The sequence below is a fragment of the Diaphorobacter limosus genome (genome assembly GCF_033100095.1).
Classification (GTDB): domain Bacteria; phylum Pseudomonadota; class Gammaproteobacteria; order Burkholderiales; family Burkholderiaceae_C; genus Alicycliphilus; species Alicycliphilus limosus.
This window is the reverse complement of record NZ_CP136921.1, coordinates 1491033-1546632: the sequence shown is the minus strand read 5'-3', so window position 1 is coordinate 1546632 and position 55600 is coordinate 1491033. Positions and strand designations below refer to the sequence as shown.

Genomic DNA, 55600 nt, shown 5'->3' with positions numbered 1-55600 from the left:
CGTCCAGCCCTTGCGCGGCGGCCAGGTGGTTGAGCATGGCCTCGGCCAGCACGCTGCGCGCCGAGTTGTGCGTGCACAGGATGAGAATGTGGGTGGTCATGGGGTCAGCAGCAGGGTGCGGATGGGGTGGCGGCGCAGGCGTCGCCCTGGCAGCAGTTCTCGGTCAGAAAGGTCAGCAGCGCGTTCATCTGCGCGAAGTCGGCGCGGTAGATCAGGCTGCGGCCCTGGCGCTCTTGCGTCAGCAGGCCGGCCTGCACCAGCTCCTTGAGGTGAAACGACAGCGTGGCCGCCGGTATCTGCTGCGCCTCGGCGATCTGCCCCGGCGTCAGGCCGGCCTGGCCGGCGACCACCAGGGCGCGGAACACGCGCAGCCGGTGCGCTTGCGAGAGGGCTGTCAGGGCCTTGAGTACGGTTTGTTCTTCCATTATTCGATAATTATGGAAATGATGAGGTGAGTGTATGCGACGCCTGGTGCCGTGGCAAGGGGGTGTGAAAAGACCGGGCGAAAGATCTATTGCAGCCGCATGTGCAGCGTGGCGTAGCCGGCGTCCGGCGCCACGGCGCGGGTCGGGGCGTGGCTGGGGCTGAGCGTGATGGCCTGGGTGCGCGCCAGCACTTCCTCGATCAGCACGCGCAGTTCCAGCCGCGCCAGCGGCGCCCCGGGGCAGACGTGGATGCCGGCGCCGTAGAGCAGGTTCAGCGCCGGGTCGCGCTCCAGGCGGAACTCGCCCGGCTGGTCGAACACGCGCGGGTCGCGGTTGGCGGCGATCCAGTTGATGGCCACGCGCTCGCCTGCGGGCAGCGGGCAGCCGCCCAGCGTGACCGGGCGCGTGGTGATGCGGCGGTTGCCGACCAGCGGGCCGTCGATGCGCAGCACCTCGTCGATGGCGGCGCCCAAGAGGCCGGGCTGGCCGCGCAGGCGCTGCTGCCAGTCGGGGTGGCTGGCCAGCCAGTGCAGCAATATGCCTATGGACGCGGTAATCGTGCCGACCTCGCCCACCGTCCAGTTGCGCAGCACGCTGGCGAGTTCGCGCAGATCCAGCAGGCGCCCGTCGACGCGCGTGTGCATCAGCTCGCTGCTGATGTCCTGCGTGGCCGGCACGCCCTGGCGCGCTTGGCGCACGCGCTGCACCAGGTCTTCAAATTCCTGCGCCACGGCGGCGGTCTGCGCGCGCTCGCCCGAGCGGGTGGCCGCCTGGCTGCGGCGTAGCCACTGCAGCAGCTCGTCCTGCAGCAGCGTCGGCCAGCCCAGAAACGCCGACTGCACGCGCACGGCAAAGGGCAGGGCGAACTCCTGCGTGATCTCCAGGCTGCCGCCCAGCTGCAGCGCCTCTTGCACGGTGGCGGCGGAGAGCGCACGGCACACCGGCTCGAAGCGCGCCATGCGTTCGGGTGCGAAGAAATGATCGAGCGCCTGGCGGTAGCGCGTGTGCTGCGGCTGGTCGTAGCCGTTGGGCACGGCCGGATGCTGCGACACGGCGCTGCTGTAGGTGGCGTGGTCGAGCAGCACCTGCATGACTTCGGGGTGGCCGAACACCGTGGTGTGCTGGCTTGCGCTGTGCGCTAGCGGGCAGCGCGCGCGCAGCTGGTCGAAGGCGGCGCGCTGGTCGCGCTGCACCTCGGGGGCTTGCGGGTCCCAGGGGGTGGGGGTGCTGCTCATGGCGTTCTCCTTTTACAGGCCCAGGTCGTCGGCCAGTGCATCCATGCGCGCCTTGACCGCTGCGTCCATGGCCATGGTGCGGCCCCATTCGCGCTGGGTCTCGCCGGGCCATTTGTTGGTGGCGTCCAGCCCCATCTTGCCCCCTAGGCCGCTGACGGGGGAAGCAAAGTCGAGGTAGTCGATGGGGGTGTTCGCTATCAGCATGGTGTCGCGCACCGGGTCCATGCGCGTGGTCATGGCCCAAATCACTTCTTTCCAATCGCGCACGTCGATATCGTCGTCGACGATGACGACGAACTTGGTGTACAGAAACTGGCGCAGATGGCTCCACACGCCCATCATCACGCGCCGCGCGTGGCCGGCGTAGGCCTTCTTGATGCTGACCACCGCCATGCGATAGCTGCAGGCCTCGGGCGGCAGGTAGAAATCGACGATCTCGGGAAAGGCGCGCTGCAACAGCGGCACGAACAATTCGTTGAGCGCCAGGCCCAGCATGGCCGGCTCGTCCGGCGGCTTGCCGGTGTAGGTGCTGTGGTAGATGGCGTCGCGGCGCTGCGTGATGCGCTCCACGGTGAACACCGGGAACTCGGCGCATTCGTTGTAGTAGCCGGTGTGGTCGCCGTACGGGCCTTCGAGTGCGTGCTGCCAGCCGCTTTGGTGACTGGCATCGGGGTGGATGTGGCCTTCCAGGACGATCTCGGCCTGGGCCGGCACCTGGAGCGGCACGCCCAGCGCGTCGGCCACCTCGGTGCGCGCGCCGCGCAGCAGGCCGGCGAACTGGTATTCCGACAGGCTGTCGGGCACGGGGGTGACGGCGCCCAGGATGGTCGCCGGGTCGGCGCCAATCGCCACAGCCACGGGGTAGGGTTGGCTAGGGTGTTGCCGGCAATGCTCGGCAAAGTCGAGCGCGCCGCCGCGGTGCGAGAGCCAGCGCATGATGAGCTGGTTTTTGCCGATGACCTGCTGGCGGTAGATGCCCAGGTTTTGCCGGCGCTTGTGCGGCCCGCGCGTGATCGTCAGGCCCCAGGTGACCAGCGGCGCCACGTCGCCGGGCCAGCAGTGCTGTATCGGCAACTGGGACAGATCGACCTCGTCGCCCTCGATCACCCCCTCCTGGCAGGGCGGGCGGCGCACGGTGGACGGGGCCATGCTCCACAGCGTCTTGACCAGCTCGCGCCGGCCCCACAGATCCTTCATGCCGCGCGGCGGCTCGGGCTCTTTCAAGGACGCCAGCACCTCGCCAAAGGCGCGGATCTCAGGCAGCCCCGCCACGCCCAGCGCCCGCGCCACGCGCGCCGGCGTGCCAAACAGGTTGGCCAGCACCGGCATGGCGTGGCCCGTGGGGTTTTCGAATAGCAGCGCCGGGCCGCCCGCGCGCAGCACGCGGTCGCTGAGGGCCGTCATCTCCAGGTGTGGCGAGACCGGGGCAGCAATGCGGCGCAGCTCGCCCGCGGCCTCCAGCTGGGCCATGAAGTCGCGCAGGTCGCGGTAGTGGATTTGCGTCAAAACGGGCTCCAGCGCTTATGTATCAAGGGCAAGCAGCTATCAATTCAGGACTGATCATGCAGGCCCTGCCAGCGCGGCGCCAGTGCATGCTCCAGCCCCAGCAGGTCCAGAGCCCGTGCCACGCTGTGCTGCACGATGTCCTCGACGGTCTGCGGCCGCTGGTAGAAGGCGGGCACGGGCGGGCAGATGATGCCGCCCATCTCGGTCACCGTGGTCATGTTGCGCAGGTGCACCAGGTGCAGCGGGGTCTCGCGCGCCAGCAGCACCAGGCGGCGGCGCTCTTTCAGGATCACGTCGGCGGCGCGCGTCAGCAGGTTGTCCGCCAGGCCATGGGCGATGGCCGCCAGCGTGCGCATGGAGCAGGGCGCCACCACCATGGCCTGCGCGCCGAAGGAGCCGCTGGCAATGCTGGCGCCAATGCTGGCGTTGTCATGCGCCTGGTGCGCCAGGGCCAGCACCTGCTCGCGCGACAGGGCGGTCTCGTGCTGGATGTTGAGCCAGCCGGCATCGGAGACGACCAGGTGCGTCTGCACGTCCGGCATGGCGCGCAGCGCCTGCAGCAGGGCCACGCCATAGACGGCGCCGCTGGCGCCCGATATGCCGACGATGATGCGGCGTGCCTCAGCCATGCGCAGGCACCAGCGGGGCTGCAGCCAGGTCGGCCTGCACATGTGCCAGCACCTCGTCGGCCTGGGCCGGGTCGAAGTCCTGGTGGTTGCGCTTCTTCACGCCGTACTTGTGCAGCTGGTAGTGGCGTGCCGGCGTGACGCTGTGGCGCGCCAGTGAATTGCGCACGCATTCCAGCGGGCAGCCGTCCAGTGCGATGACGGGGCGGCCGCTCTTGGCGAGCTGCACCAGCTTGGGCACGTCGCCGCCGACGCCGGCAATGCATGACATCTCGGCCAGGCCGCGCCTGTCCATTTGCACCGCCACATGGTTGGCCAGCTGCGCCGCGCTGGAGCAGCCCGAGCAGGAATAGACCAGCGGCGGCAGGGGCACAGGGGCCGGGTCGGTCATGGCCGTCCCCTCAGAAAGCGCGGCAGCGGTGGCAGCTGGCGCAGCAGCTGCGGCGCCTTGCGCTCGAGCACCGCGCGCGGCGTCCACTCGCGCGGGTCGAGCACGGGCAGCTCGAGCGCGTCCAGCGCGTTTTTGACCACCAGGCCGAGCTCGGTGTCGCCCTCCATCACCAGGCGGCGGTTGAAGAACAGCGTGTCCGGGTCTTGCCGGCGCTGCGCCAGCAGCAGGAAGTCCTGGGCGTTGGCGCTGATGGCCAGATCGGTTTCGGCCTGCGGCTTGCAGGGCACAAAGCGCTGGCCGTTCCATGAGAAGTCGAACGCCACGCGTGCATCGCGCACACGAATCGCCAGACGCTTGGCGCGCAGGATGTCTTTCACGTCCTGCGGCAGCTGTTTGGCCAGGGCGAAGTTGATGGCCGTGACCAGCAGCATGGAGCCCGGGTAGGCCGGCAGACGCGAGAGCAGCGCGCCCACGGGGGCGGGCAGGGTGAAGGGGGCGGGCGGGGTGGTGGTCATGGGGGGCCTCTCAGTTTTTCAGGCCAGGGCGGGTTCGATCAGGTCCAGGCCCGGGCGGCCATGCCAGTAGCCGTTGCAGGACGCCTCGGGCATGAAGGGGCGCATGGCTTGCAGCGCGGCCGGGTTGGGCTGCGCGGCGCGGCGCGCGGCGTCGAACGCGGCAATGATCTTGTCGGTGTGCTGCGACTGTGGCGAGATGCGCAGGATGTCCACGCCGGCGGCGCGCAGCGCGGGCATGTCGCCCACCAGGTTGTGCACCTTGGCCGACTGCGTCTGTATGCCGTTGATGACCAGAAAGGATTCCTTCTCGCGCGTCTGCAAGAGCTGGCCGTCGGGGTGCTCGATGCAGCGAAAACCGCAATCGTCCTTGGGCAGGTTGTAGTGCCGCGCCGTGAAGCAGCGTGCCGAGAAGGCCAGCGGCATGCGGCCGTAGGCGAAGACCTCGGTCTCCAGTCCTGCGGGCCGGGTCTGCAGCAGCACGGCCAGGTCGCTGTGCTTCATCTCCAGCGGCATCACCCAGCGACTGGCGCCCAGGCCGGCCATCCAGGCCAGGGAATCGGCATTGAAGAGGTTGAGCTGCGGCCCGGCCACGAAGGGGCGCTTGCCCGCCAGCTTGTGCACCGCGCCCATGTCGTTCGCCTCGATCAAGAATTCTTCATCGCGCACGATCTTGTGCATGTCGGCCACGTCGCTGGTGGATTCGAGCAGCACCATGGTGGACATCACGGCCTGCTTGCCGGCATCACGCAGCATGCGGGCAATGTCCAGCCAGTCGCTTTGGCGCAGCTCGCGGCGGCGCGAGCACACGGCCTCGCCCAGGTAGACGATGTCCACCGGCGACTCGGCCATTTGTTGGTAGAACTCGAAGACGGTGTCGCGGTGCCAGTAGTACTGAAGGGGGCCTAGGGCTAGTTTCATCATGGTGGTTTGGTTGTTCTCTCCCTCTCCCCCCTGGGGGAGAGGGCAGGGGTGAGGGGGCGAGGCGCGGCGGTGGTCTTGCCTGGCACCCTCACCCCAACCCTCTCCCGCGTGCGGGAGAGGGAGTTGGCGAGGCAATAGGGTGTCACTTCCATGGCCGGTGATAAGCCCCCAGCGTGTGCTGCTGGCCCTCGGCCACCTGGTCCAGGCTGGCCATCCAGGCGGTCTTGGGGGCGTACAAATGGCCCTGCGCCATGCAATGGTCGATGGCCTCGCGCCAGACCTTGGTGACCTGGGCCACGTAGGCGGGGCTCCTCTGGCGGCCCTCGATCTTGAAGGCGCGCACGCCCATCTTCACCAGCTGGGGCAAGAGCTCCAGCGTGTTCAGGCTGGTGGGTTCCTCCAGCGCGTAGTAGTTGCTCTCGCCCTCCACGTCAAAGCGCCCCTTGCACAGCGTCGGGTAGCCGGCGTTCTCGCCCTGGGCGTAGCGGTCGATGAGCACGCCGTTCAGGCGCGACTCCAGGCCTCTGGGCGTCTCCTGCCAGCGCACGGACTTCGGGGGCGAGCACACGCCATGGGTGTTGGGTGATTCGCCCGTGGCGTAGGACGACAGGGCGCAGCGCCCCTCCACCATCACGCACAGGCTGCCAAAGCCAAACACCTCGATCTCCACGTCGGTGCGCTGCGTCACCTGCTTGACCTGCTCCAGCGAAAGCACGCGTGGCAGCACGGCGCGCTGGATGTTGAACTGCTGCTGGTACAGGTTGATGGCGTCGGCATTCGTGGCCGAGCCCTGCACGGACAGGTGCAGGCGCAAGTCGGGGTGGTGCTCGTTGGCGTAGCGCATCAGGCCCGGGTCGGCCAGGATCACCGCGTCTATGCCCCAGGCGCTAGCGCGATCCAGGGCCGAGCGCCAGGGCGTGGAGTTGCTTGCCTGTGGGTAGGTGTTGAGTGCCATCAGCACCTTGCGGCCGCGCTGGTGGGCGTAGGCAATGCCGGTCTGGATGGCGGCCTCGTCAAAGTTCAGGCCAGCAAAGTTGCGCGCATTGGTGGCGTCGCGCAGGCCCAGGTAGACGCAGTCGGCGCCGTGGTCAACGGCAGTTTTCAGGGCCGGCAGGCTGCCGGCGGGGCAGACCAGCTCGGGGGCTGTGCGGGCGGGGCTGGTGCCGGTCTCTATGGGGGTGGAGGGACTGAGTATGGCGTTCACTGTGGGTCTCGATGCAATCTGTGTCGGGAGGCTTGGCTCCTGAGGCCGCACACCATAGGACGATGCGAAAGACCACAGCCTGATTTTTGTCAAGACAGGGGGTATTTCCGAGGAAAACTCTCGGGCATGGGCGGGCAGCAGGTTTTTTCGTGAACTGTTGGAAAAGACCGACACCATGGTTTTTGTCGCGGGGCTACCTTCACCCACCCAACAGATACGTGGATAGCCCACCATGCCCAAGACCCTGATCGAACCCTTTCGCATCAAGAGCGTAGAGCCCATACGCATGACTACCGCCGCCGAGCGTGCGCGCCTGCTTGAAGAGGCCAGGCTGAATGTCTTCAAGTTGCGCGCCGAGGACGTGCTCATCGACTGGCTCACCGACTCGGGCACCGGCGCCATGTCGGCGCGCCAGTGGGGCGCCATCATGGAGGGCGACGAGAGCTACGCCGGCGCGCGCAGCTTCTTTAGGCTGGAGAAGGTGATCCAGGACATCACCGGCATGCAGTATTTCGTGCCCACGCATCAGGGCCGCGCGGCCGAGAAGGTGTTGTTCACGGCGGTGTGCAAGCAGGGCGACCTGGTGCCCAACAACTGCCACTTTGACACCACGCGCGGCAACCTGGAGTACCTGGGCGTCGAGGCGCTGGACCTGGTCGAGGCCGTGGGCCTGCAGCCGGCCACCATCGCCCCCTTCAAGGGCAACATCGACCTGGCGCGCGCCGAGGAGGTCTTGAAAAAGGAGGGCCAGCGCATCCCGTTCGGCATGCTCACCGTGACCAACAACACCGGCGGCGGTCAGCCGGTTTCCATGGCCAACATCCGCGCCTATGCGCAGCTGCTCAAAAAATACGGCAAACCCTTCATCATGGACGTGTGCCGCTTCGCCGAGAACGCCATGTTCATCAAGATGCGCGAGCCGGGCTACGAAAACACCTCCATCAAGGCCATCGCGCAAGAGATGTTCAGCTACGCCGACGGCGCCACCATGAGCGCCAAGAAGGACGGCATGGTCAACATCGGCGGCTTCATCGTGCTGCGCTCCGACGAATGGCTGGACGAGGTGCGCAGCGACCTGATCATGATGGAAGGCTTTCCCACCTACGGCGGCATGGCCGGGCGCGACCTGGAGGCGCTGGCCGTGGGCCTTGAGGAGGGGCTGGATGAGGACTACCTGCGCTATCGCCTGCGAACGGCCGAGTACCTGGGCGAGAAGCTGGACGCTGCGGGCGTGGGCTTTGTGCGTCCCACGGGCGGGCACGCGGTCTACATCGACGCCAAGAGCGTGCTGCCGAATATGTCGGTTGAACACTACCCGGCCTGGGCGCTGTGCAACGCGCTGTACCTGGAGGGCGGCATACGCGGCGTGGAGATAGGCTCGGTCATGTTCGGCAAGCGCCTGCAGGATGGCAGCGAGACCTACCACAGCATGGAACTGGTGCGCCTGGCCTTCCCGCGCCGCATGTACACGCAAAGCCATTTCGACTACGCGGCCGAGGTGATTGCCGAGGTCAGGCAAAAGGCCGATCACATCCGCGGCGTGAAGATCATCAAGCAGCCGAAGTTCCTGCGCCACTTCACCTGCGAGTGCGCCTGGGTGTGAGGCAGGTGCGGCGGGTTAACCAGTGCGCCGCATGGCGCCGTTGCCGCCCCGCTCGCGCAGCGCCTCATATAGCTGCGCCGGCCCCAGCAAAATGGACTTGAGCCCGGCGCGCACGCGCTCGCTGTCCAGCGACTGTTTGCTCATCGTTGTGTACTTGGTGAACCCGTCGATGATGGCGTCAATCAACGCGCGATCCAGGTCGGGCGAGTTGTCGAACTGGGCCTTGCTGTTGTTGCTGGCCTGCTGCACCAGGATGTCCGATTCGAGCAACTTGCCCTTGACGTGGTTCACATACACCAGCCGGTCGTCGTCGGAGAGATCCCCGTCGAACAGGTCGTTGACCTTGGCGACGATCTCCGACAGCAGCAGCTTTTGCTTGTCCTGCACCGCGCCGGCGCCTGTTTCGGTCAGGGGCTGCAGCTTGTACTCGCTGGCCATATCGTGCAGCGCCAGGCTGCGTGCGCCCTGGTCTTTCAGCCGATGGTGGGTCAGCACCACCTTGGAGAGGTCCACCCCCTCCCGCTCGCGGCCAAAGTCCAAGAGCGGCAGCAGGCGCTTGAAGAAGATGGCGCGCTTCTCGATAGCCGTGTTGCCGTAGTCGAACACCTGGCCCAGAAAGGCATACACGCGCACAAAGCTGCCCAGGTCGCGCTTGAACAGTTGCAGCGCCTCTTGTTCGTCCTTGGCGGCCTGCGTGCCCGGGCCGTCTGAATCCGCCTGCTGTGCCTGTTGCGCTGCACGGTAGCGCCTGAGCAGCCGGTCGGCCACGGGCTCGATGGCGGCGGCCAGCATGGCCTGCGTGGCCCTGGGGTTGAGCTCGGCCAGTACCACGCGCTCGACCTCGAAGTCGTCGTAATGCCCCGCCGCGTCGAGCTTGGCGCGCAGGTCGTAGACCAGGTGCGGGGCGGTCACCCCGGCCAGCTCGGCGGTGTCGTAATAGGTCTTGAACGCGGCCACTGGCGCACCACGCGCAGGCGGTTGGCGCCGTAGCGCGCCTGCAAATCCGGGTTCATGGCCAGCGCGGGCTTGAACTGCGCGAGCCTCAAAGGGCTTTTCAGCCCCAGCAGGTCTATGCCCACACGCAGGACTTCGAGCGTGCCGCGCTCGTCCAGCGCGCGGCGCAGGCGATCGAGCAGCATGGCGGGGGCCGCCGCGCCGTGGTTCTTGGCCAGCACCTCCCAGGCCTGCGGCTGCGTCTGCTGCACCCAGGTCAGCAGGTCGGCGGGGTACAGGGCGCGGGCGGTGTCGTAGCCGCTGGCGTCGCCCTCGGCGCCGGGTGCGCCGTAGAGCCAGCCATGCTGCGCCAGATGGTTGCAGATGTCGGTTTCAAACGCGATTTCTTGGTGCAGGGCCATGGCAAACCGTGGTTCAGTGGGTGGAGTCTGCGTCTTGCTGGTCCAGCCGATCCAGAATCGCCAGCGCCTGCGCGGCATCGCCACTGGCGGCCAGGGTGCGAAAGCGGGTTTCCGCATCAAAGGCAGCAATGGCCTGGGTGCTGAGTTCTTCCATCAGCTTGTTGATGCTCAGGCCCCGGGTGTGGGCCAGGTTCTTCAGGCGCTGCGCGGTGTCGTCGGGCAGGCGGATGGTCAGGGTGCTCATGGCTGCTCCTCCAAAAATTGGGCGGGGGTCAAAATGCGCAAGCGCGGCCAGGCCAGCTCGCCCCGCGCCAGGTCGCGCACGTTGTGCGTCACCACGGCCTGGGCATTGCCCGCCACGGCCAGCTCGATCAGGTGGTTATCGCCCTCATCGCGCAGATTGGGGCGCCAGCCGTAATACACCTGCACCCAGCGGCCCGCACGCGCCAGGGCGGCCAGCACCTGCAAGCGCTCTTCGGGCGTGGTGGCGCTCGTCCAGACGTCGCGCCCCAGCAGGTCTTGGTACTCCTGCCACAGCGTATTGCCAAACAGCGGCGTAGCCTGCCCTTGCAGGATGCGACGCAACACCTGGCGCGCCGCCCCGCCGCCCGAGCGCAAAGCGGAGACAAAAACGTTGGTGTCCAGAACGATGGTGCGCATGGCTCATGCTAGCACGGGTGCTGGCATATCCATCATCTGGAGTATGGTCGAATGGTGCAAAAACTGGCTTGAAATGACTGCCAGATAAGCCTTGGCAGCTATGAATTTCAAGAATCCGCCCGCGCGCGCTGATCTTCCCGCTGACGGTCACCTCCAGCAGCACCAGCAGGTCTTGGGGTTTGGGCTCCATGGTGGCATTTGCTATTCACGAATAGAGAATGCGCCTTGCGGGTCATGGCCGCCAGCTCAGGGAACAGAGGGTGCTGCACGTTGGCGTTGTGCCGGGAACAGCAGGTGCTTGGCGGCCAGCTCGGCCAGCACCGCGGCTTTGGTGGATTCGAGCACGCAGTCCAGGCGGCGCAGCACGGTGAAGGGCAGGATGACCTTGCCGTAGTCGGACTGCTTGTAGTCGCCACGCAGCAGGTCGGCAACGGACCAGAGGAAGGCGGAGAGGGTTTGCTGGTTCATGGAAGCTGGGGGCTGGGCCGTTGGGGTGTGGCGAATCCGCTAAAAGACAAAGGCCATACCGGGCGGGGCATGGCCTTTGCGAAGAAGCGGCTTGAGCGCGCTCAGCTGAAGAAGCTCTTCAGCCGGTCGGTCCAGCTATCGGTGCTGGGCGAATGCTTGGCGCCGCCTTTTTTCAGCGACTCGTCCAGCTCCTTGAACAGCTTGCGCTGGTGCTCGGTGAGCTTGACCGGCGTCTCGACGACGATGTGGCAGTACAGGTCGCCGGGGTAGCTGGCGCGCACGCCCTTGATGCCCTTGCCGCGCAGGCGGAACTGCTTGCCGGCCTGCGTGCCCTCGGGGATGTCGATGGCGGCCTTGCCGGCCAGCGTGGGCACCTCGATCTCGCCGCCCAGGGCCGCGGTGATGAAGCTCACCGGCACCTGGCAGTGCAGGTCGTCGCCGTCGCGCTCGAATATGTCGTGCTTTCTGACGCGGATCTCGATGTACAGGTCGCCCGGTGGGCCGCCGTTGGTGCCGGGCTCGCCGTTGCCGGTCGAGCGTATGCGCATGCCGTCGTCGATGCCGGCGGGGATCTTCACCTCCAGCGTCTTTTGCTTCTTGATCTTGCCCTGGCCGTGGCAGCTGGTGCAGGGCTCGGGAATGATCTTGCCGGTGCCGCGGCAATGCGGGCAGGTCTGCTGCACGCTGAAAAAGCCCTGGCGCATCTGCACCGCGCCGCTGCCCTGGCAGGTGCCGCAGGTCTTGGCGCTGGTGCCGGGTTTGGCGCCGCTGCCGTGGCAGGTGTCGCAGGACTCCCAGCTCGGGATGCGGATCTGCGCGTCCTTGCCGTGGGCGGCTTCTTCGAGCGTGACGTCCATGGCGTAGGACAGGTCGTTGCCGCGATACACCTGGCGCCCGCCGCGCCCGCCGCGCTGACCGCCGAACATGTCGCCAAAGATGTCGCCAAAGGCTTCGGCAAAGCCGCCAAAGCCCTCGGTGCCGCCCATGCCGCCGCGCATGTTGGGGTCAACCCCGGCGTGGCCGTACTGGTCGTAGGCGGCACGCTTCTGCCCGTCGGAGAGCATCTCGTAGGCCTCTTTGGCCTCCTTGAATTTCTCCTCGGCATTCTTGGCCGCATCACCCTGGTTGCGATCCGGGTGGTGCTTCATCGCCAGCTTGCGATAGGCCTTCTTGATGTCGTCCTCGCTGGCGTTCTTGGGAACGCCCAGGACTTCGTAATAGTCTCGTTTCGACATGGTTGGATTCGCCTGCTTGGAAGAGGAACGCCGCGCGGGCTCTCCTTGTGGGGGAGGCCGGCGCGGCGGTGTGTTTCAGCGCAAGCGCTGGATGATCACTTCTTCACTTCTTTCACTTCGGCATCGACCACGTTGTCGTCCTGCGCTGCCGCGCCGGCAGACGCCCCTGCAGCGGCTTGCGCGCCAGCAGCTTCGGCACCTGCGCCCTGGGCTGCCTGGGCGTCGGCGTACATCTTCTCGCCGAGCTTCTGGCTGGCGGTCATCAGGGCCGTGGTCTTTTCCTCGATGGCGGCCTTGTCCTCACCCTTCAAGGCGGCTTCCAGGTCCTTCACCGCGGCTTCGATCTTCTCCTTCTCGCCGGCGTCGAGCTTGTCGCCATGCTCGGCCAGGCTCTTGTGCACGGTGTGCACCGCGGCCTCGCCCTGGTTGCGTGCCTGCACCAGTTCCAGCTTCTTGTGATCCTCGGCGGCGTTGAGTTCGGCGTCCTTCACCATCTGCTGGATCTCGGCCTCGGACAGGCCCGAGTTGGCCTTGATGGTGATCTTGTTTTCCTTGCCCGTGCCCTTGTCCTTGGCGCCCACATGCAGGATGCCGTTGGCGTCGATGTCAAAGCTTACCTCGATCTGCGGCGTGCCGCGCGCGGACGGCGGGATGCCTTCCAGGTTGAATTCGCCCAGCAGCTTGTTGGCGTTGGCGATCTCGCGCTCGCCCTGGAACACCTTGATGGTCACGGCCGGCTGGTTGTCCTCGGCGGTGGAGAAGGTCTGGGCGAACTTCGTCGGGATGGTGGTGTTCTTGGTGATCATCTTGGTCATCACGCCGCCCAGGGTCTCGATGCCCAGGGACAGAGGGGTGACGTCCAGCAGCAGCACGTCCTTGCGGTCGCCGCTCAGAACCTGGCCCTGGATGGCGGCGCCGACGGCCACGGCCTCGTCGGGGTTGACGTCCTTGCGCGGCTCCTTGCCGAAGAACTCCTTGACCTTGTCCTGCACCTTGGGCATGCGCGTCATGCCGCCGACCAGGATCACGTCGTTGATGTCGGAGACGCTGATGCCGGCGTCCTTGATGGCCGTGCGGCAGGGCGCGATGGTGCGCTCGATCAGGTCATCGACCAGCGATTCGAGTTTGGCGCGCGTGAGCTTGATGTTCAGGTGCTTGGGGCCGGTGGCATCGGCCGTGATGTAGGGCAGGTTGATGTCGGTCTGCGCGCTGTTGGACAGCTCGATCTTGGCCTTTTCGGCGGCTTCCTTCAGGCGCTGCAGGGCCAGCACGTCCTTGGACAGATCCACGGCCTGGTCCTTTTTGAACTCGCCGATGATGTAGTCGATGATGCGCTGGTCGAAGTCCTCGCCGCCCAGGAAGGTGTCGCCGTTGGTGGCCAGCACCTCGAACTGCTTCTCGCCGTCCACGTCGGCGATCTCGATGATGGACACGTCGAAGGTGCCTCCGCCCAGGTCATACACGGCGATCTTGCGGTCGGCCTTGTCCTGCTTGTCCAGGCCAAAGGCCAGGGCCGCGGCGGTGGGCTCGTTGATGATGCGCTTGACATCGAGGCCGGCGATGCGGCCGGCGTCCTTGGTGGCCTGGCGCTGGCTGTCGTTGAAGTAGGCGGGCACCGTGATCACGGCCTCGGTCACCGGCTCGCCAAGATAGTCCTCGGCGGTCTTCTTCATCTTGCGCAGGATTTCGGCGCTGATCTGCTGCGCCGCCAGCTTCTGGCCGCGTACTTCCACCCAGGCGTCGCCGTTGTCGGCCTTGGTGATGGTGAAGGGCATCAGGTCGATGTCCTTCTGCACTTCCTTCTCGTCGAACTTGCGACCGATCAGGCGCTTGACGGCATAGATGGTGTTCTTGGGGTTGGTCACTGCCTGGCGCTTGGCCGAGGCGCCGACGAGGATCTCGCCGTCTTCCTGGTAGGCAATGATGGAGGGCGTGGTGCGCGCGCCTTCGCTGTTCTCGATCACGCGCGTGGTGTTGCCTTCCATGATGGACACGCAGCTATTGGTGGTGCCCAGGTCGATACCGATGATTTTTCCCATGTTTTTCTCCGAAGGTTTTTTCAAAAATGTGGATGACGGTTATGTGTGGATAGCTGGTCTGGCTTTCAAGGGTTGAGCGCGTTGCGTGTTGCGTCTGGCGTCAATACCGCCATGCGCTCAACGCTCAACCTCACTTGGGCGCCGCCACCGTCACCAGCGCCGGGCGCAGCACGCGGTCGGCAATCAGGTAGCCCTTTTGCAGCACGGTCACCACGGTGTTGGCCTCCTGCTCGGCCGGCACCATGCTGATGGCCTGGTGCTGGTGCGGGTCGAACTTGTCGCCGCCGGCGGGGTTGATCACCACCACCTTGTTGCGCTCCAGCGCACCGACCAGCTGGCGCAGCGTGGCGTCGGAGCCCTCGCGCAGCTGCTCGGCGGTGGCGCTTTCGATGGCCAGGGCCGCGTCCAGGCTGTCGCACACGGGCAGCAGGCTTTCGGCAAAGCTTTCGATACCGAACTTGCGCGCCTTGGCGACCTCTTCCTCGGCGCGGCGGCGGGCGTTTTCGGCCTCGGCCTTGGCACGCAGGAACTGGTCAGCCAGCTCGGCGCTCTTGGACTTGAGTTCGGCCAGCTCGCCCTGCAGGCGGGCCAGCTCGTCGGCGGCATTGGCCGCCAGTGCGGCTTCGATTTCTTCGGGGGCTGGATTCTGGATGTCGGACATGTCGGCTAGGGTTGGCTTTGATTAATGCAGCTTGATGCGCGGCTACATGGGGGCGGTTCGGCAGACTTCAAGCGACAAGACGCCCCGTCCCGTTCGGTGCCTGTGGTGTCCCCCCGGTTGGCAGGCGCCAAGTGTACAGGCTTGGGGATAGTGGTTATAATGCCGGGCTTTGCCTTGCCACACCGCTACACAAGACGCGGCGGGTGGTGTCATCCAAAAGGAGTTTGCATGCGTCACTACGAAATCATTTTGTTGATCCATCCGGATCAAAGCGAGCAGGTTCCGGCCATGCTGGAGCGCTACAAGGGCATGATCACCGCCGGCGGTGGTCAGGTGCACCGCGTGGAAGATTGGGGTCGCCGCCAACTGGCCTACCTGATCAACAAGCTGGCCAAGGCCCATTACCTGTGCCTGAACATCGAAGCCGACCAGGCCGTGATGGCCGAGCTGGAGCATGCCTTCAAGTTCAACGACGCCGTGCTGCGCCACCTGACGGTGCAAAAGAAGAAGGCCGACACCGGCCCGTCTTCCATGATGAAGACCGTCGAGCGCGAAGAGGCACGCAAGGCCAGCCAGGCCGAGTTTGCCGCCACCGAGCGCTGATCACCGGAGGATGTGAGCAACCATTGCACCCTGACTGCCTGTATCGCCGAGGCCCAGCCCCTGCGGTACACGCCCGCCGGTCTGCCAGCGTTGGATCTGCGACTCGAGCATGAGTCATTGCAGCGCGAGGCAGGTAGCGAGCGCCAGGTCAAGGCCAGCGTCAAGGCGATTGCCTTTGGCACTCTGGCCGAGCGGCTGGCGCGACAGGCACTCGGAAGCAGCTGGACATTCCAGGGCTTTCTGGCCATGGGACGCGGCGGCAAGGGTTTGGTGTTTCACATCCAGGATATTCAACAAAATTAACTTCCAAGAGGCTTCAAATGGCCGCATTCAAGAAATTCAACAAGGACAAGCGTCCTAAGCGCAACACCCAATCGCTGCTGTTCAAGCGCAAGCGCTTCTGCCGCTTCACCGTCGCCGGCGTCGAAGAAATCGACTACAAGGATGTCGACACCCTGCGTGACTTCATCGCCGAAAACGGCAAGATCATTCCCGCACGCCTGACCGGCACGCGCGCCATTTACCAGCGCCAGCTGAACACCGCCATCAAGCGCGCGCGCTTCCTGGCCCTGGTGCCCTACAGCGACCAGCACAAGATCTAAGGAGCCGGAACCATGCAAATCATTCTGCTCGACAAGGTCGTGAACCTCGGCAACCTGGGCGAAATCGTCAAGGTCAAGGACGGCTACGCCCGCAACTTCCTGATCCCTACGGGCCGCGCCCGCCGCGCCACCACCGCCGCCAAGGCCGAGTTTGAAGCGCGCCGCGCCGAACTGGAAAAGGCTGCCGCCGAGAAGCTGGCTGCCGCCCAGGCACAAGGCGAAAAGCTGGCCGGCTCCTCGGTCAAGCTGACGCAAAAGGCGGGTGTCGATGGCCGCCTGTTCGGCTCCGTCACCAACCAGGACATCGCCGAAGAGCTGAACAAGCAAGGCTATGGCCTGGTGAAGTCGCAGGTGCGCCTGCCCAATGGCCCCATCAAGACGGTGGGCGACAACACCATCACGGTGTCGCTGCACACCGACGTGGCCGTCGAGGTCACGGTGTCGGTCTACGGCGAAACCGCCTGATCGCCACGCAACTTCGGTTGCGCCACGCAAAAGCCGCCCCATGGGCGGCTTTTGCTTTTTGCACGACCGCGTTTTGCACCTGCGGCCCACCGCCTGTGCACTCCTTATCCACAGGGTTGTGCAATGACGTCCGCCCGCGTGGCGGCTAGCATTTCACGTTTGTCCGTATCGAAAGCAATAGTCCCATGTCAGCCGTTCTGCCCCTGCCCATCGATGGCTACCTTGCCGTGCCACCCGACCGCGAGGTGGCCCAGCTGCGCGTGCCGCCGCATTCGATAGAGGCCGAGTCCAGCGTGCTCGGCGGCCTGTTGCTGGACAACATGGCCTGGGATCGTGTGGGCGACCTGCTGGTCGATGGCGACTTCTACCGCCACGAGCACCAGCAGATCTACGCCGCCATAGGCGCCCTGGTCAACGCCAGCAAGCCTGCCGACGTGATCACCGTGTACGAGCAACTGCAAAGCCTGGGCAAGGCCGAGGAGACGGGCGGCCTGGCCTACCTGAACAGCCTGGCGCAGTACGTGCCCAGCGCCAGCAACATCCGCCGCTATGCCGAGATCGTGCGCGAGCGCGCCATCCTGAGAAAGTTGGTCACGGCCAGCGACGATATCGCCACCAACGCCTTCAACCCCCAGGGCAAGCCGGTGGAGCGCATCCTGGACGAGGCCGAGCAGAAGATCTTCGCCATCGGCGAAGAGGGCTCGCGCATGAAGCAGGGCTTCCAGTCGCTCGACACCCTGGTCATCGACCTGCTGGACCGCGTGCAGGAGATGGCCGACAACCCCATGGACGTGACCGGCGTGCCCTCGGGCTTCGTCGATCTGGACCGCATGACCAGCGGCCTGCAGGCCGGCGACCTGGTGGTGCTGGCGGCGCGGCCCTCGATGGGCAAGACCTCGTTCGCCGTGAACATCGCCGAGCATGTGGCGCTGAATGAGGGCCTGCCCGTGGCCATCTTCTCCATGGAAATGGGCGCGGCCCAACTGGCCGTGCGTATCGTGGGCTCCATCGGCCGCGTGAACCAGGGCAACTTGCGCACCGGCAAGCTCAGCGACGAGGAATGGCCGCGCCTGACCGAGGCCATAGAGCGCTTGCGCACGGTGTCTCTGCACATCGACGAGACCCCGGGCCTGACGCCGTCCGAGTTGCGCGCCAACGCGCGCCGCCTGGCGCGCCAGTGCGGCAAGCTGGGGCTGATCGTGGTGGACTACCTGCAGCTGATGAGCGGCTCCGGCTCCAGCAGCTCGGACAACCGCGCCACCGAACTGGGCGAGATCTCGCGTGGCCTGAAGATGCTGGCGAAAGAGCTGCAATGCCCGGTGATCGCGCTGTCGCAGTTGAACCGATCCGTGGAGCAGCGCACCGACAAGCGCCCGATGATGAGCGACCTGCGCGAATCGGGCGCCATCGAGCAGGACGCGGACATCATCATGTTCATCTACCGCGACGATTACTACAACAAGGACAGCAAGGAGCCGAACATCGCCGAGGTCATCATCGGCAAGCAGCGTAACGGCCCCACGGGCACGGTGAAGCTGTTCTTCCAGAAGAACCAGACAAGATTCGAAAACCTGGCCATGGGTTCGGGTGACGACTATTGATACTACTTAATTGATAGCTGCTTGCGCTTGATGGATAAGCGCTGGAACCTTGTTTGACCTTGAGGAGGCGTCATGCCCGATTCGCACACGTATTTGCAGCAGGTATTGCAGGATCTGGGCCTGAACCTCCAGGCCTTCGCGGGCAGCGACTGCACCATCCGTGCGCCGCGCGATGGGGCGGTACTGGCCCACTTGAAATGGTGCGGTGCCGCGCAGGCCCAGGCGCAGATCGCCAACGCACAGCGCGCCAGCCAGACCTGGCGCAATGTTCCCGCCCCCGTGCGTGGCGATCTGGTGCGCCGCCTGGGTGAGCTGCTGCGCCGGCACAAGGCGGCCCTGGGCGCCCTGGTGTCGCTGGAGGCGGGCAAGATCACTGCCGAGGGCCTGGGCGAGGTGCAGGAGATGATCGACATCTGCGACTTCGCCGTCGGCCTGTCGCGCCAGCTGCACGGCCTGACGATTGCCAGCGAGCGGCCCGGCCACCGCATGATGGAAACTTGGCACCCCATGGGCGTGGTGGGCATCATCTCGGCCTTCAACTTCCCTGTCGCCGTGTGGTCGTGGAATGCCGCCCTGGCCCTGGTCTGCGGCAATGCCATCGTCTGGAAGCCGTCGGAAAAAACGCCGCTCACGGCCATCGCCTGCCAGCATCTGCTGCTGCAGGCCATGGCAGCCTTCAATGCCGACAGGCCAGGCACGGTGCCCGAGGGTCTGAGCCAGCTCTTGATCGGCGGGCGCGAGCTGGGCGAACTGCTTGCCGCCAGTGCGCAGGTGGCGGTGGTCAGCGCCACGGGCTCCACGCGCATGGGCCGCCAAGTCGCGGTAAAGGTGGCCGAGCGCTTTGGCCGCGCCATCCTGGAGCTGGGCGGCAACAACGCCATGATCGTCACGCCCACGGCCGACCTGGAGCTGGCGGCGCGCGCCATCACCTTTGCCGCCGTCGGCACGGCCGGCCAGCGCTGCACCACGCTGCGCCGCTTGATCGTGCATGAGTCCGTAGCCGACGCGCTGCTGGCGCGGCTGGCGGCGATCTACGGCAGCATCGCCATCGGCGACCCGCTGACGGACGGCACCCTGGTCGGCCCGCTGATCGACCGCGCCGCGTTTGATGCCATGCAGCAGGCACTGGCCCAGGCCCGGGCCGAGGGCGGCCAGGTGCTGGGCGGCGAACGCGTGCGCGAGGATCTGGGGCAGGAGGCCTGGTATGTGCGCCCGGCGCTGGTGCAGATGCCGCAGCAGTCCGCGGTGGTGCAGCACGAGACCTTCGCGCCCATCCTTTATGTGCTGCGTTACGACGGCGACACCGACATGGCCATCGCGCTGCAGAATGCTGTGCCCCAGGGTCTGTCGTCTGCCATCTTCACGCAGAGCCTGATGGATGCCGAGCGCTTCATGTCCGCTGCGGGCAGCGACTGCGGCATTGCCAACGTCAACATCGGCACCTCGGGCGCCGAGATCGGTGGCGCCTTCGGTGGCGAGAAGGAAACCGGCGGCGGGCGCGAGTCGGGATCGGACGCCTGGAAGGGCTATATGCGCCGCGCCACCAACACCATCAACTACAGCGGCGCGCTGCCGCTGGCGCAGGGCGTGCGTTTTGACGTGTGAGGCATAAAAAAAGGCGGGTTTTGAATCAAAACCCGCCTTTAGGCTTATTTGTGCTGCGCAAGCAGCTATTCTTTTAGAAGTGATGCTCGCGTCACAGCACCTCGCTAGCAAAGTCCGCCAGGCGCGAGCGTTCGCCGCGCGCCAGCAGGATATGGCCGCTGTGCGGCCAGCCCTTGAAGCGATCCACGGCGTAGGTCAGGCCCGAGCTGCCCTCGGTCAGGTAGGGCGTGTCGATCTGCGCCAGATTGCCCATGCAGATGATCTTGGTGCCGGGGCCGGCGCGCGTGATCAGGGTCTTCATCTGCTTCGGCGTCAGGTTCTGCGCCTCGTCGATGATGACGTACTTGTTCAGGAAGGTGCGCCCGCGCATGAAGTTCATGCTCTTGATCTTGATGCGGCTTCGGATCAGCTCGTTCGTTGCAGCACGCCCCCATTCGCCAGCGTTGCCGCCGTCACCCTTGGCCAAAAATTCGAGGTTGTCGTCCAGCGCACCCATCCAGGGGCCCATCTTTTCCTCCTCGGTGCCGGGCAGAAAGCCTATGTCCTCGCCCACGCTCACCGTCGCGCGGGTCATGATGATCTCGGTATAGCGGCGCTCGTCCAGCACCTGGGTCAGGCCGGCGGCCAGGGCCATCAGCGTCTTGCCCGTGCCGGCCGTGCCGGTCAGGGTGACGAAGTCCACGTCGGGATCCATGAGCAGGTTCATGGCGAAGTTCTGCTCGCGGTTGCGCGTGTTCACGCCCCAGACGGCGTTCTTGGCCGAGCCGTAGTCCTTGAGCGTCTCCAGCACCGCCGTCTTGTCGCGGATCTCGGTCACGCGCGCGTACAGGCTGGGCTCGCCCGGTGCCTCGAAGTAGACGAACTGGTTGATCATCAGCTGTGCCACCACCGGCCCGCCGATGCGGTAGTACATGTGCACGCCGCTTTGCCAGCTCTCCACGTTCTTGCCGGCCTTGCTCCAGAAGTCCTGGGGCAGGGCCAGGCTGCCGGAGTACAGCAGGTCGCCATCCTCCAGCGTCTTGTCGTTCTGGTAGTCCTCGGCCGCCAGGCCCAGGGCGCGGGCCTTGACGCGCATGTTGATGTCCTTGGACACCAGCACCACCTCGCGCGGCGCGTGCAGCTTGCGCAGGGCCTCGACCACGCCCAGGATCTGGTTGTCGGCCTTGCCCTGGGGCAGGCTGGCGGGCAGCTGATAGGACAGCGGGGCCGTCTGAAAGAACAGGCTGCCCGTGGCAGCGCGCTGGCCCGTCGCATCCAGCTTCAGGCCATGCGCCATGTCGGCCGCGCCATGGGCTGCGGCCAGCGCGTCCAGCGTGCGGCTGGCCTGGCGGCCGTTGCGTGCCACCTCGGTCATGCCCTTTTTGTGGGCGTCCAGTTCCTCGAGCACGATCATCGGCAGGAAGATGTCGTGCTCCTCGAAGCGGAACAGGCTGGTCGGGTCGTGCAGCAGCACATTGGTGTCGAGCACGAACATCTTTTTCGGGCCCGTGGCGCGGCGCTTGCGTGCTGCGCCGGCGGGTGCGGCGCGCAGCGGCATGACGTTGCTGGGCGTGGCGTCACTGCCATCGCTGGCGGGTTTGTCCGCTGCGGGCCGGCTGCGTGCCTGTGTGACGGGGGCGGGGCCGGTGATGGCCGGCTTGGCCGGGGCAGCGGCGACCGCAGGTGTTGCCGTGGCGGTGCCGGTGATGGCTGGGCCTGCCACGCTGCCGGCCTTGTTTTTGCTGGTGGCGCGCTTGCGCGTGGCGCTGGGCAATGTCTCTGTGTCGGCGCTGTTGGGTGCTTCTTCCTGGGGTGCTGCCAGACGGTAGGCATCGGGAGAGAGCAGGGCGGCGCGCTTGGTCGGGGCGGGGGGCAGGGGCATGGTGTGAAAGGCCTCGCTGGAGGGGCATTCAAAAAACACAAAGCCGCCTGGAGACCGAGGCGGCTTTGTGTGGAGAGGGGCAGGTAGCGTTTTTCAGCCGCATGAATTCATTATGCATGCCCCATGTGACGGCTCCGGGTCGTGTCGTACCGGGTTTACGCGGCCTTCTTGACGGGTGCCTTGATGGCCTTCACGGCCTTGAGTACCTCGTCCACATGGCCGGGCACCTTCAGGCCGCGCCATTCCTGCACCAGGATGCCCTCGGGATTGATGAGGAAGGTGCTGCGCTCTATGCCCTTGACCTTCTTGCCGTACATGATCTTGTTCTTGACCACGCCGAACATGTGGCACATCTTCTCTTCGGTGTCGGCAATGAGCTCGAAGGGCAGCTCCAGCTTCTCCTTGAAGTCGTCGTGCGACTTCATGTTGTCGCGCGACACGCCAAATACCACGGCACCGGCTTTTTCAAAGTCCTTGAACTTGTCACGGAATTGCATGGCCTCGGTGGTGCAACCCGGTGTATTGTCCTTGGGGTAGAAGTACAGAATCAGGATCTGGCCCTGGTGCGATACATTGGAAACCTTGATTCCGCCGGTCGCATTGGCTTCAAATTCGGGAAGGGGTTTGTTGACAACGATCGCCATGGCACTTCTATCTCACAGGTATTAGTCGACAAAAGTCGACGAAAAGCCGGGGGAGTGGGGTGGTGGACTCTAGGCATGGTGCCCCCGACCGCAACAGGCGATTTTACCCTGAAACCCCTTGTCGTGCCCGATATGCATGCCCGCGGGAGGGCATTGGCCGCTGGCGCGAGCGGCGCTGCCCGGCCGCCGGCGATCTACATACCCAGGGATTTGAGCAATGCCTCGGTGTCTGCGTCCGGATCGGGAAGGGCCGCCGTGGCCGTTGCCGCAGCCCCGGCGGCCTGGGCCATCAGGGCGTCGGGGTCGGGCGCATCCTGGGGCTCGAAATCGTAGAGCTTGATGAACTGCGTGCGGTCTATCGCCAGTTCCAGGTAGAAGATGTTGTTGTTGGCGGTGTAGAAGGAGACGCGGCGCGCCTCGGGCTGATCCAGATTGGCGTCCACGCTCAGCATCACCTGCTGGTTGATCACCAGCATCTTGGGCTGGTTTTGTGTGATGTGGGTCTGCAGCTCGCGCCGCACCTTGCCCGTGAAGTCGCCCACCACCTGATTCATCAGCTCGCCCATGACGTTGCTCACCTCGTCCGAAGTGAAGGAGCTGGCCAGTTCTTCGCGTGCCATTCCCATGCTGAGCATGTAGCGCTCGTAGATCTCCATGGCAGCGGCGGCCGAAAAGTTGATGATGACCAGCCCGGAGAAGCCGCCATCGAACAGCACAAAGCAGCCAATGTCCGGTTTGAGGCAGGTCTTGGTGATGCGCTGCACCATGGCCGAGTAGTGCACCGGCCCTTGCGTGGCCACGGAAAGCACACGCGTGACGGAGTTGCACAGGGACAGCAGGATGTTCTCGGTGCCGAAAACGACGGGGGTGTTTGGGGGATTCATCGCTGTATCAGAGTGTAATCAAGCCGAGGCAATCTTTGGGTGGCCATGCGTTGATCTGGTGCGCCGCCGCAACATGGGAGCCCTGGATGTTCATAAAATTTGAACTAAAACAACAATTCGATTGAAACCAGGCGCATTGGTCGCCCCCTAAACTTCATAAGTCATTGATTTTTGAACCCTTGAAGGGGCAATGGCACAAAAGACCGACGATCCAGTTTCTTGTACGCATATTCCATGAGCCCTGTTACTACGCAACGCCCCGCACGCTATGGTGCCCCTGCTATCGCCCTGCATTGGGTGCTGGGGCTGGCCATCGTGGTCATGCTGGTCGCGGGCTGGTACATGACCGGGCTGCCGTTTTCGCCGCAGCGCCTCAAGCTTTACAACTGGCACAAGTGGGCGGGCATGGCGGTGCTGGCCTTGTCGGTGCTGCGCCTGGTGTGGCGTTTCATTCGCAGACCGCCCGCGCTGCCCGCAGACATGCAGGCGGCCATGCCGCGCTGGCAGCAGCGGGCACAACACGGTACGCACCACCTGATGTACGGCTTGTTCTTCATCGTCCCCTTGCTGGGTTGGGCATATAGCTCCGCGGCGGGTTTTCCGATTGTGTTTCTGGGCTGGCTGCCGTTGCCCGACTTTGTGCCCGTCAGCCCTGAATTGGCAGATGCCCTCAAGCCCTTGCATGGGTTGGCTGCCTATGCATTGGCGTTGCTGGTGGTGCTCCATGTGGCGGCGGCCGTGAAGCATCACTTCATTGACCGTGACGGCTTGATGGCACGCATGCTGCCTGGCCGCGGCTGATGCCCGCCTTCATCCAATAACGCACACAGGATTTTTGAATGACAACCATGGTTTTTTCCCGACACATGGCCTGGGCCCTGGCTGGCGCGGCCTGCCTGGCCACTGGCCCCGCTCTCGCTCAGCAAAAACTGATAGCCGAGAACAGCGAAATCGCCTTTGTCAGCAAGCAAATGGGCGTTCCCGTCGAGGGCCGGTTCAAGAAATTCGACGCACAGGTGGCGTTCGACCCTGCCAAGCCGGCAACGAGCAAGGTGGCTTTCACGGTGGATACCAGTAGCGCCACATTGGGTGTGCGTGAGACGGATGCCGAACTGCCGAAGGCCGTCTGGTTCAATGTGCCCAAGTTCCCTCAGGCCACCTTCGAGTCCACTGCCATCAAGGCGGTGGGCGCTGGCAGGTACGAGGTGGCGGGCAAGCTCAGCATCAAGGGGGCGGTGCATGATGTGCTGGTGCCCGTCACATTGACCCAGGCCGGTGGCAACACCACGGCCGCCGGCAGCTTTGTCATCAAGCGCCTGGCTTTCAAAATTGGCGAAAACGAATGGGCGGATACGTCCATGGTGGCCGATGACGTCCAGGTCAAATTCAAGCTGGCCTTGACCGGCGTGCCGAAACTTTGATTGCGACTTTTTCTCAACACGACTGTTCAAACAACTCTGGAGTACCGATTCATGCGTTCTGCCTTCCTCACCATTGCCGCTGCTGCATTGACCGCCACCGCCGTGCATGCCGAGCCTGCGACCTATGCCATTGACCCGACGCACACCTTTGCCACCTTTGAGATCGGGCACTTTGGCGCCAGCGTGAACCGCGGCCGCTTCGACAAGAAGGAGGGTTCGGTGCAGTTCGACAAGGCTGGCCGGGTGGGCAAGGTGGAGCTGACGTTCCACATCAACTCCATCAATACCGGCACGGCGCAGTTCGACAAACACCTGCAGAGTGCCGAAATTTTTGATGCCGCCAAGTTCCCCACGGCGCAGTTCGTCGGTGACAAGTTCACCTATGAGGGCGACAAGCTCACGGCTGTCTCGGGCAACCTGACGATCAAGGGCAAGACCCAGCCCGTGACCTTCAAGGCCAATCAGTTCGCCTGCTACGACAGCCCCATGCTCAAGCGCGAGGTTTGCGGTGGCGACTTTGAAACCACGATAGATCGCACGGCCTTTGGCGCGGACTATGGCGTGCAGTACGGTTTTCCGAAGAATGTGCGCATCGTGGCGCAGATCGAGGCCATCAAGCAGTAAGTACGGGATTGAGACCGCCTGAAAAAAAGGGCTGGCGCCGCGAGTGGCGCCAGCCCTTTTTGTTGTCAGTAATGGAGCTTACTGATTGCGCGTGGCGCTGTTGACCACGGCCAGGGCGGTCATGTTCAGCACGCGGCGCACGGTGGCAGCGGGCGTGAGGATATGGGCCGACGCTGAGGTGCCCATGAGCACGGGGCCCACGGTCACGCCACCGCTGGTCGTGGTTTTGAGTACGTTGTAGAGAATGTTGGCCGCGTCGATGTTCGGGCAGACCAGCAGGTTCGCTGGGGCGGTGAGCGTGGAATCCTGCAAGTAGGTGTTGCGCACCTTGGGCTCCAGCGCCGCGTCGCCGTGCAGTTCGCCATCGCATTCGATGTCGGGATGGCGCGCCACGAACAGGTCGCGCGCGGCGCGCATCTTGCGTGCCGAGGCACGCTTGGACGAGCCAAAGCTGGAGTGCGACAGGAATGCCACCTTCGGCGGGATGCCAAAGCGCTGCACCTCCTGCACGGCGGCCCAGGCGATGTCGGCCAGCTCCTCGGCGGTGGGGTCTTCGTTGACGTAGGTGTCGGTGATGAACAGTGTTCCGTTGTTGGGAGTCATCAGCGCGTTCAGCGCCGCGTATTGTTTGGCGTCCGGGGAGTGGCCCAGGATGTGGTGGATGCGCTCCAGATGCGTCTCGTAGGTGCCGACCAGGCCGCAGATCATGGCATCGGCGTCGCCCAGCTTCACCATCAGCGAGGCGATGATGGTGTTGGAGCGGCGCACGGCGGCCTTGGCCATCTCGGGCGTGGCGCCGTCGCGCTTCATGAGCTGGTAGTAGGTTTCCCAGTACTGGCGAAAGCGCGGGTCGTCCGAGGGGTCGCACACTTCCACATCCTTGCCAGGCTCCATGCGCAGGCCGGCCTTGGCGATGCGCGCGGCAATCACCGCCGGGCGACCGATGAGGATGGGGTGGGCCACGTTGTCGTCAATGGCGAACTGGGCGGCGCGCAGCGCGCGCTCGTCCTCGCCATCGGCGTAGGCAACGCGTTTTTGTGCCTTGGGCAGGGACTTGGCGGCATTGAACACCGGGCGCATCAGCATGCCGGTCTGGTAGACAAAGCGCGTCAGGCTGCTCCTGTAGGCATCCATGTCGGTGATGGGGCGGGAGGCCACACCGGACTCGAGCGCCGCCTGGGCCACGGCGGGGGCGATCTTCAGGATCAGGCGCGAGTCGAATGGCGTGGGGATCAGGTAGTCGGGGCCGAAGGCCAGCTCCTTGCCGGCGTAGGCGTTGGCGACTTCTTCGCTGATGTTTTCCTTGGCCAGCGCGGCGATCTGGCGCACGCAGGCGAGCTTCATGGCCTCGGTGATCTTGGTCGCGCCGCAGTCCAGTGCGCCGCGGAAGATGTAGGGGAAGCACAGGACGTTGTTGACCTGGTTGGGGTAGTCCGAGCGGCCGGTGGCGATGATGCAGTCGGGGCGTACGGCCTTGGCCAGCTCGGGACGGATCTCGGGCTCGGGATTGGCCAGTGCCAGGATGATGGGCTTGTCGGCCATGGTCTTGACCATCTCGGCGGTGAGCACGCCGGGGGCCGAGCAGCCCAGGAATACATCGGCGCCGTTGACCACATCGGCCAGGGTGCGCGCCTCGGTCTTTTGCGCGTAGCGCGCCTTGGAGGCATCCATGCCGCCGGGGCGGCCCTCGTAGATCACGCCCTTGGAATCGACCATGAAGACATGCTCGCGCTTCACACCCAGGCCCACCATCACGTCCACGCAGGCAATGGCCGCCGCGCCGGCGCCCGAGACGGCTACCTTGACCTGGTCGATCTGCTTGCCGACCAGCTCCAGGCCGTTGAGCAGGGCGCTGCTGGAGATGATGGCCGTGCCATGCTGGTCGTCATGGAACACGGGGATGTTCATGCGCTTGGACAGCTCCTGCTCGATGTAGAAGCATTCCGGCGCCTTGATGTCCTCCAGGTTGATCCCGCCCAGCGTGGGCTCCAGCGCGGCGACGATCTCGATGATCTTGTCCGGGTCGCGCGCGTCGAGCTCGATGTCGAACACATCCACGCCGGCGAACTTCTTGAACAGACAGCCCTTGCCTTCCATGACCGGCTTGCCGGCCAGCGGGCCTATGTCGCCCAGGCCCAGCACGGCCGTACCGTTGGTGATCACGCCCACCAGGTTGCCGCGCGAGGTGTAGTCAAACGCCTTGCTCGGGTCGGCCTGGATGTCCAGGCAGGGATAGGCCACGCCGGGCGAATAGGCCAGCGACAGGTCGCGCTGGTTGGACAGCGGCTTGGTAGGGGTGACGGAAATCTTGCCCTTGCTGGGGTTGCGGTGGTATTCCAGGGCGGCTTCGCGCAAGGCGACTTCGGCGGCGGACAGTGGCTGGTTCATACGAAATCCAATCAGTAGCAAAGGGACGGCGAATACGGGGCGAACAAGCTTACTGCAAGCGCGCCGGTATCGGCGGTGATTCACGGGTAAATAGTGCGCGACGCGGCGGTCGGCTCATACGCGCTGCGCGGGGCTCCGGGCCCCGCGCTGCATGGCCCTGTGCGGGCCGGGGCTGGCGTTGGGCGGTCAGTGCGCCTCGGCCTGCTTGGCGGCCTCGATGGCGGCGCGGGCGTCATGCTTGGCGCCATTGAAGAACACGTTCAGCGCCACGGCGGCCAGCGAGGACAGCAGGATGCCGGACTCGATCAGCGGGTGGATGGAATGCGGCATCCACTGGCGGAAGTTGGGCGCCACCAGCGGGATCATGCCCACGCCGATGGAGACGGCAACGATCATGGCGTTGTTGCGGTTGTGCTGGAAGTCCACCTTGGACAGGATGCGTATGCCGGTGGCGGCGACCATGCCGAACATCACCAGGCCGGCGCCGCCGAGCACCACGGTGGGCAGGGATTCGACCAGCGCCGCCATCTTGGGCAGCACGCCGAGAATGATCAGGATCACGCCACCGGCCACGCAGACCCAGCGGCTCTTGACGCCGGTGACCGCCACCAGGCCCACGTTCTGCGAGAAGCTGGTGTAGGGGAAGGTGTTGAAGATGCCGCCGATCAGTGTGCCCAGGCCATCGGTGCGCAGGCCGCGCTTGAGGTCTTCCTGCGAGATTTCCTTGTCGGTCATCTCGCCCAGGGCCAGGAACATGCCGGTGGATTCGATCATGACCACGATCATCACCAGGGTCATGGTCAGGATCAGGATGGGGTCGAAGACCGGCATGGCGATCTGGAACGGCAGCACGATGTCGAACCACTGCGCCTTGCCCACCTTGTCAAAGTTCATCAGGCCCATGGCAGCGGTGAGCACCCCGCCCACGGCAATGCCCAGCAGCACCGAGATATTGGCCCAGAAGCCCTTGCCAAAGCGGGCGACGAGCAAGATGGTCAACAGCACGATGCCCGAGATGCCCACGCCCGTCAGGTCGGCGTACTTGGGGTTGGGAATGGTGGGCACGATGGCAAAGCCCTTGGGCACGGGAGCCAGGGACGAGCCCGGCGCGCCGGCGGCGGCCTGGGCCTCGGCCAGCCATTTCAGGTGTTCCGGGTTGGGCACGGAGGGCGCAGTGGGGCCGACCGGGTTGCCAAAGATCCAGTTGATGCCGACGCGCATCAGGCTGATGCCGATGACCGCGATGATGGTGCCGGTGACCACCGGCGGAAAGAAGCGCAGCATGCGGCTCATCATGGGCGCGATCAATATCGAGATCACGCCCGCGCCGATCACCGCGCCAAAGATCAAGCCCGCCCCGGCCTGGCCGCCAGTGGTCTGCGCCATCGACACCATGGGGGCGACGGCGGCAAAGGTCACGCCCATCATCACCGGCAGCTTGATGCCGAACCACTGCGTGGCGCCCCAGGCCTGGATCAGCGTGACCAGGCCGCAGACGAACAGGTCGGCCGAGATCAGCAGCGCCACCTGTTCGGGCGGCAGGTTCAGCGCGCGGCCGACGATCAGCGGCACGGCGACGGCGCCGGCATACATCACCAGCACATGTTGCAAACCCAGGGCCGTGAGGCGACCCAGGGGTAATGTCTCATCGACGGGGTGGACTGCGGTGGTCATGGGGGGCTGTCTCCAGGAATATGGGCGGGCTCAAGGGCTGATGGATGTGCTTGCATACGCGCGCGTCAGGTGGCAAGCGCTTTCGTATGGAAAAAGTGTATACACCCTATAAGCATTGTTGATTCGGTAGTAACCCGAAAGGCCGGCGTTCAAACCCCGGCTGTAGCTGCGGAGGGCACGGTTTGTTGCAACAAAAAAGCCCGCTGCAGCAGCGGGCTGGGTGATTGCGGATGGATAGCTGATCAGGCCATCAAGTCATGCAGCGCCCGTGCCACGACCTTGGTGGCGCGGCGCAGGTCTTCCAGCTGTACGCGCTCGTCGGCCCGCTTGGCGTGGCTCTCCAGCACGGTGCGCGGGCCGGCGCCGTAGATCACGCCGGGAATGCCGCGCTCCACGTACAGGCGCACGTCGGTGTACAGCGGCGTGCCCACGGCGGCGGGCTTTTCGCCAAACACCGCCTCGCCATGCTTCTGGATGGCGTCCACCAGCGGCGCGTTGCCGGGCAGCGGCGTCATGGCGTTGGCCAGCAGGATGCGCCTGATGTCGGTGCGCACGGCGTCCTGGCCCTGGTAGTCGCGCTGCTGGTTGAAGTCCTGCACCGCCTTGGCGATGACGGCGTGGATGCTGGCCTCGACCTCGGCCGGGTTTTCCTCGGGGATCATGCGGCGGTCGATCTTCAGCACCACCTTGCCGGGAATCACGTTGGTGTTGGTGCCGCCCTCGATGCGGCCGATGTTCAGGTAGGGGTGCTTGATGCCGGCGACCTTGGACGTGACCTGCTGGTACTTCACGTTCTCGGCGTACAGCGCATTCATGATGGCCGTGGCGCCCTGCAGCGCGTCGACGCCCGTGTGCGGCACCGCGGCGTGGGCCATCTTGCCGTGCACCGTGACTTCCATCTGCAGGCAGCCGTTGTGTGCGGTGACGACCTCGTAGCTGAAGCCTGCGGCGATCATCAGGTCCGGCTTGGTCAGGCCTTGCTCCAGCAGCCAGCCGGGGCCGAGCAGGCCGCCAAACTCCTCGTCGTAGGTGAAGTGCAGCTCGATCGTGCCCTTGGTGGGCCTGGCCACGGCCTCGAGCGCGCGCACGGCGAAGGTGAAGGTGGAGAAGTCGCTCTTGCTCACGGCGGTGGCGCGGCCGTACATGGCGCCATCGACAATCTCGGCGCCGTAGGGGTCGTGGCTCCAGCCCTCGCCCGGGGGCACCACGTCGCCATGGGCGTTCAGCGCCACGGTGCGGCCACCGTTGCCGTAGGGGCGGCGCACGATGAGATTGGTGATCGACTCCATGCCATAGGCCTGCACCTCGGCCTGGGGCACGGCATGTTTCTCGGCCTCGAAGCCGTAGTCTTTGATGAGTTCGGCGGTGCGTTCGGCGTGCGGCGCGTTGTTGCCCGGTGGCGTGTCGGTGGGCACGCGCACCAGGGCCTGCAGGAACTGCACCTGCTCGTCGAAATGCTGGTCTATCCAGGCGTCCAGTTGTTGGTAGTTGCTCATGGGGACTGCATTCTTCAGGCCTCTTGGGCCAGTTGGTTCAAGACATGGCTGAAGGCATCGACGGCCAGCTGCATGTCGTCGCTGGTCGTCGCCTCCAGCGGGTTGTGGCTGATGCCGCTGTTGATGCCGCGCGTGAACAGCATGGCCTGGGGCATGAGCTCGTGCAGCTTCATGGCGTCATGGCCGGCGCCGCTGGGCATGCGATACAGCGGCACGCCCAGGGCGGCGACGGCCTTTTCCCAGCGCTGCTGCCACTCGGGCGCGCTGGGCGCGGCGGCCGCGCGCATGGTTTCCTCCAGGCTGTAATGCACGAAGCGGCGCGCGCAGATGGCCTGCAGCTCGGCCTCTATGTCGTGCACCAGGCGGTCGCGCTGCGCGTTGGTGGGTGCGCGCAGATCCAGGCTGAAGCGGCAGCGCCCCGGCACCACGTTGATGGAGCCGCTGGGCACCTCCAGCTGGCCCACGGTGCCGACGCTGTCGCCGTCCTGGGCGGCGCGCTTTTCCACGTAGAGAATCAATTCGGCCACCGCGGCGGCGGCGTCGCGGCGCCGATCCATGGGCGTGGTGCCGGCGTGGCTGGCCATGCCGCACACCTCGCCGACGAAGCGCACGCTGCCGTTGATGGAGGTGACCACGCCCAGCGGGATGTCCAGCTCGTTGAGCACCGGGCCCTGCTCGATATGCACCTCGACAAAACCCAGGTAGTTGGCGGCCTCGCGCTTCAGCTTGGGGATGTCGTCCACGCACAGGCCGGCGTGCTGCATGGCCTGGCGCATGGTGATGCCGTCGGCGTCCTTCTGCTCCAGCCATTCGGCGCGGAAGTCGCCAACCAGCGCGCCCGAGCCCAGGAAGGTGGCCTTGTAGCGCTGGCCTTCTTCCTCGGCAAAGCCCACCACCTCGATGCCGAAGGGCAGGCGGCGGCCGGCGCGGTGCAGCTCGCGCACGCAGGCCATGGGCACGAAGATGCCGAGGCGCCCGTCGTACTTGCCGCCGTTCCTCACGGTGTCGTAGTGCGATCCGGTGAGCAGGTATTTGGCATCGGGCTGGGCGCCGTGGTAGCGGCCCACCACGTTGCCCACGGCGTCGATCTCGACCTCGTCGAAGCCGCAATCGCGCATCCAGTGGCTGATGCGCTGGGCGCAGGCGCGGTGCGCGTCGGTCAGGTAGGTGACGGTCAGCTGGCCCTTCTCGGCGTAGCCCGGGTCGCTGTGCGTGCTGAGTTTTTCCTGCCAGTCCCAGACATCGTTGCCCAGCGTGGGGGCAAAGCCGAACTTGTCGTTCAGGCGGATCTCGACGATGCGGTGGATGTTGCGCAGCGCCTCGGCCAGCTCGAAATCGACCGGGTTCTCCAGCCGGCGCGCAAAGGTGTCGATGATTTCCTGCTTCGGCAAGCCTAGGCCGCGCGGGCCGCGCACGGCCAGGATGAAGGGGAAGCCGTGGCGCGCGTTGTAGTCGCTGTTGAGCTGCTGGATGCGGGCGAACTCTTCGGGCGTGCAGTCGGTCAGGCCGGCCTTGCTTTGCTCGTTGGTCGATTCCGCCGTCAGCGTCTTGCTGACCATGGCCTTGCCCGCCAGCTCCGGGTGGGCGCGCACCAGGGCCAGCTGCGCCTCGCGCGGGGCGGCGGCCAGCACCCGCACCATGGCGTGCTTGAGATGGGCGAGCGACGTGAAGGGGCGCTGCGCCAGCGCCTGCTCGGCGATCCAGGGCGTGTGCTCGTACAGGCCGTCGAGCATTTGCGTGGCCTCGGGCAAGGGCGCGCGGTTCAGTTGTTCCAGGGTCAAAGCCACGGTGTATCCTATTAAAATGATAGCTGTCAGCGCTTGATGGATAAGCGCTAGAGCCTGTTTTCTTTACAAAATTGGTGCGGGAAAGCGCTCTTTCCAGTGGCGCGCGATGTCGATGCGCCGGCAGATCCAGACCTTGTTGTGGCCCTGGATATGGTCCAGAAAGCGCTGCAGCGCGGTGATGCGTCCGGGCTTGCCCAGCAGGCGGCAGTGCATGCCTATGCTCATCATCTTGGGCGCGTTGTCGCCGGCCGGGTCGCCTTCGGCATACAGGGCGTCGAAGCTGTCCTTCATGTACTGAAAGAACGGGTCGGCGTGCGAGTAGCCCTGGGGCAGCGCAAAGCGCATGTCGTTCACGTCCAGCGTGTAGGGCACGATGAGCTGGTGCGCGGCGCTGCCGTCGGTCTTCTGGACCTTCATCCAGAACGGCAGGTCGTCGCCGTAGTAGTCGCTGTCGTACTCGAAGCCGCCATGGTCGGCCACCAGGCGGCGCGTGCGCGGGCTGTCGCGGCCCGTGTACCAGCCCAGCGGGCGGCTGCCGGTCAGACCCTGGATGATCTGCATGGCCTCCGCCATGTGGGCGCGCTCCACCTCCTCGGGCACGCCCTGGTAGTGGATCCATTTGAGGCCATGGCAGGCGATCTCGTGGCCCAGCTCGGTGAACGCGGCCGTCACATCGCGGTGTCTTTGCAGCGCCGTGGCGACGCCAAAGACGGTGAGCGGCAGGCCGCGGCGCTCGAACTCGCGCAGGATGCGCCACACGCCGGCACGCGAGCCGTATTCGTAGATGCCCTCCATGCTCATGTGGCGCTCGGGGTAGGCGGCCGGGTTGAACATTTCGGACAAAAACTGCTCGCTGGCGGCGTCGCCATGCAGCACGCAGTTCTCGCCGCCTTCCTCGTAGTTGAGGACAAACTGCACGGCCACGCGCGCCTGGCCCGGCCACTGGGGCTGCGGGGGCGTGCGGCCGTAGCCGATCAGGTCGCGGGGGTAGGGGGCAGTGGCGTCGTAGGTCATGGTGTTGGAGCGTGCTGCAGTTCTCAGGCAGAAAGGGCCATGGAAAGGTCGCTGGTCGGAACGTCGCGGTCGAAGGTCAGGCCCGCCTCGACGTTGTCCAGGTGCTGGCGCATGAGCTGCACGGCATGGTCGGCGTTGCCGCCGGCCAGCGCCTCGACGATGTCGGCATGCTCGTCGTGCGAATGCTCGGCGGCCACGTTGGACTGGTACATCAGCGTGATCAGGGCGCAGCGTGAGATCAGTTCGCCCAGCAGCTGGGCCAGCACCTCGTTGCCCATGAGCTCGGCCATGCGCACATGAAAGTCGCCCAGCAGCTCGGTGCGCTGGCCTACGTCCTCGCGCTCCATGGCCTTTTTCTCGGCGGCCACATGCTGGCGCAGGCTGCGGATCTTGGCCGGCGTGCTCTGGGCCATGAAGGCGCGCACCATCTCGGCCTCCAGCATGCGGCGCACGGCGAATACCTGGCGCGCCTCAGCCACCGAGGGCGTGGCCACGAATGCGCCGCGCGCCGGCTCCAGCTTGATGAGCCGGTTTTGCGACAGTTGGAACAAGGCCTGGCGCACCAGCGTGCGCGAGACGCCAAAGTGATCCGCCAGCTTTTGCTCGGCCAGCTTGGTGCCGGGCAACAGGCGGTGCTCCACGATGGCGCGGGTCAGGTTCTCGACGATGAAACTGGTGGTGGAGGTTTCCATGCGCACCATCTTAGCGGCGGAACACTGGTTTGTATACAGTTTTTGTGAACCGTATTTAGAACTTTGGCGCCGACTCGCTGAAATGCTGTGCCAGGAACTCCACGAAGGAGCGTACTCGCGCGGTGGCGGCATGTCGCTGCGGGTATACGGCGTGGATGTCGGCCGGCGGCGTTTGCCAGTCCTGCAGCACCTGAACCAGTCGCCCGCTGCGCAGGTAGCGGGCGATGTCCCACTCGGCGCGCATCACGAGCCCCAAGCCCGCCAGTGCCCAGTTCACCGCGATCTCGCCGTCGTTGGTGCTCAGGTGGTTGCGCAGCTTGATGGATTCCAGCCTGTGTGGCCCCACGAAGCGCCAGACGCCGTAGGCATCATCGCCCTGGCGTATGTCAATGCAATCGTGCTGCTGCAGATCCGCCGGTCGGGCGGGCATGCCCCGGCGGGCCAGGTAGGCGGGGGCGGCGCACAGCAGTCGCCGGTTGGGGGCGATGCGCCGCGCGATGACGCGGGCATCGGGCGGCTCGCCGAAACGGATGCACACGTCGAACGCGTCGTCCGCCAGCGGCGGTGGCTGCACAGAAAGCTGCAGCTGTAGCTGGATCTGCGGATGGCTCTGCACGAAGGCCGGCACCAGCGGCGCAACATGGCTGCGCCCGAAACCCAGCGTGGCGTTCACGCGCAGCAGCCCCTGGGGCTCCGACTGCATGTCGGCCACGAGCTGCTCCATGGCGTCGATTTCCGCCAGGATGCGGCGCGCGTGCTGTAGGTAGGTCTCCCCCTCGGCCGTCAAATGCAATCGTCGCGTGGTGCGGCTGACGAGCTGCACACCTAGGCGCGATTCCATCTGCGCGAGGCGCTTGCTGGCCGCGGCGGTACTGATGCCCTGTTCGCGCGCGGTGGCCGACAGGCTTGCACAGCGCGCCAGCAGGCTGAAGAAGGCCATCTCCGAAGGGGCGGTCGAAGGGGTGCTCATTGTTGAATGAAAGTGAACAATGGCATTACTTTAGCGGCATTCGAGGCCTGCCTTCCATGGATAGATTCGGGGTTCATGCCACGGCATCGCGTGGCCCGGATTTCTACCAAGGAGCGAGCATTCCCATGAGCAAGACCTATCGCATTGCCTGCATTCCCGGCGACGGCATTGGCAAGGAAGTCATTCCCGCAGGCCAGTCCGTGCTACAGGCCCTGGCCGCATCGCAGCCCGGCCTGGGCTTCGAGTTCACTAGCTACGGCTGGGGCGGCGACTGGTACCGCGCGCACGGCGAGATGATGCCCACCGATGGCCTGAACGAGCTCAAGAACCAGGACGCCATCCTGTTCGGATCGGCGGGCGACCCGCACATTCCCGACCACATCACGCTGTGGGGCCTGCGCCTGAAGATCTGCCAGGGCTTCGATCAGTACGCCAACGTGCGGCCCACGCGCATCCTGCCGGGCATCGACGCGCCGCTCAAGCGCTGCGGCCCCCAGGATCTGGACTGGGTCATCGTGCGCGAGAACTCGGAGGGCGAATACGCCGGCGTGGGCGGCCGCGTGCACCAGGGCCACCCGCTGGAGGCGGCCACCGACGTGAGCATGATGACCCGCGCCGGGGTGGAGCGCATCATGCGCTTTGCCTTCCGCTTGGCAGAGTCGCGTCCGCGCAAGCTGCTCACCGTCATCACCAAGAGCAACGCCCAGCGCCACGCCATGGTGATGTGGGACGAGATCGCCGCGCAGATCGGCCAGGAGTTCCCCGATGTGCAGTGGGACAAGGAGCTGGTGGACGCCGCCACCGCGCGCATGGTCAACCGCCCGGCCACGCTGGACACCATAGTCGCCACCAACCTGCACGCCGATATCCTGAGCGACCTGGCCGCGGCGTTGGCCGGCAGCCTCGGGATCGCGCCCACCGGCAACATCGACCCCGAGCGCCGCTACCCCAGCATGTTCGAGCCCATCCACGGCTCGGCCTTCGACATCATGGGCAAGGGCCTGGCCAATCCCGTGGGCACGTTCTGGAGCTGCGTGATGCTGCTGGAGCACCTGGGCGAGCAGGCCGCCGCGCAGCGCCTGATGTGCGCGGTGGAGCAGGTGACGGCCGACCCGGCTCTGCACACGGGCGACCTGGGCGGCAGGGCCACCACGCGCCAGGTGACGGACGCGGTCTGCCGCTATCTGGCGTCGAGCGCCGTGGCTTCAAGCGCAGTGGTGGCCTGAATCCCCACCGTGACAACACCATAAGGAGACACACCATGACGCATTGGAGTAAACGCGCCCTGCTGGGCACCCTGGCCGCAGCCGCAGCGGGGCTGGCATTGCCATCTGCCTGGGCGCAGGTCTGGCCAAGCCGGCCGGTGAGCATCATCGTGCCGTTCCCGGCCGGCGGCACGACCGACGTGCTGGCGCGCGCGCTAGGACAGGAGCTGTCCAAGACCCTGGGCCAGCCCGTGGTGGTGGAAAACAAGCCTGGAGCCGGCGCCACGCTGGGCGCGGACTACGTGGCCAAGGCCAAGCCCGATGGCTACACCTTGCTCATGGGCGCGGTGCACCACACCATCGCCACCAGCGTCTATCGCAAGCTGGGCTACGACTTCGAGAAGGACCTGACCCCCATCACCACCGTGGCCCTGGTTCCCAACGTGCTGGTCGTGAACCCGCAACTGCCCGCCAAGACCGTGCAGGAGCTGCTGGCGCTCGCCAAGGCCCAGCCCGGCAAGCTCACCTACGGCTCCAACGGCACGGGCACGGGCCAGCACCTGATAGGCGCGCAGTTCGAGGGCATGGGCGGCGTTGAGCTGTTGCACGTGCCCTACAAAGGCAGCGGTCCGCTGACCACCGACCTGCTGGGCGGACAGATCAGCATGTCGTTCGACACCGTCACGCCGGTGCTGCCCCACATCAAGGCCGGCAAGCTGCGCGCGCTGGCCGTGACCACGGCCAGGCGCTCGGTGGCGCTGCCCGATGTGCCCACGCTCGACGAGGCGGGCCTCAAGGGCTTCGACATGGGCACTTGGTTCGGCATGCTTGCGCCCGCGGGCACGCCCAGGGAGGTGGTGACACGCCTGAATGCGGACATGGTCAGGATCATCCACTCGCCCGAGTTCCGCAAGAAGATGGACGACATAGGCGCTGACGCCATCGGTAACACGCCCGAGCAGATGGCGCGGCAGATTAGGGATGACACGGCGCGCTTCGCCAAACTAGTCAAGGACGCCAAGGTATCGCTGGATTGAGGGCGAAGCAGTTTTGACTTGCCTGCAGGGTTTGCGCGGAATGCGTGCTTCGATAATGTCCGGCAGGAGACACAACGCCATGACCGCGACACCGTACACGCCCATCGCAAACCCCCAGGTCTTTCTGCTCGACCTGTACCGCGTGGCGGTGCAGCGCGCACAGCCGCTGCACAGCATGGGGCAGCATCTGCCGCCGGTTCCGAAGGGCCGTACCGTGGTGCTGGGCGCCGGCAAGGCCGGCGGTTCGATGTGCCAGGCGCTTGAAGCGCTGTGGCCGCAGGAGGCGCCGCTGTCCGGCCTGGTGGTTACGCGCTACCACCATATTCCGCCGCGCCCCGAGGGGCTGGCGCAGCGTATCGAACTCGTTGAGGCCGCTCACCCCGTGCCGGATGCCGCCGGCTTGCTGGCTGCCGAGCGCATGCTGGCGCTGACGCAAGGGCTGACCGAGGACGATCTGGTGCTGTGCCTGATCTCTGGCGGCGGCTCGGCCCTCTTGACCCTGCCGGCCGAGGGTCTGGATCTGGCAGAGAAGCAGCGCATCAACCAGGCCTTGCTGGAAAGCGGCGCCGCCATTGGCGAGATGAACTGTGTGCGCAAGCATCTCTCGCGCATCAAGGGCGGCCGCCTGGCCGCCGCCTGCCACCCGGCCCGGGTGGTCACGCTGACCATCAGCGACGTGCCGGGCGACGACCCCTCCATCATCGCCAGCGGGCCCACGGTGGCCGATGCCTCAACCTGCGCCGACGCGCTGGCAATTCTGCAGCGCTACCAAATTGCCGTGCCCGATGCCGTGCGCGCCGCGCTGCAGGCTGGCGCGCTGGAAACCCCGAAGCCCGGTGACGCGCGCTTTGCCGGTCACCAGGTGCACCTGATCGCCACGCCCCAGCAGTCACTGCAGGCCGCGGCCCGGGCGGCGCAGGCCGCGGGCATTGCGGCGCATATCCTGTCCGACGAGATCGAGGGCGAGTCGCGCGAGGTGGGCAAGGTGCATGCGGCGCTGGCGCGCGCCGTGGCCCGGCGCGATGAGCCGTTTGCGCGGCCCTGCGTGATTCTTTCGGGCGGGGAAACCACGGTCACGATACGCCCCAGGCAGCCCGGCGCCGCCAAGGGGCGCGGCGGGCGTGCCGGCGAGTTCTGCCTGGGCCTGGCCCAGGCGCTGCAGGGGCAGGAGGGTGTCTGGGCGCTGGCGGCCGACACCGACGGCATAGACGGCGTGGAGGACAACGCGGGCGCCCGCGTGGCACCCGACACCCTGGCGCGCGCGGCACAAAACGGCCAGCGCATCGGCGACCACCTGGATCGCAACGATGCCTATGGCTTTTTCGAACCTCTGGGCGATCTGGTGTTCACCGGGCCTACGAACACCAATGTGAACGACTTTCGCGCCATCCTGGTGTTGTAGGCGCCCAGGGACGCTTGCCGTCCCCGGGCTGCTTCATCAGTGTGCAGCGGCGCTGGCGGCGCCCACGCCGGTCTGCGCGCGCACGTACTGGTCATCAAATGCCGCACGCTCCTTGTCGGCCTGGGCGCTGCTGTCCAGCCTGGAGAAGACATAGATCGCCAGGAAGGCCAGCGGCATGGCAAACAGCGCCGGCTGGGTGTAGGGGAAGAGCGCGGCCTTGTTGCCCAGCACATCCACCCACACCGACTTGGAGAACAGCACGAACAGCACCGAGCTGATGAGACCCGTGTAGCCGCCCACCAGCGCGCCGCGCGTGGTCAGGCCCTTCCAGTACATGGACATCAGCAGGACGGGGAAGTTGGCGCAGGAGGCCACGCCAAAGGCCAGCGCCACCATGAAGGCCACGTTCATCTTCTCGAACGCCATGCCCAGCAGCACGGCGACCACGCCCAGGCCCAGGGTGGCCATCTTGGAGACGCGGATTTCCTTGGCCTCGCTCGCCTGGCCCTTCATGATCACGCGGGCATACAGGTCGTGCGAGATGGCCGAGGCACCTGCCAGCGCCAGGCCCGCCACCACCGCCAGGATGGTGGCAAAGGCCACGGCCGACAAAAAGCCCAGCAGCAGGTTGCCGCCCGCGGCCTTGGCCAGGTGCAGGGCCACCATGTTGCCGCCGCCAATCAGCTTGCCGCCGACCACGCCGCCCTCGAAGAAGTCGGGATTGGTGCCCACCAGCACGATGGCGCACAGGCCCATGATGGCGATCACGTTGAAGAAGAAGGCGATGATGCCGGAGGCATAGAACACCGACTTGCGCGCCTCCTGCGCGTTGGTCACGGTGAAGAAGCGCATCAGGATATGCGGCAGGCCGGCGATGCCGAACATCAGGCCCAGGCCCATGGACAGGGCCGTCACCGGGTCGGCCAGCAGCTTGCCGGGCGAGAGCATGTTGGCGCCCAGCTTGTGCACCTCCATGGTCTTGGTCAGCAGGGTGTCCAGGCTGAAGCCGAACTGGGAGAAGGCCAGCAGCATGATGGCCGTGCCGCCCGCCAGCAGCATGCAGGCCTTGATGATCTGCACCCAGGTGGTGGCGACCATGCCGCCGAAGATCACATACACCATCATCAGCACGCCGACGACCACCAGGGCCACGTTGTAGTCCAGGCCGAACAGCAGCTTGATGAGCTGGCCGGCGCCGACCATCTGCGCCACCAGGTAAAAGCACACCACGGTCAGCGAGCTGACGGCCGCCATGGTGCGCACCGGGCCCTGGGAGAGGCGGTAGGCGGTGATGTCGGCAAAGGTGAACTTGCCCAGGTTGCGCAGGCGCTCGGCCATCAAGAACAAAATGATGGGCCAGCCGACGAAGAAGGCCACCATGTAGATGTAGCCATCGACACCGTCGCCATAGATCATGGCCGTCAGGCCCAGCAGCGTGGCCGCCGACATGAAGTCGCCGGCAATCGCCAGGCCGTTTTGCTTGCCGGTGATGCCGCCGCCGGCGGTGTAGAAGTCGGACGCCGACTTGGAGCGGCCGGCCGCCCAGTAGGTGATGCCCAGCGTCATCAGCACGAAGACGAAGAACATGCCAATGGCGTGCCAGTTCAGCGGCTGCTTTTGTGTGGCGCCCAGGTCCGGGGCGGCGATGGCCAGTGCCGGCAGCAGCAAGGACAGGGCCGCAGCGCTGCGGCAGGCGAGAGAAATAGGGCGCTGTATCATGCTGTCTTCCTCATGGCGTCGGCGACGATCTGGGCGTTGCGCGCATCAAAGTCGCTGTTGGCGCGGCGCACATAGACCCAGGTCAGGGCGCAGAAGAACACAAACTGGGTAAAGCCCAGGGCAATGCCCAGCGTCAGATTGCTGCCCTCGAACAGGCGCAGCGCAATCACTTGCGGCTGGAAGGCCACCAGCAGCACAAAGCCAAAGAACACGGCAATCACCAGCAAGGCCAGCGTCGTGGCAAAGCGCGCCCGCTCGCGCACCAACTGCGCGTAGCGCGGGTCGCGCTTGATGTTTTCATACAAGGGGTTGGACATAAACCTGACTCCATCAATGGCATCGGCTGCGCACGAAATTGTGCAGTGCAGCATTGACGCGCGGATTCTAGGAAGCACGCCTGTAGCAAGACTTACAACGCAGTGGACTGGTAGGAGAACGAGTGGGGCGCGCTTGTGTAGTCCCAGGTGTCATCCGCCCTTGGGCAGTTGTTCCCACCAGGTGCTACCGAAGCGTCCCTGCAGGAAGGCGATGAAGGCCTGCACCTTCTGCGGCACCAGGCGTGGCGAGGGGTAGACGGCGTGAATCTCCTGCTCGGGCAGGCGGCAGGTCTTGAGCACCTCGACCACGCGTCCCGCCGCCAGCGAGTCATGGGCCACATACCAGGGCAGGGCGGCGATGCCCATGTGCGCGCGTGCCGCGGCCAGCAGGGCCGAGAGATTGTTCGAGCGCAGTCGTCCGCTGACGGGCACGGATACCGCCTCGCCGCTGGCATTGCGCAGGCGCCAGACGTCATTGCCCTGCACGCTGCTGTAGATCAGCGTGGCGTGCTCCTTCAGATCCGAGGGGCGGCGCGGCGTGCCGTGCTTCTTCAGGTAGTGGGGCGAGGCCACCAGCACCCAGGGGTTCACGCCCAGGGTGCGTGCGCCCAGCGTGGAGTCGGCCAGTTTGCCCAGGCGCAGCGCCACGTCTATCCCGTTGGCCACCAGGTCGGTGTAGCGGTCCTCGAAGCTCAGGTCCACCTCGACCTGGGGGTTGTGCTGCATGAAGTCGAGCGCCAGCGGGATCACCACGCGCCGCCCGAAGGCCACCGAGCTGCCTATGCGCAGCTGGCCCTGCACCTGGTGCTGGCGCACCTGGACCACGTTCTCGGCCTCGGCCACGTCGCTGACGATGGCCTTGCATTTCTCGTAGTACAGCGTGCCCGGCTCGGTCAGGCTCACGCCGCGCGTGTTGCGGTTCAAAAGGCGCACCTTGAGCCGCGCCTCCATGGCCGCGACCTGCTTGGTCACGGTGGGCTGGGTGGTGGCGAATTCGCGTGCCACCTGGGTAAAGCTGCCGGTCTCCACCACCCGCACAAACATGTGCATGGCGTCCAGTCTGTCCATTGCATCTTCCTTGTTTATTCCAACACGGAATAAATTCTATGGTCTCCCGTGGCCTTCCGCCATGGTGCCGGTTTGCCTAAAGTTGCACCCACTTCAAGGAGATAGGCCATGGCCAAAATGAAAGCGATCGAAGCCGCCGTCAAGGTGCTCGAAAAAGAGGGTGTCAGCGTCACGTTCGGCGTGCCCGGTGCCGCCATCAATCCGTTGTACGCGGCGATGAGGGAGCATGGCGGCATAGGCCATATCCTGGCGCGGCATGTGGAAGGCGCCAGCCACATGGCCGAGGGCTATACCCGTGCCGTGGCCGGCAACATCGGCGTCTGCATAGGCACCAGCGGCCCGGCCGGCACCGACATGATCACCGGCCTGTACTCGGCCAGCGCGGACTCGATTCCCATCCTGTGCATCACCGGCCAGGCGCCGCGTGCCCGCCTGCACAAGGAGGACTTCCAGGCGGTGGACATCGCCACGATCGCCAAGCCGGTCACCAAGTGGGCCACCACGGTGCTGGAGCCGGCCCAGGTGCCGCGCGCCTTCCAGCAGGCCTTTCATTTGATGCGCTCGGGCCGCCCCGGCCCGGTGCTGATCGACCTGCCCATCGACGTGCAGCTGGCCGAGATCGAATTCGACATCGACACCTACGAGCCGCTGCCCGCCTACAAGCCGGCCGCATCGCGCAAGCAAGCCGAGAAGGCGATTGCCATGCTCAACGCATCCGAGCGTCCGCTCATCGTCTCGGGCGGCGGCGTGATCAACGCCGATGCATCCGAGCTGCTGGTCGAGCTGGCCGAAATCCTGAATGTGCCGGTGATCCCCACGCTGATGGGTTGGGGCAGCATCCCCGACGACCACCCGCTGATGGCCGGTATGTGCGGCCTGCAGACCAGCCACCGCTATGGCAACGCCACCATGCTGGCGTCGGACTTCGTGTTCGGCATCGGCAACCGCTGGGCCAACCGCCACACGGGCTCGGTCGAGGTCTACACCAAGGGCCGCAAGTTCGTGCACGTGGACATCGAGCCCACGCAGATCGGCCGCGTGTTCGCGCCCGACTATGGCATCGTCTCCGACGCCGGGGCCGCCCTGGAGCAGTTCGTCGCCGTGGCCAAGGAGTGGAAGGCCGCCGGCAAGCTCAAGGATCGCGGCAGCTGGGTGGCCGAATGCCAGGGCCGCAAGAACAGCGTGGACTACCTGCGCAAGACCCACTACGACGACGTGCCGATGAAGCCGCACCGCGTCTACCAGTGCATGAACCGCAACCTGCCCAAGGACACGACCTATGTCTCCACCATAGGCCTGTCGCAGATTGCCGGCGCCCAGTTTCTGCATGTCTACCAGCCACGCCACTGGATCAACTGCGGCCAGGCCGGCCCGCTGGGCTGGACCACGCCGGCCGCCTTGGGCGTGCGCGTGGCCGACCCGACGCGCAAGATCGTGGCCCTGTCGGGCGACTACGACTTCCAGTTCATGATCGAGGAGCTGGCCGTGGGCGCGCAGTTCAAGCTGCCCTATGTGCATGTGCTGGTCAACAACAGCTATCTGGGCCTGATCCGCCAGTCGCAGCGCGCCTTCTCCATGGACTACTGCGTGCAGCTGGCGTTTGACAATATCAACATGGAAGAGGGCGAGGCCGCGCGCGGCTACGGCGTGGACCATGTGAAGGTGGTCGAGGGCCTGGGCTGCAAGGCGATTCGCGTGCACCGCCCCGAGGACTTTGCCGCCGCCATGACCCAGGCCGAGGCCTGGATGGCCGAGCACCAGACGCCCGTGGTCATCGAATGCATCCTGGAACGGGTGACGAATATCTCCATGGGTGCCGAGATCGACAATGTGGTCGAGTTCGAGGAGCTGGCCCTGAGCGGCGCCGACGTGCCCAGCGCGCTGGCCATGCTCGATTGACGTATTTTTTTGACTGGAGACCCGATATGCCCCGTTTTGCCGCCAACCTCAGCATGCTGTTCACCGAGGTGCCCTTCCTCGATCGCTTCGAGCGCGCCGCCCAGGCCGGTTTTGAAGCCGTGGAGTTCCTCTTCCCCTACGCCCACACGGTCGAGGAGATCAAGGAGCGCCTGGATGCCACCGGCCTGCAGATCGTGCTGCACAACCTGCCCGCGGGCGACTGGGATGCCGGCGAGCGCGGCATCGCCTGCGACCCGCAGCGCGTGGATGAATTCCGTGCCGGCGTGGCCAAGGCCGTGAGCTATGCCCACGCCCTGGGCGTGCCGCAGCTCAACTGCCTGGCCGGCAAGGCCCCGGCCGGCGTGGACGCCGCCGTGCTGCGCCGTACCTTTGTCGAGAACCTGCGCTTTGCCGCCGCCGCGCTGAAGATGGCCAAGCTGCGCCTGCTGATCGAGCCCATCAACCCCTTCGACATTCCGGGCTTCTACCTGAACCGCACGGATCAGGCGATTGCCATCCTCGACGAGGTGGGCGCCGACAACGCCTTCGTGCAGTACGACATCTACCACGCCCAGCGCGTGGAGGGCGAGCTGGCCGCCACGCTGCAGAAGAACCTGGCGCGCATCGCCCATGTGCAGCTGGCCGACAACCCCGGCCGCAACGAGCCGGGCACGGGCGAGATCAACTACCCCTTCCTGTTCGCGCACCTCGACCGCATCGGTTACGCCGGCTGGGTGGGCTGCGAGTACAAGCCCGCCCAGGGTACCGAGGCCGGCCTGGGGTGGCTGGAAAAATTGGCAGGAAAAAAGGCTCTAGCGCCCGCCTGATAAGCGCAAGCAGCTATATATTTTGATTATTCCAAGAGACAAGGAGAAAACCACATGACCTCATCCCCCCTCAAGCTCGGTTTCATCGGCCTGGGCATCATGGGCGCGCCCATGTGTGGCCACCTGATCGCCGCCGGCCACCAGCTGTTCATCCACACCCGCAGCAAGCTGCCCGCGGCGCTGGCCGAGAGCAGCGCCACGCAATGCACCACGGCGCGCGGCGTGGCCGAGCGCGCCGACATCGTCTTTCTGATGCTGCCCGACACCCCTGACGTGGAGGCCGTGCTGTTCGCCGAGGATGGCGTGGCGGCGGGCCTGAAGGGCAGCGCGGCCAAGGTGGTGGTGGACATGTCCTCCATCTCCCCCGTGGCCACCAAGGATTTCGCCAAGCGCATCGAGGCCGTGGGCGCGCAGTACCTGGACGCCCCGGTCTCGGGCGGCGAGGTGGGCGCCAAGAACGCCACCCTGTCCATCATGGTTGGCGGGCCCGATGCCGTGTTCGAGCGCGTCAAGCCGCTGTTCGAGAAGATGGGCAAGAACATCACCCTGGTCGGCGGCAATGGCGACGGCCAGACCGCCAAGGTGGCCAACCAGATCATCGTCGCCCTGAACATCGAGGCCGTGGCCGAGGCGCTGCTGTTTGCGTCCCGCGCCGGCGCGGACCCGGCGCGCGTGCGCGAGGCCCTGCTGGGCGGCTTTGCCTCGTCCAAGATCCTGGAGGTGCATGCCGAGCGCATGATCAAGCGCACCTTTGATCCGGGCTTCCGCATCGCCCTGCACCAGAAGGACCTGAACCTGGCCCTGTCCAGCGCGCGCCAGCTCGGCGTCTCGCTGCCCAACACGGCCCAGGCGCAGGAGCTGTTCAACAGCTGCGTGGCCCATGGCGGCGCGGCCTGGGACCATTCCGGCATGGTGCGCGCTTTGGAGAAGATGGCGAATTTCGAGGTCGGCCAGAAGGCGCCGGCCTGATTCCCAACTGACGCAAAAAAAGGCCGCGCCCGGTGGGTGCGGCCTTTGTGCTGGGCGCGCCTCGCCTCAATAGCCCAGCGTCTGCCCGTCCGGGTTGCGCGGGTCGGACGCGCCATACAGCATGCCGTCCCGGATCTGAATGGTCTGCGTGCGGCCCATGGAGGGTTTCACGGCCACGTTGTGCCCCCATTGGCGCAGCAGCGCCAGCGTGTCGGCGCTGAAGCCCTTTTCTATGCGCAGCTCGTCGGGCGTCCACTGGTGGTGAAAGCGCGGCGTGGCGGCGGCCTCTGCCGGGTTCATGCCGAAGTCAATGGTGTTGACGACGGTCTGCAGCACCGTGGTGATGATGCGCGCGCCGCCGGGGCTGCCGGTGACCAGCGTGGGCTTGCCGTCCTTGAGCACCAGCGTGGGCGTCATCGACGACAGCGGGCGCTTGCCGGCGGCCACGGCGTTGGCCTCGCCGCCCACCAGGCCATAGGCGTTGGCCACGCCGGGCTTGGCCGAGAAGTCGTCCATCTCGTTGTTCAGCATGATGCCCGTGCCCTTGGCGACGATGCCGCTGCCGAAGTTGGTGTTCAGCGTATAGGTCACGGCCACGGCGTTGCCGGCCTTGTCCACCACCGAGTAATGCGTGGTCTGGTCGCTCTCATACGGCTGGGGCTTGCCGGGCTTGATGTCCTTTGCGCTGCGCGCCTGCGTGGCGTTGATGCCGGCGGCCAGCTGATCGGCGTAGCGCTTGGAGATCAGGCCCTTGAGCGGCACCTTCACGAAGTCCGGGTCGCCCAGGTATTCGGCGCGGTCGGCATAGGCCAGCTTCATGCCCTCGGCCATGTGGTGCATGCTTTTCGCGCTGTTCACGCCCCATTGGTTCATGGGCCAGCGCTCCATCATGTTCAGGATCTGGATCAGGTGCGCGCCGCCAGATGACGGCGGCGGCATGGTCACGATCTGGTAGCCGCGGTAGCTGCCGCGCACGGGCTCGCGCTCGACCACCTTGTAGTTCTTCAGATCCTGCAGCGACAGCGCGCCGGCATGCGGAGCCATCTCGGCGGCTATTTTCTGGGCGATGGCGCCCTCGTAGAAGGCCTTGGCGCCCTGCTCGCCAATCAGCCGCAGCGACTGCGCCAGGTCTTTTTGCGTGAGCAGGTCGCCGCGCTTGAGTGGCGCGCCGTTCTTCCAGAAGATGGCCTGGGTGGCGGGCCAGCGGCCCATGTTCTTCTGTTCCTGCTGCAGGATCTTGGCCAGGGTCTCGCTGACGGGAAAGCCCTTGTCCGCCAGCGCCACGGCCGGCGCCACCACCTTGGACAGCGGCAGCGTGCCCCAGCGCTTCAGGGCATGCTCCATGCCGGCCACCGTGCCGGGCACGCCCACGGCGTAGTGGGTGTAGAGCGACTTGCCATCGATCACCTTGCCCTGGGCGTCCAGGTACATGTCGCGCGTGGCCTTGGCGGGCGCGACCTCGCGGAAGTCCAGTGCCACGCTTTTGCCCGTCTTCGCGTCGTGCACCATCATGAAACCGCCGCCGCCGATGTTGCCGGCGTTCGGCAGGGCCACGGCCAGCGCAAAGCCCATGGCCACGGCGGCATCGACGGCGTTGCCGCCGCTCTTCAGGATGTCCAGGCCGATGCGCGAGGCCAGTTCCTGCTCGCTGGCCACCATGCCGTTGCTGGCGACCACCGGATGGAAGATGTCCATGTCGAAGTCATACGCCGCAGCGGCAGCCTGCGCTGCGCCGGGCTGGGCCGTGGCGGCTGCCGATGGCTGCTGCGGCGTGCTGCCGCAGCCGGCCAGGCCGAAAAGAGCCAGCGCCAGGCTGGCGGCCAGTAGGGTGGGGCGAAGCTGCATCGATGTCTCCTTGGATGTGAAGGGCTGCAGGGTAAACGCCCAATCAAAACCTGGCAACAGCGTACAAAAGTTGTATACACTTTGACGGCGCCACGCTTGGCGCTGTCAATGTTTTCAGGAGACACACCATGGGCCTCAGCACCCACGTTCTAGACACCATGCATGGTTGCCCCGCTGCGGGCATGGCCGTTGCGCTGTATGCCACCCAGGGCGACCAGGCCACCTTGCTCAAGAGCCTGGTGCTCAACCACGATGGGCGCACCGATGCGCCGCTGTTCGACAACCACAGCCTGAAGGCCGGTACCTATCGCCTGACCTTTGATGTGGCGGGCTACTTCAAGGCGCGCGGCGTGCAGCTGCCCGAGCCCAATTTTCTGAACCAGGTCAGCCTGGACTTTGGCGTGGCCCATACCGACCAGCATTACCACGTGCCGCTGTTGGTCAGCCCGTGGAGCTACTCGACCTACCGCGGCTCGTGACGCTTCAGAGCTGCCCCTCGGTCAGCGTGTCGAGTTGAAAGTGCCCCGACTTGTCCCACAGCCAGGTGTCGGTGTAGGTCACGCGCTGCATGCGCGCGGGCACGGGGAAGGGCGCCGCGGCGCGCACCGTGCGCTCGATCTCGCGGATCACCTCCGGCGCGTGGCGCGGTGCGCGCATCCAGCGCAGGGCGGACACGCGGCCCATGCGGTCTATGTCCACCTCCAGCACGCCAATCGCGTACAGCAGTGGCGGCAGCTTGCCCTTGTAGATGCGCTGCGGGTTCAGGCCGTAAAGGTGGCTGGCAGCGTCCCTGCGGTAGGCGCGCGGCGTGGCGGCGGCCGAGCTGCGCACCGGGCCGGCCGCCGTGCCGACTGGCTGGGGCGGCGGCGCATCCTGTGCTGGCGGAGGCTGGGGGCCGGACTTGCAGGCCGCCACGATGGCGGCCACCGCCGCCATCAGGCTGGCGGGCAGCCACCAGGGGCGCCTGGCATGGCGCGGGGTGTTGGACGGTTTCAAAGGCATGGTGGGTGGCGCTATGCTGTGGCGCGCAGTCTTGGTACATGGCTGACGGGAGGCCACGAGTGGCGGCATTGAATAGTCTGCTGGAGCGCATCAAGACCACCCCCGCGTGCCTGGTGACGGTGGAGTCTACCCAAGGCTCGGTGCCGCGCGAGGTGGGTGCCTGGATGGCTTTGTTCATGGGACAGACGCCGGCGCTGGGCACCATAGGCGGCGGCCATCTGGAGCTGCAGGCCATGCAGGAGGCGCGCGAACGCCTGGCCGAGCATCTGGCCGGCCTGCCGGCGCGCCCGCCTTTGCTGCGGCAGGCACTGGGCCCGAGCCTGGGGCAATGCTGCGGTGGCGTGGTGCATCTGCGTTTCGAGTGCGTGGATGCGGCCGATGCGCCGGCCCTGCGCCAGCGCCTGGCGCCGCGGCTGCAGCCGGTGGCGCTGTTTGGCGGCGGCCATGTGGGCCATGCGCTGGCGCGCGTGCTGGCGCCGCTGCCATTTGCCCTGCACTGGATAGACAGCCGCGATGAGGTGTTCCCGGCCCAGGTGGATGCGGACACGCTGTGCGAGCATTCCCACCCGGTGCAGGCCGCCGTGCCCGAGCTGGCGCCGCAGTCCATGGTGCTCATCATGAGCTTCAGCCATGCCGAGGATCTGGACATCGTCGCCGCCTGCCTGGCGCGCCAGCGCGAGCGCGCCGACCTGCCCTTCATCGGCCTGATCGGCAGCCGCACCAAATGGGCCACCTTCTCGCATCGCCTGCAGGCGCGCGGGTTCTCCGATCGGGAGCTGGCCCAGGTGACCTGTCCGATCGGCGTTTCTGGCATCACCGGCAAAGAGCCCGAGGTGATCGCCGTGGCCGTGGCGGCGCAGCTGTTGCAGCGGCTTGGCACAAACTAATACAACCCACTTCGGGAAATCCCGGGTTTCCGCCCGTGGAGTTGGCGGCAAAAACTGCATACACTTAATGTCCACAAAGTCGGTCGCAGCGGTGTCTCGGTAGCTTCATGCCAAGGTGCGCGGCCCATTGTTTTTCTGCTCAGAGCACCCGCAGTGGTGAGCAGCTTTCGGGCAGGCCACGAACGCCTGCCGAGGTTGAGACACTATGGAAAGCTACCTTTTGGACTGGGCCAACCTGCTGCTGCGCTGGTTGCATGTCATCACCGCCATCGCCTGGATCGGCTCGTCGTTCTATTTCGTCTTTCTCGACAGCAGCCTCACGCCGCCCGAGGACGAGGGCATGAAGCGCGACGGCGTCAGCGGCGAGCTCTGGGCCGTGCACGGCGGCGGCTTCTACCACCCTGTCAAGTTCAACGTGTCGCCGCCGAAGATGCCCGACCATTTGCACTGGTTCTACTGGGAGAGCTACACCACCTGGCTCAGCGGCTTTGCGCTGCTCACGGTGTCCTACCTGTGGAATGCCGGCATCTACCTGGTGAGCCCATCCAACCCGCTGATGTCCAGCTCCATGGCCATTGTCGCGGCGCTGGGCTTTCTGGTGGTGTTCTGGCTGCTGTATGACGCCATCTGCCGCGCCTTTGGCCAAAAGCCCAACGGTGACGCCACCGTCGGCGCCATGGTGCTGGTGCTGGTGTGCATTGCGGCCTACCTGGCCTGCCATATCTTTCCGGGTCAGGCGGCCTTCCTGCTGATGGGGGCCATGCTGGCTACGTCCATGAGCGCCAACGTGTTCTTCTGGATCATCCCCGGCCAGCGCAAGGTGGTGGCGGCGCTCAAGGCCGGGCAGCCGGTCGACCCGATGCATGGCAAGCGCGCCAAGCAGCGCAGCGTGCACAACACCTATTTCACGCTGCCGGTGCTGTTTGCCATGCTGTCCAACCACTACGGCTGGCTCTACAACCACGAGCTCAACTGGCTGGTGCTGATCCTGATGATGTTCGCCGGTGCCGCCATCCGCCAGTTCTTCGTCATGCGCCATGGCTTCAAGCTGGGCCGCAACACCCATCCCTGGCCCTATGCCACCGTGGGCGTGCTGGTGCTGCTGGGGGTGCTGGGCTGGCTCAAGCCGGCACCGCAGGCCGCCGCTGCAATGGCCTCTGGCGCGGCTACCCAGCCGGCCGGCTATGGCCAGGTGCAGGCGGTGATGCAAAAGCATTGCGTGGTCTGCCACAGCGCGAATACCGTGGCGCAGAAGAACGTGAAGTTCGACACCCCCGACGAGGTCAAGGGCCATGCCCAGCAGATCTACCAGCAGGTGGTGCAGCTGCGCAAGATGCCGTTTGGCAACCCGGGCGCGCTGTCGGCCGAGGAGGTGGATACCTTCAAGCGTTGGTACGAGGGCGGGGCAACGGTTACGCCCTGAATCTGCGGTTTGAATGAAAACGGGCTGCAGCGCTTGTCAGTCAAGCGCGAGCAGCTCTTTTTTTATGAGTGATCGAGTGATCGCTAGAATGCGCGCCAGGAGTATCACCGTCATGAGCATCAAGAGCGACAAGTGGATTCGGCGCATGGCCGAGCAGCAGGGCATGATCGAGCCCTTCGAGCCCGGCCAGATCCGCGAGCAGGACGGCAAGAAGATCATCAGCTACGGCACCAGCAGCTACGGTTACGACATCCGCTGCGCGCGCGAATTCAAGGTCTTCACCAACATCCACAGCACCGTGGTCGATCCGAAGAACTTCGACGAGAAGAGCTTTGTCGACTTCGAGGGCGACTATTGCATCATTCCGCCCAACAGCTTTGCGCTGGCGCGCACCATGGAGTACTTCCGCATTCCGCGCGACGTGCTCACCATCTGCCTGGGCAAGAGCACCTATGCGCGCTGCGGCATCATCGTCAATGTCACGCCCTTCGAGCCCGAGTGGGAGGGCTATGTGACGCTGGAGTTCTCCAACACCACACCGCTGCCGGCCAAGATCTACGCCGGCGAGGGCTGTGCCCAGGTGCTGTTCTTCCAGGGCGACGAGGAATGCGCTGTTAGCTACAAGGACCGCAAGGGCAAGTACCAGGGCCAGCATGGCGTGACCTTGCCGAAGGCATGACGCCGCCGCAGCGCCGCGCGCCGCAAATGTGAAACTTGTTGAACTTCGTGACCAGCCTCGCGTACGGCCGGCCGGTGCCGCGCAGGCGCGGATGGCGGGCGTAACATGCACCGCTGAGCGCCTGACGCGCACGGGAGACAGTCAATGAAATGGGAAGGCAATCGCGAATCGGACAACGTGGAAGACCGCCGCAGCAGCGGTGGCGGCGGCGGCTTTGGCGGCGGGCGCTCCATCGGCATTGGCACGGTAGTCCTGGCCTTGATCGGTTGGGGCGTGTTTGGTATCAACCCGCTGACCACCATTGGCGTGCTCTCCGGCGCCGATGCGCCCCAGGTGCAGCAGGCGCCGGCCCAGCGCCCGCCGGGCGATGACCGCCAGGCGGCGTTTGTCTCCACCGTGCTGGCTTCCACCGAGGATGTCTGGGGCCAGATCTTCCAGCAGGGTGGGGCGCAGTACCGCCAGCCCAAGCTGGTGCTTTTCAGGGGCGCAACGCCCACGGCCTGTGGCACCGGCCAAAGCGCCATGGGGCCGTTTTACTGCCCGGGAGACCAGAAGGTTTACCTGGACATGGACTTCTTCGACACCATGAGCCGCCAGCTGGGTGCTCCCGGCGAGTTCGCCCGTGCCTATGTGATCGCCCACGAGGTGGGCCACCATGTGCAGACCCTGTTGGGCGCCACGGCCAAGGTGGACGGCATGCGCGGGCGCATCAGCCAGCGTGACCAGAACGCGCTGTCGGTGCGCCTGGAGCTGCAGGCCGACTGCTACGCCGGCATCTGGGCGCGGCATTCGCAGCAGGCCAAGAACTGGCTGGATCAAAGCGACATCGAATCGGCCATCAACGCCGCCCAGCAGATCGGCGACGACACGCTGCAGCGCCAGCAGACAGGCACCGTGCGCCCCGACGCCTTCACCCACGGCTCCAGCGCCCAGCGCGTGCGCTGGTTTTCCCAGGGCCTGAAGACCGGCAGCGTGCAGGCCTGCGACACCTTCAAGGCGCAGGCGTTGTAGTTTTTGCGGTGCTTTTCGGGGGTGGATTGGGGCGCAGCGGCCGGCGCCCTGGCGCTTTGCTTTGCTGCAGTGCGACAATAGCGGCTTGATGACACAAGCATATTCCTCCCTAGCGCTGGCAGAACCGCTCAAGCGCGCCGTAGCCGACATGGGCTACGAGAACATGACGCCGATCCAGGCCCAGGCGATCCCCGTGGTACTGACCGGCAAGGACGTGATGGGTGCGGCCCAGACCGGCACCGGCAAGACGGCGGCGTTCTCGCTGCCGCTGCTCGAGCGACTGCTCAAGCACGAAAACAGCTCGGCCTCGCCCGCGCGCCACCCCGTGCGCGCCCTGGTGCTGCTGCCCACGCGCGAGCTGGCCGTGCAGGTGGCCCAGCAGATCGCCCAGTACGCCAAGTACACCAAGCTGCGCAGCACCGTGGTGTTTGGCGGCATGGACATGAAGCCGCAGACCATCGAGCTGAAAAAGGGCGTCGAGGTGCTGGTGGCCACGCCCGGGCGCCTCTTGGACCATATCGAGGCCAAGAACGCAGTCCTGAACCAGGTCGAATACGTGGTGCTGGACGAGGCCGACCGCATGCTGGACATCGGCTTTCTGCCCGACCTGCAGCGCATCCTGTCCTATCTGCCCAAGAGCCGTACCACGCTGCTGTTCTCGGCCACCTTCTCGCCCGAGATCAAGCGCCTGGCCGGCAGCTACCTGCAGGACCCGGTGACCATCGAGGTCGCGCGCCCGAACGAGACGGCATCCACCGTCGAGCAGCGTTTCTTCAGCGCGCAGGACGACGACAAGCGCCGCGCCATCCGCCATGTGCTCACCGAGCGCGGGCTCAAGCAGGCCTTCGTTTTCGTCAACAGCAAGCTCGGCTGCGCGCGACTGGCACGCAGCCTGGAGCGCGACGGCCTGAAGACCGCGGCGCTGCACGGCGACAAGAGCCAGGACGAGCGCCTGAAGGCCCTGGAGGCCTTCAAGAGCGGCGAGGTGGATCTGCTGGTGTGCACCGACGTGGCGGCGCGCGGCCTCGATATCAAGGACGTGCCGGCGGTGTTCAACTACGACGTGCCCTTCAACGCCGAGGACTACGTGCACCGCATCGGCCGCACCGGCCGCGCCGGCGCCTCCGGCCTGGCCGTGACGCTGGTGGCCAGCAGCGATACGCGCCTGGTGACCGACATCGAGAAGCTCATCAAGAAGAAGATCGAGCTGGAGCCGCTGGAACTTGCGGAAGACCGCCCCAGGGGCCGCTTCAACGACGGCCGACGCGCCTGGCGTGAAGATGGCGAAGACAACCGGGGTGCGCCACGCGGCGGCCGCGAACGCAGCAGCTATCGTTCGGCCCCGGCGGTGGTGCGTGACCCGTTCTTCGACAAGCCTTATGAGGCCGCCACCGCCGACAGCCTGCCACCCAGCTGGGAGGTGGTGCCCAAGGCAGCGCCGGCACGCGGCAGCATATCGGCCAACATCAAGCCCAGGCGCAAGCTGGCGGCGCTGTTCAAGGCACCTGTGCCGGAGGCCGAACCCACGGCCCAGTGAGGGGGCCGGGACCCCCCCGGAGGTTTATTTGATAAAAATAGCTGTTAACGCTTATGCATAAAGCGCTGACAGCTATTTTTTTAATAGTAAATTATTGGTGATGGCTATGTCCGCCGCCGCTGGCGAGCTCGGCCACCAGCGCGGCGTCGATGGCACCAAAGGCCAGCACCACGCCGCCACGCCGCTCGGCGAAGGCATCGGCCGCGGCGCGTGTTGCAAAGGCTGGCAGGTTGCCGGCGCGCATGGGCCCCTTGGCCGACGAGCCATGCACGTAGTAGGCCGACAGCGCATCGACCCAGGGCGTGCGCTTGCCGTCCGGTGGTGCGGAGGCGTCGGTCACGTAGTGGGCCGCGATCTGCCCGCTGCTGCGGCCGGGGCTGTAGCGCGCCACATCCTGCAGGTACATGAACAGCGACAGGGGCGAGTCGAAATACTGCGCGTCGCCGTTGCTGAAGATGATCTGCGCCGCCCATTGCGGCGAGCGTGCCGGGAACATGCCGCAGACCGGGCAGCGCACATCGGGGGGTACGGCGCGCGCGGCCGTGGGTGGCAGGCCGCTGGCCGGGTCGTAGGGTGTGGGCGGGGCGACGATGCACACATCGGGCTCCAGCGAGGCTGGTGCCTCGGGCGACAGCATCTGGCGCAGCGCCGGCACGCTCCAGGGTGTGCTGGCGGCCAGAACGCCCAGAGCGGCCAACGCACCCATGGCCAGCGCGCGCCTGCGGCGCTGCTGTAGTGGCGGGAGCAGGGGCGCGGCGGGCATGGCTTACATGCGCGTGTCGTGCAGCGCGCCGCCGCTCAGATCCACCATGTCCAGCTTGATGTCGCCAAAGCGCAGCACCTTGCCGCCGTGCTCGCCGGCGAATTTCGTGGCGTCGGCTTCCTGGGCAAAGCTGGCAATGGTCGGGCCCATGGAGCCGTGGCGCTTGCTGCCCAGTACGTAGATGGCGCTCTTGGCGTCTATCCAGTGGCCCTTGGGCTCTTCCCAATGGGCCTGGCCCATGTCCTGCACATAGACGGCGCGTATGGGGCGCACCTGCTCGCCGGCGAGCAGGGTGTTGAACAGCTCCACCGTGTCGCAGAAGAAGGAGGGCTTGTCCTGGCCCGCGTAGTGGATCTGCGCCTTGGGACCGGGGTAGTCGGCCAGCAGCATGCCGTCGAGCTCGCAACTGGTGCTGCGGTCGATCTCCACCGGCGCCAGCGACTGCTGCTCGGCAGCCTTGTCGCCGCAGCCGGCAAGCAGTGCGCTGACGGGCAGTGCCGCCAGGGCTGCGAACCCCAGGGCGCGGCGGCGGGTGATGCAGGAACAGGTCATGGCTTGAATCTCCAGTTGGCCAAAGCGAGCGGCAGAGCTATCCAGGCGGCCATCACGCCGCCCATGGTCAGCGGATTGCCCAGCGACTGGGGCACGACGCTGGCCAGGCCGTACAGGGTGCGCACGTCCTCGAGCGAGAACACGTTGAGGATGCGGAACACGTCCGCCGGGTTGAGCAGCAGCAGCCAGGCAAAGCTGTCGCCGGCAAACTGCCCGCCGGTGGTGACCAGCAGGCCCAGCAGCAGCAGGTCGAACACCAGCACAAAGAAGAACCAGGTGGCAA

General features: G+C 65.8%; 55 protein-coding genes and 2 pseudogenes (2 of these 57 only partly in view). 22 read left to right on the top strand and 35 right to left on the bottom strand.

All coding sequences use genetic code 11. The annotated features are described in order from the left end of the window. The 9 genes from P4826_RS07490 to ubiU all read right to left on the bottom strand — a co-directional run. Window positions 1-100, bottom strand: the beginning of a protein-coding gene (locus tag P4826_RS07490) for an arsenate reductase ArsC (RefSeq protein WP_317703224.1). 386 nt of this gene lie to the left of the window's left edge; only the first 100 of its 486 coding nucleotides appear in the window; it begins with the start codon at window positions 98-100; its stop codon lies beyond the left edge, outside the window. 4 nt (window positions 101-104) lie between these two features. After that, complete coding sequence (locus P4826_RS07485) at window positions 105-425, bottom strand: ArsR/SmtB family transcription factor (RefSeq protein ID WP_317703223.1); 321 nt, start codon at window positions 423-425, stop codon at window positions 105-107. A gap of 86 nt (window positions 426-511) precedes the next feature. Further along, window positions 512-1660 carry a cytochrome P450 gene (locus tag P4826_RS07480; RefSeq protein ID WP_317703222.1) on the bottom strand — a complete coding sequence of 383 codons (1149 nt, stop codon included), beginning with the start codon at window positions 1658-1660 and terminating at the stop codon, window positions 512-514. 12 nt (window positions 1661-1672) lie between these two features. Next, on the bottom strand, window positions 1673-3157 hold the full coding sequence (ubiD, locus tag P4826_RS07475) for a 4-hydroxy-3-polyprenylbenzoate decarboxylase (RefSeq protein ID WP_317703735.1): 1485 nt from the start codon (window positions 3155-3157) through the stop codon (window positions 1673-1675). A 53-nt stretch (window positions 3158-3210) separates the two neighbouring features. Beyond that, window positions 3211-3795 carry a UbiX family flavin prenyltransferase gene (locus P4826_RS07470; protein ID WP_317703221.1) on the bottom strand — a complete coding sequence of 195 codons (585 nt, stop codon included), beginning with the start codon at window positions 3793-3795 and terminating at the stop codon, window positions 3211-3213. Further along, entirely contained in the window at window positions 3788-4183 is a 396-nt protein-coding gene (locus P4826_RS07465) for a putative zinc-binding protein (protein ID WP_317703220.1), read from the bottom strand. Before P4826_RS07465 ends, P4826_RS07470 begins: the two co-directional genes overlap by 8 nt. Continuing rightward, window positions 4180-4698: a ubiquinone anaerobic biosynthesis accessory factor UbiT gene (gene ubiT / locus P4826_RS07460; RefSeq protein WP_317703219.1), complete on the bottom strand. Its 519-nt coding sequence runs from the start codon at window positions 4696-4698 to the stop codon at window positions 4180-4182. Before ubiT ends, P4826_RS07465 begins: the two co-directional genes overlap by 4 nt. An 18-nt stretch (window positions 4699-4716) precedes the next feature. Continuing rightward, complete coding sequence (locus P4826_RS07455; protein WP_317703734.1) at window positions 4717-5616, bottom strand: U32 family peptidase; 900 nt, start codon at window positions 5614-5616, stop codon at window positions 4717-4719. Between the two features lie 145 nt (window positions 5617-5761). Beyond that, entirely contained in the window at window positions 5762-6814 is a 1053-nt protein-coding gene (gene ubiU, locus P4826_RS07450) for a ubiquinone anaerobic biosynthesis protein UbiU (RefSeq protein ID WP_317703733.1), read from the bottom strand. Window positions 6815-7055: 241 nt separating this feature from the next. Here ubiU and P4826_RS07445 point away from each other — a divergent pair, with 241 nt between their 5' ends. Next, complete coding sequence (locus P4826_RS07445) at window positions 7056-8426, top strand: tryptophanase (RefSeq protein ID WP_317703218.1); 1371 nt, start codon at window positions 7056-7058, stop codon at window positions 8424-8426. 15 nt (window positions 8427-8441) lie between these two features. Here P4826_RS07445 and P4826_RS07440 read toward each other — a convergent pair. The 8 genes and pseudogenes from P4826_RS07440 to grpE all read right to left on the bottom strand — a co-directional run. Then, window positions 8442-9383, bottom strand: a pseudogene (locus P4826_RS07440) (type I restriction endonuclease subunit R); the annotation flags it as partial. Continuing rightward, entirely contained in the window at window positions 9335-9781 is a 447-nt protein-coding gene (locus P4826_RS07435; RefSeq protein WP_317703217.1) for a hypothetical protein, read from the bottom strand. The pseudogene P4826_RS07440 and the gene P4826_RS07435, both read right to left, overlap by 49 nt. Window positions 9782-9794: 13 nt before the next feature. Next, window positions 9795-10025 (bottom strand): ribbon-helix-helix domain-containing protein, encoded by a 231-nt coding sequence (locus P4826_RS07430; protein WP_317703216.1) that lies wholly within the window; start codon window positions 10023-10025, stop codon window positions 9795-9797. Beyond that, entirely contained in the window at window positions 10022-10441 is a 420-nt protein-coding gene (locus tag P4826_RS07425; protein ID WP_317703215.1) for a putative toxin-antitoxin system toxin component, PIN family, read from the bottom strand. Before P4826_RS07425 ends, P4826_RS07430 begins: the two co-directional genes overlap by 4 nt. A 297-nt stretch (window positions 10442-10738) precedes the next feature. Then, window positions 10739-10909 (bottom strand): annotated as a pseudogene (locus tag P4826_RS07420) (type I restriction-modification system subunit M N-terminal domain-containing protein); the annotation flags it as partial. Window positions 10910-11010: 101 nt separating this feature from the next. Continuing rightward, window positions 11011-12144, bottom strand: coding sequence for a molecular chaperone DnaJ (gene dnaJ / locus P4826_RS07415; RefSeq protein WP_317703214.1), 1134 nt, complete (start codon window positions 12142-12144; stop codon window positions 11011-11013). Window positions 12145-12239: 95 nt separating this feature from the next. Further along, the gene (dnaK, locus tag P4826_RS07410) at window positions 12240-14183 is read right to left on the bottom strand and encodes a molecular chaperone DnaK (RefSeq protein ID WP_317703213.1); all 1944 of its coding nucleotides are present in this window, start codon (window positions 14181-14183) and stop codon (window positions 12240-12242) included. Window positions 14184-14313: 130 nt separating this feature from the next. Next, entirely contained in the window at window positions 14314-14844 is a 531-nt protein-coding gene (gene grpE, locus P4826_RS07405) for a nucleotide exchange factor GrpE (RefSeq protein ID WP_317703212.1), read from the bottom strand. Between the two features lie 228 nt (window positions 14845-15072). Here grpE and rpsF point away from each other — a divergent pair, with 228 nt between their 5' ends. The 6 genes from rpsF to amaB all read left to right on the top strand — a co-directional run bounded on the left by rpsF (window position 15073) and on the right by amaB (window position 19720). Next, complete coding sequence (rpsF, locus tag P4826_RS07400) at window positions 15073-15447, top strand: 30S ribosomal protein S6 (protein WP_317703211.1); 375 nt, start codon at window positions 15073-15075, stop codon at window positions 15445-15447. A 12-nt stretch (window positions 15448-15459) separates the two neighbouring features. Further along, entirely contained in the window at window positions 15460-15750 is a 291-nt protein-coding gene (gene priB / locus P4826_RS07395) for a primosomal replication protein N (RefSeq protein ID WP_317703210.1), read from the top strand. A 17-nt stretch (window positions 15751-15767) separates the two neighbouring features. Then, window positions 15768-16049, top strand: coding sequence for a 30S ribosomal protein S18 (rpsR, locus tag P4826_RS07390; RefSeq protein ID WP_162016807.1), 282 nt, complete (start codon window positions 15768-15770; stop codon window positions 16047-16049). Between the two features lie 12 nt (window positions 16050-16061). After that, window positions 16062-16514 carry a 50S ribosomal protein L9 gene (gene rplI, locus P4826_RS07385; protein ID WP_317703209.1) on the top strand — a complete coding sequence of 151 codons (453 nt, stop codon included), beginning with the start codon at window positions 16062-16064 and terminating at the stop codon, window positions 16512-16514. Between the two features lie 185 nt (window positions 16515-16699). Further along, the gene (dnaB, locus tag P4826_RS07380) at window positions 16700-18115 is read left to right on the top strand and encodes a replicative DNA helicase (protein WP_317703208.1); all 1416 of its coding nucleotides are present in this window, start codon (window positions 16700-16702) and stop codon (window positions 18113-18115) included. Between the two features lie 72 nt (window positions 18116-18187). Further along, on the top strand, window positions 18188-19720 hold the full coding sequence (gene amaB, locus P4826_RS07375) for an L-piperidine-6-carboxylate dehydrogenase (protein ID WP_317703207.1): 1533 nt from the start codon (window positions 18188-18190) through the stop codon (window positions 19718-19720). Between the two features lie 91 nt (window positions 19721-19811). Here amaB and P4826_RS07370 read toward each other — a convergent pair whose 3' ends face one another. The 3 genes from P4826_RS07370 to P4826_RS07360 all read right to left on the bottom strand — a co-directional run bounded on the left by P4826_RS07370 (window position 19812) and on the right by P4826_RS07360 (window position 23109). Beyond that, window positions 19812-21581, bottom strand: coding sequence for a PhoH family protein (locus P4826_RS07370; protein ID WP_317703206.1), 1770 nt, complete (start codon window positions 21579-21581; stop codon window positions 19812-19814). 155 nt (window positions 21582-21736) lie between these two features. Next, a complete protein-coding gene (locus P4826_RS07365; protein ID WP_317703205.1) occupies window positions 21737-22225 on the bottom strand; it encodes a peroxiredoxin in 489 nt (162 codons plus the stop codon). Window positions 22226-22419: 194 nt separating this feature from the next. Beyond that, window positions 22420-23109 carry a DUF3334 family protein gene (locus P4826_RS07360; protein WP_317703204.1) on the bottom strand — a complete coding sequence of 230 codons (690 nt, stop codon included), beginning with the start codon at window positions 23107-23109 and terminating at the stop codon, window positions 22420-22422. 234 nt (window positions 23110-23343) lie between these two features. On the opposite strand from P4826_RS07360, the gene P4826_RS07355 reads away from it, so the two are divergent. The 3 genes from P4826_RS07355 to P4826_RS07345 are packed head-to-tail and all read left to right on the top strand — an operon-like array spanning window position 23344 to window position 25154. Further along, window positions 23344-23910 (top strand): cytochrome b, encoded by a 567-nt coding sequence (locus P4826_RS07355; protein ID WP_317703203.1) that lies wholly within the window; start codon window positions 23344-23346, stop codon window positions 23908-23910. Window positions 23911-23957: 47 nt separating this feature from the next. Further along, the gene (locus tag P4826_RS07350; RefSeq protein WP_317703202.1) at window positions 23958-24530 is read left to right on the top strand and encodes a YceI family protein; all 573 of its coding nucleotides are present in this window, start codon (window positions 23958-23960) and stop codon (window positions 24528-24530) included. Between the two features lie 51 nt (window positions 24531-24581). Continuing rightward, complete coding sequence (locus P4826_RS07345; protein ID WP_317703201.1) at window positions 24582-25154, top strand: YceI family protein; 573 nt, start codon at window positions 24582-24584, stop codon at window positions 25152-25154. 78 nt (window positions 25155-25232) lie between these two features. Here the strand turns inward: P4826_RS07345 and P4826_RS07340 are convergent, their stop codons facing one another. From P4826_RS07340 to P4826_RS07310, 7 genes are all read right to left on the bottom strand, one after another. Continuing rightward, window positions 25233-27542, bottom strand: coding sequence for an NADP-dependent malic enzyme (locus tag P4826_RS07340; RefSeq protein WP_317703200.1), 2310 nt, complete (start codon window positions 27540-27542; stop codon window positions 25233-25235). Between the two features lie 186 nt (window positions 27543-27728). Further along, window positions 27729-29216, bottom strand: coding sequence for a nucleobase:cation symporter-2 family protein (locus tag P4826_RS07335; RefSeq protein WP_317703199.1), 1488 nt, complete (start codon window positions 29214-29216; stop codon window positions 27729-27731). A gap of 242 nt (window positions 29217-29458) precedes the next feature. Then, entirely contained in the window at window positions 29459-30712 is a 1254-nt protein-coding gene (locus tag P4826_RS07330) for a M20 family metallopeptidase (RefSeq protein ID WP_317703198.1), read from the bottom strand. A gap of 14 nt (window positions 30713-30726) precedes the next feature. Next, window positions 30727-32499, bottom strand: a complete 1773-nt coding sequence (gene uraD, locus P4826_RS07325; protein ID WP_317703197.1) for a 2-oxo-4-hydroxy-4-carboxy-5-ureidoimidazoline decarboxylase — start codon at window positions 32497-32499, stop codon at window positions 30727-30729. A gap of 63 nt (window positions 32500-32562) precedes the next feature. Then, window positions 32563-33513, bottom strand: coding sequence for an allantoinase PuuE (gene puuE, locus P4826_RS07320; RefSeq protein ID WP_317703196.1), 951 nt, complete (start codon window positions 33511-33513; stop codon window positions 32563-32565). A gap of 23 nt (window positions 33514-33536) precedes the next feature. After that, window positions 33537-34205 carry a GntR family transcriptional regulator gene (locus tag P4826_RS07315; RefSeq protein WP_317703195.1) on the bottom strand — a complete coding sequence of 223 codons (669 nt, stop codon included), beginning with the start codon at window positions 34203-34205 and terminating at the stop codon, window positions 33537-33539. 55 nt (window positions 34206-34260) lie between these two features. Further along, complete coding sequence (locus P4826_RS07310; RefSeq protein ID WP_317703194.1) at window positions 34261-35175, bottom strand: LysR family transcriptional regulator; 915 nt, start codon at window positions 35173-35175, stop codon at window positions 34261-34263. Between the two features lie 125 nt (window positions 35176-35300). Between P4826_RS07310 and P4826_RS07305 the strand changes: the two genes are divergently transcribed. From P4826_RS07305 to P4826_RS07295, 3 genes are all read left to right on the top strand, one after another. Continuing rightward, the gene (locus tag P4826_RS07305; RefSeq protein ID WP_317703193.1) at window positions 35301-36401 is read left to right on the top strand and encodes a tartrate dehydrogenase; all 1101 of its coding nucleotides are present in this window, start codon (window positions 35301-35303) and stop codon (window positions 36399-36401) included. Window positions 36402-36436: 35 nt separating this feature from the next. Further along, entirely contained in the window at window positions 36437-37417 is a 981-nt protein-coding gene (locus P4826_RS07300) for a Bug family tripartite tricarboxylate transporter substrate binding protein (RefSeq protein ID WP_317703192.1), read from the top strand. A 79-nt stretch (window positions 37418-37496) separates the two neighbouring features. Beyond that, a complete protein-coding gene (locus tag P4826_RS07295; protein WP_317703191.1) occupies window positions 37497-38819 on the top strand; it encodes a glycerate kinase type-2 family protein in 1323 nt (440 codons plus the stop codon). Between the two features lie 36 nt (window positions 38820-38855). Here the strand turns inward: P4826_RS07295 and P4826_RS07290 are convergent, their stop codons facing one another. From P4826_RS07290 to P4826_RS07280, 3 genes are all read right to left on the bottom strand, one after another. Then, window positions 38856-40538, bottom strand: coding sequence for a cation acetate symporter (locus P4826_RS07290; protein ID WP_317703190.1), 1683 nt, complete (start codon window positions 40536-40538; stop codon window positions 38856-38858). Continuing rightward, the gene (locus tag P4826_RS07285; RefSeq protein WP_317703189.1) at window positions 40535-40855 is read right to left on the bottom strand and encodes a DUF485 domain-containing protein; all 321 of its coding nucleotides are present in this window, start codon (window positions 40853-40855) and stop codon (window positions 40535-40537) included. Before P4826_RS07285 ends, P4826_RS07290 begins: the two co-directional genes overlap by 4 nt. Window positions 40856-41005: 150 nt before the next feature. Further along, a complete protein-coding gene (locus P4826_RS07280; protein WP_317703188.1) occupies window positions 41006-41923 on the bottom strand; it encodes a LysR family transcriptional regulator in 918 nt (305 codons plus the stop codon). Between the two features lie 108 nt (window positions 41924-42031). Between P4826_RS07280 and gcl the strand changes: the two genes are divergently transcribed. From gcl to P4826_RS07265, 3 genes are read left to right on the top strand one after another with little or no spacing between them, the layout of a single operon-like run. Next, the gene (gene gcl / locus P4826_RS07275) at window positions 42032-43822 is read left to right on the top strand and encodes a glyoxylate carboligase (RefSeq protein WP_317703187.1); all 1791 of its coding nucleotides are present in this window, start codon (window positions 42032-42034) and stop codon (window positions 43820-43822) included. Window positions 43823-43848: 26 nt separating this feature from the next. Then, the gene (gene hyi, locus P4826_RS07270) at window positions 43849-44649 is read left to right on the top strand and encodes a hydroxypyruvate isomerase (protein WP_317703186.1); all 801 of its coding nucleotides are present in this window, start codon (window positions 43849-43851) and stop codon (window positions 44647-44649) included. 54 nt (window positions 44650-44703) lie between these two features. Beyond that, window positions 44704-45618 carry a 2-hydroxy-3-oxopropionate reductase gene (locus P4826_RS07265; RefSeq protein ID WP_317703185.1) on the top strand — a complete coding sequence of 305 codons (915 nt, stop codon included), beginning with the start codon at window positions 44704-44706 and terminating at the stop codon, window positions 45616-45618. A gap of 66 nt (window positions 45619-45684) precedes the next feature. On the opposite strand, the gene ggt is transcribed toward P4826_RS07265, so the two are convergent. Beyond that, window positions 45685-47463, bottom strand: coding sequence for a gamma-glutamyltransferase (ggt, locus tag P4826_RS07260; RefSeq protein ID WP_317703184.1), 1779 nt, complete (start codon window positions 47461-47463; stop codon window positions 45685-45687). A 128-nt stretch (window positions 47464-47591) separates the two neighbouring features. Between ggt and uraH the strand changes: the two genes are divergently transcribed. Continuing rightward, complete coding sequence (gene uraH / locus P4826_RS07255; protein WP_317703183.1) at window positions 47592-47942, top strand: hydroxyisourate hydrolase; 351 nt, start codon at window positions 47592-47594, stop codon at window positions 47940-47942. A 4-nt stretch (window positions 47943-47946) separates the two neighbouring features. On the opposite strand, the gene P4826_RS07250 is transcribed toward uraH, so the two are convergent. Next, window positions 47947-48399, bottom strand: a complete 453-nt coding sequence (locus P4826_RS07250) for a hypothetical protein (RefSeq protein WP_317703732.1) — start codon at window positions 48397-48399, stop codon at window positions 47947-47949. Between the two features lie 125 nt (window positions 48400-48524). Here P4826_RS07250 and xdhC point away from each other — a divergent pair, with 125 nt between their 5' ends. The 5 genes from xdhC (at window position 48525) to P4826_RS07225 (ending at window position 54002) form a co-directional block, all read left to right on the top strand. Beyond that, a complete protein-coding gene (xdhC, locus tag P4826_RS07245; RefSeq protein ID WP_317703182.1) occupies window positions 48525-49352 on the top strand; it encodes a xanthine dehydrogenase accessory protein XdhC in 828 nt (275 codons plus the stop codon). A gap of 205 nt (window positions 49353-49557) precedes the next feature. Further along, window positions 49558-50775, top strand: a complete 1218-nt coding sequence (locus P4826_RS07240; RefSeq protein ID WP_317703181.1) for a urate hydroxylase PuuD — start codon at window positions 49558-49560, stop codon at window positions 50773-50775. Between the two features lie 112 nt (window positions 50776-50887). Beyond that, a complete protein-coding gene (gene dcd, locus P4826_RS07235) occupies window positions 50888-51454 on the top strand; it encodes a dCTP deaminase (RefSeq protein WP_317703180.1) in 567 nt (188 codons plus the stop codon). A gap of 144 nt (window positions 51455-51598) precedes the next feature. After that, window positions 51599-52465, top strand: a complete 867-nt coding sequence (gene ypfJ / locus P4826_RS07230) for a KPN_02809 family neutral zinc metallopeptidase (protein WP_317703179.1) — start codon at window positions 51599-51601, stop codon at window positions 52463-52465. Window positions 52466-52553: 88 nt separating this feature from the next. Next, the gene (locus P4826_RS07225) at window positions 52554-54002 is read left to right on the top strand and encodes a DEAD/DEAH box helicase (protein ID WP_317703178.1); all 1449 of its coding nucleotides are present in this window, start codon (window positions 52554-52556) and stop codon (window positions 54000-54002) included. 91 nt (window positions 54003-54093) lie between these two features. On the opposite strand, the gene P4826_RS07220 is transcribed toward P4826_RS07225, so the two are convergent. The 3 genes in view from P4826_RS07220 to P4826_RS07210 are tightly spaced (at most 60 nt apart) and all read right to left on the bottom strand, a layout consistent with a single transcriptional unit that may run on beyond the window. Beyond that, entirely contained in the window at window positions 54094-54708 is a 615-nt protein-coding gene (locus P4826_RS07220; RefSeq protein WP_425605258.1) for a nitrous oxide reductase accessory protein NosL, read from the bottom strand. Window positions 54709-54768: 60 nt separating this feature from the next. Further along, on the bottom strand, window positions 54769-55317 hold the full coding sequence (locus P4826_RS07215; RefSeq protein WP_317703177.1) for a nitrous oxide reductase accessory protein NosL: 549 nt from the start codon (window positions 55315-55317) through the stop codon (window positions 54769-54771). Next, window positions 55314-55600, bottom strand: the 3' end of a protein-coding gene (locus P4826_RS07210) for an ABC transporter permease (RefSeq protein WP_317703176.1). 529 nt of this gene lie beyond the right edge of the window; 287 of the gene's 816 nt are visible here — the last part of the coding sequence; its start codon lies beyond the right edge, outside the window; the stop codon is at window positions 55314-55316. The genes P4826_RS07215 and P4826_RS07210 overlap by 4 nt, the downstream gene beginning before the upstream one ends.

Excerpts from the sequence above, each read along its gene's own strand:
- P4826_RS07470 (WP_317703221.1), bottom strand. The coding sequence starts at position 3,795 with ATGGCTGAGGCACGCCGCATCATCGTCGGCATATCGGGCGCCAGCGGC.
- hyi (WP_317703186.1), top strand. The coding sequence starts at position 43,849 with ATGCCCCGTTTTGCCGCCAACCTCAGCATGCTGTTCACCGAGGTGCCC.
- P4826_RS07350 (WP_317703202.1), top strand. The coding sequence starts at position 23,958 with ATGGTTTTTTCCCGACACATGGCCTGGGCCCTGGCTGGCGCGGCCTGC.
- P4826_RS07315 (WP_317703195.1), bottom strand. The coding sequence starts at position 34,205 with ATGGAAACCTCCACCACCAGTTTCATCGTCGAGAACCTGACCCGCGCC.
- rplI (WP_317703209.1), top strand. The coding sequence starts at position 16,062 with ATGCAAATCATTCTGCTCGACAAGGTCGTGAACCTCGGCAACCTGGGC.
- P4826_RS07370 (WP_317703206.1), bottom strand. The coding sequence starts at position 21,581 with ATGCCCCTGCCCCCCGCCCCGACCAAGCGCGCCGCCCTGCTCTCTCCC.
- P4826_RS07215 (WP_317703177.1), bottom strand. The coding sequence starts at position 55,317 with ATGACCTGTTCCTGCATCACCCGCCGCCGCGCCCTGGGGTTCGCAGCC.
- P4826_RS07335 (WP_317703199.1), bottom strand. The coding sequence starts at position 29,216 with ATGACCACCGCAGTCCACCCCGTCGATGAGACATTACCCCTGGGTCGC.
- dnaB (WP_317703208.1), top strand. The coding sequence starts at position 16,700 with ATGTCAGCCGTTCTGCCCCTGCCCATCGATGGCTACCTTGCCGTGCCA.
- grpE (WP_317703212.1), bottom strand. The coding sequence starts at position 14,844 with ATGTCCGACATCCAGAATCCAGCCCCCGAAGAAATCGAAGCCGCACTG.
- P4826_RS07465 (WP_317703220.1), bottom strand. The coding sequence starts at position 4,183 with ATGACCGACCCGGCCCCTGTGCCCCTGCCGCCGCTGGTCTATTCCTGC.
- amaB (WP_317703207.1), top strand. The coding sequence starts at position 18,188 with ATGCCCGATTCGCACACGTATTTGCAGCAGGTATTGCAGGATCTGGGC.
- P4826_RS07365 (WP_317703205.1), bottom strand. The coding sequence starts at position 22,225 with ATGGCGATCGTTGTCAACAAACCCCTTCCCGAATTTGAAGCCAATGCG.
- uraH (WP_317703183.1), top strand. The coding sequence starts at position 47,592 with ATGGGCCTCAGCACCCACGTTCTAGACACCATGCATGGTTGCCCCGCT.
- P4826_RS07300 (WP_317703192.1), top strand. The coding sequence starts at position 36,437 with ATGACGCATTGGAGTAAACGCGCCCTGCTGGGCACCCTGGCCGCAGCC.
- P4826_RS07290 (WP_317703190.1), bottom strand. The coding sequence starts at position 40,538 with ATGATACAGCGCCCTATTTCTCTCGCCTGCCGCAGCGCTGCGGCCCTG.
- P4826_RS07305 (WP_317703193.1), top strand. The coding sequence starts at position 35,301 with ATGAGCAAGACCTATCGCATTGCCTGCATTCCCGGCGACGGCATTGGC.
- P4826_RS07340 (WP_317703200.1), bottom strand. The coding sequence starts at position 27,542 with ATGAACCAGCCACTGTCCGCCGCCGAAGTCGCCTTGCGCGAAGCCGCC.
- P4826_RS07425 (WP_317703215.1), bottom strand. The coding sequence starts at position 10,441 with ATGCGCACCATCGTTCTGGACACCAACGTTTTTGTCTCCGCTTTGCGC.
- gcl (WP_317703187.1), top strand. The coding sequence starts at position 42,032 with ATGGCCAAAATGAAAGCGATCGAAGCCGCCGTCAAGGTGCTCGAAAAA.
- P4826_RS07250 (WP_317703732.1), bottom strand. The coding sequence starts at position 48,399 with ATGGCGGCGGTGGCCGCCATCGTGGCGGCCTGCAAGTCCGGCCCCCAG.
- P4826_RS07225 (WP_317703178.1), top strand. The coding sequence starts at position 52,554 with ATGACACAAGCATATTCCTCCCTAGCGCTGGCAGAACCGCTCAAGCGC.
- P4826_RS07355 (WP_317703203.1), top strand. The coding sequence starts at position 23,344 with ATGAGCCCTGTTACTACGCAACGCCCCGCACGCTATGGTGCCCCTGCT.
- P4826_RS07265 (WP_317703185.1), top strand. The coding sequence starts at position 44,704 with ATGACCTCATCCCCCCTCAAGCTCGGTTTCATCGGCCTGGGCATCATG.
- P4826_RS07280 (WP_317703188.1), bottom strand. The coding sequence starts at position 41,923 with ATGGACAGACTGGACGCCATGCACATGTTTGTGCGGGTGGTGGAGACC.
- P4826_RS07310 (WP_317703194.1), bottom strand. The coding sequence starts at position 35,175 with ATGAGCACCCCTTCGACCGCCCCTTCGGAGATGGCCTTCTTCAGCCTG.
- P4826_RS07445 (WP_317703218.1), top strand. The coding sequence starts at position 7,056 with ATGCCCAAGACCCTGATCGAACCCTTTCGCATCAAGAGCGTAGAGCCC.
- P4826_RS07435 (WP_317703217.1), bottom strand. The coding sequence starts at position 9,781 with ATGGCCCTGCACCAAGAAATCGCGTTTGAAACCGACATCTGCAACCAT.
- dnaK (WP_317703213.1), bottom strand. The coding sequence starts at position 14,183 with ATGGGAAAAATCATCGGTATCGACCTGGGCACCACCAATAGCTGCGTG.
- P4826_RS07220 (WP_425605258.1), bottom strand. The coding sequence starts at position 54,708 with ATGGGTGCGTTGGCCGCTCTGGGCGTTCTGGCCGCCAGCACACCCTGG.
- dcd (WP_317703180.1), top strand. The coding sequence starts at position 50,888 with ATGAGCATCAAGAGCGACAAGTGGATTCGGCGCATGGCCGAGCAGCAG.
- P4826_RS07480 (WP_317703222.1), bottom strand. The coding sequence starts at position 1,660 with ATGAGCAGCACCCCCACCCCCTGGGACCCGCAAGCCCCCGAGGTGCAG.
- P4826_RS07345 (WP_317703201.1), top strand. The coding sequence starts at position 24,582 with ATGCGTTCTGCCTTCCTCACCATTGCCGCTGCTGCATTGACCGCCACC.
- ypfJ (WP_317703179.1), top strand. The coding sequence starts at position 51,599 with ATGAAATGGGAAGGCAATCGCGAATCGGACAACGTGGAAGACCGCCGC.
- P4826_RS07330 (WP_317703198.1), bottom strand. The coding sequence starts at position 30,712 with ATGAGCAACTACCAACAACTGGACGCCTGGATAGACCAGCATTTCGAC.
- P4826_RS07295 (WP_317703191.1), top strand. The coding sequence starts at position 37,497 with ATGACCGCGACACCGTACACGCCCATCGCAAACCCCCAGGTCTTTCTG.
- dnaJ (WP_317703214.1), bottom strand. The coding sequence starts at position 12,144 with ATGTCGAAACGAGACTATTACGAAGTCCTGGGCGTTCCCAAGAACGCC.
- P4826_RS07360 (WP_317703204.1), bottom strand. The coding sequence starts at position 23,109 with ATGAATCCCCCAAACACCCCCGTCGTTTTCGGCACCGAGAACATCCTG.
- ggt (WP_317703184.1), bottom strand. The coding sequence starts at position 47,463 with ATGCAGCTTCGCCCCACCCTACTGGCCGCCAGCCTGGCGCTGGCTCTT.
- P4826_RS07485 (WP_317703223.1), bottom strand. The coding sequence starts at position 425 with ATGGAAGAACAAACCGTACTCAAGGCCCTGACAGCCCTCTCGCAAGCG.
- puuE (WP_317703196.1), bottom strand. The coding sequence starts at position 33,513 with ATGACCTACGACGCCACTGCCCCCTACCCCCGCGACCTGATCGGCTAC.
- P4826_RS07430 (WP_317703216.1), bottom strand. The coding sequence starts at position 10,025 with ATGAGCACCCTGACCATCCGCCTGCCCGACGACACCGCGCAGCGCCTG.
- rpsR (WP_162016807.1), top strand. The coding sequence starts at position 15,768 with ATGGCCGCATTCAAGAAATTCAACAAGGACAAGCGTCCTAAGCGCAAC.
- P4826_RS07240 (WP_317703181.1), top strand. The coding sequence starts at position 49,558 with ATGGAAAGCTACCTTTTGGACTGGGCCAACCTGCTGCTGCGCTGGTTG.
- P4826_RS07285 (WP_317703189.1), bottom strand. The coding sequence starts at position 40,855 with ATGTCCAACCCCTTGTATGAAAACATCAAGCGCGACCCGCGCTACGCG.
- P4826_RS07455 (WP_317703734.1), bottom strand. The coding sequence starts at position 5,616 with ATGAAACTAGCCCTAGGCCCCCTTCAGTACTACTGGCACCGCGACACC.
- ubiT (WP_317703219.1), bottom strand. The coding sequence starts at position 4,698 with ATGACCACCACCCCGCCCGCCCCCTTCACCCTGCCCGCCCCCGTGGGC.
- rpsF (WP_317703211.1), top strand. The coding sequence starts at position 15,073 with ATGCGTCACTACGAAATCATTTTGTTGATCCATCCGGATCAAAGCGAG.